Origin of the sequence: Nonomuraea ferruginea (genome assembly GCF_039540635.1) — a bacterium.
Taxonomy (GTDB): Bacteria; Actinomycetota; Actinomycetes; order Streptosporangiales; family Streptosporangiaceae; genus Nonomuraea; species Nonomuraea ferruginea.
In genome coordinates, this window is sequence record NZ_BAABFD010000013.1 from 225399 (window position 1) to 282515 (window position 57117).

The following is a 57117-nucleotide window of genomic DNA, read 5'->3' on the forward strand; positions in this document are numbered from 1 at the left end:
CGCACCAGGTCGTCCGGCACCTCCAGCGGGGAGCCGGCCGCCGAGGCGTGCGTCATCCTGCCCGGGTGCTCGATGAGCGACTCGACCCCGCCGAGCGACTCGCCCAGCGTGAACAGCTCGGTGCGGCCGCACACGTCGACGGCCTCCTGCGCGCCGCCGGCCACCCTGAACGACACCATGCCGCCGAAGCGCCGCATCTGCTTGGCCGCGGTCTCGTGGCCGGGGTGCTCGGCGAGCCCCGGGTAGAGCACCTCGGTCACCTTCGGGTGCGCCAGCAGCAGGTCGACGACCCGCTCGGCGTTGTCGCAGTGACGGTCCATGCGCACGCCGAGCGTCTTGAGCCCGCGCAGCGTCAGCCACGCGTCGAACGGCCCGGCCACCGCGCCCATCGCGTTCTGGTGGTAGGCCAGCTCCTCGCCCAGCTCCCGGTCGGCGGCCACCAGCGCGCCGCCGATCACGTCGGAGTGGCCGCCGATGTACTTCGTCGTGGAGTGCACGACCACGTCGGCGCCGAGCGCGAGCGGCTGCTGGAGGTACGGCGAGGCGAAGGTGTTGTCGACGACCAGCAGCGCGCCGTTGTCGTGGGCGAGCTGGGCCAGCGCCGCGATGTCGTTGACGCCGAGCAGCGGGTTGGTCGGCGTCTCCACCCAGACGACCTTCGTCTTCTGGGTCATCGCCGCCGCCACCGCGTCGAGGTCGCCGAGCGGCACCGGGTCGAAGTGCAGGTCCCAGCGCTCGTAGACCTTCGAGAACAGCCGGTAGGTGCCGCCGTACGCGTCGTTCGGGATGATCACGTGGTCCTGCGGCCGGCACACCGCGCGGAGCAGCGCGTCCTCGGCGGCCAGGCCGGAGGCGAACGCCAGCCCGCGCGTCCCGCCCTCCACCGCGGCCAGCGCCTCCTCCAGCGCGGTCCTGGTGGGGTTGGCCGAGCGGCTGTATTCGTAGCCGTTGCGCAGGCCGCCCACGCCGTCCTGCTTGTAGGTGGACGTGGCGTATATGGGCGGCACCACCGCGCCGGTCACGGGGTCCGGGTCCTGACCTGCGTGGATCGCCAAAGTTTCGAAACCATTGGTCATACCGCCACGGTAACGGACCCGGCCCGCGATCCGGTCCCCTGCGGATCGCGGGCCGGGCCCCGGCGCCGTTCCCCGACGGCGCCATGGACGCTCGCGGCCCCTGCGAAGGCGCGAGCCCGTCTCTCAGGCCGCCGTGTGCTCCTCCGCCAGGCGGGTCTCGCGGCGCGGCAGCGGCACCACGCGGTCCTGGTCGATGTAACGGCCGCTCGCCCCCTGGGCGGGCTCGCCGTTGATGCGGGAGAGCAGCACGGGGTCGGTCAGCGCCAGCAGCACCCCGACGAGGAGCCCGGCACCCAGCAGAACGAATCCGATCGTCACCATTTCTTGCCCCCTTCTCGGACATATCCAGAATCGGGCAACGGAGGGCTGCGGCGCCTCGGCTGAAGTGCCGGTCCGCGCGGTGGGGGGTCAGCCGAATGACTGATACGACTTATCCGACTTGCGACTTACTCTCAAGGGCGTGGGGGACTCCAAACGCGTCGTGTACTGGGTCCGCCGGCTGAGTGAGATCGCCATGCTCGGCTGGCTGGGCCTGATGCTCCTGGCCGACCTCGCGGTCGCCGCCGGCGGCCTCGGCGGCGGCCTGCAGTGGCTGGTGTTCGTCGCCGGCAACGCGGGCATCGCCGCCGTGATCCTCCGCCGCCGCCACCGCGTCGAGACGTACGGGATCATGCTGTGCCTGTCGTTCGCCGTGTCGGTGCTCATGGGGGTGACCGGGACCTCCGGCGTGCCGGGGGCGGCGGAGACGGGCGCGCTGCTCATCCTGATGCTGGGCGTGCTCCGCCACGTCGAGCCGGTCAGGGACGCGGCGATGCTCGCCGTCGCCGGGCTGATCGTGCTCATGGCCGAGTCCATCGGCCGGGCGTCCACCATGGAATCGCTCGCCTACTCGTTCATGCTGTTCGCCGGCTGGTCGACGATCGCGGGCGTCGGCGGCTACCTCCGCTTCCAGCAGGAGCGCCGCAAGGAGGCCGTGCACTCCGTACGGCGCGCCGAACGGCTGGAGCTGGCCAGGGAACTGCATGACCTGGTGGCCCACCACATCACCGGCATCGTCGTCCAGGCCCAGGCGGCGCGCACCGTCGCCACGACCAGGCCGGAGGCGGTCCTGCCCGCGCTGGACGCCATCGCCGCGGCGGGCGGCGACGCGCTGACCTCCATGCGCCGGATGGTGACCGTGCTCCGCGCCGAGGAGGCGGCCCGCACGCCCGGCAGCTCACTGGCGGACCTGCGGCTGCTCACCGAGCGGTTCTCGACGGAGGGGCCCAAGGTGGCGTTCGAGATCGGCTCCGGGATCGACGACCGGACTCTGCCGCCCGAGGTCCTCACCACCCTGCACCGGGTGCTCCAGGAGGCGCTCACCAACATCCGCAAGCACGCCCAGCAGACCGCGTGGGTCGAGGCCGACCTGCGGCGCCACGACACGGCGGTGGTGCTGCGCGTACGCAACCACGGCTCGGCCGCCAATCCCCGCCTGGCCCGCCTGGGCGGCGGCTTCGGCCTGGTGGGCATGGCCGAACGCGTCGAAGCCCTCGGCGGCCGCCTGCACGCCGGCCCCACCCCCGAAGGCGCCTGGCAGGTCACCGCCGAGTTCCCGCTCTCCTGGTCAGGAGCCTGACCCGTACGCCTGGTGGAACCGCTCCTCGCCCAGGGCCGCGAGGGTTCTGGCCGTGATCCGGTCGACGTCGTGGCGCTCGCCGTGGGCGAGCGGGGTGCCCACGGCCTCACGGAGCGCCGCCGCACGGCCCAGGAGCGTCGCGGCGCGGCCGGGGTCGCCCGCCAGCGAGTACGCTCCCGCCAGCCCTTCCAGAGCGAGCGCCTCGGCCCTGGGCTCGCCGAGGGCGGCGTCGTACCCCTCCCGGTGCAGGGCCAGGGCCGTCTCCGCGTCGCCCCGCTGCTCGGCGGCGAAGCCGAGCTCCGCCAGGAAGAACGCCAGGCCCGGCGTGCCCCCTACCTCGCGCAGCCAGCCCAGCCATCGCACCAGCAGTTCCTCGGCACGCTCGTACCGCCCCTGCCGCCGGGCGCTCATGGCCAGGCCCAGCTCGGCATGCTCCTCCGCCGACTTGTACGACTGCTCGACGGCCAGGCGGCGGGCCCGCTCGTGGTAGTCGTCGGCGCGGGCGTGGTCCCCGGCCAGCAGCGCGATCCGCCCGACGGCCGACAGCCTGAACGAGACCTCGGAGCCCAGTTCCTCGGCCAGCTTCAGCTCCTCGTGCCGCAGCCGCTCGGCCTCGGCGTAGTCGCCGCGCTTCTCGGCCAGCCGGTCGAGGCTGTCCATCGCCTCGATCTGCCCCCACCCGTCACCGAGTTCGCGGAAGATCGCCAGGCTGCGCTCGGCGTCGCGGCGCATCCCCGGCAGGTCACCGCGCCGCTCGGCCAGCTTGGACCTGAGTGCCAGCACCGCGGCCACGCCCCACCGGTCGCCCAGCTCCTCGTACGCCCGCAGCGCCCGCCCCGCCGCCTCCTCGTGCGCGGCGAGGTCCCCGTACGCCCACCGCACGTGGCTGAGGAACCAACCGGCCAGCGCCCGGCCCTCCAGGTCCAGATCCTCGTACGGGACGGGCGTCGCGGTCTCCCCGGTCGCCATCGTCACCCCGGCCAGCCACACGGCCGCCCGCGCCCGCTCCTGCCTGCCCACGGCCGCCTCCGGGCCGGTGGACGCGAGGGCCGCCGCCAGGGAGCGGCGGGCCTCGCCCAGCCTGCCCCGCAGGAACCAGTACCAGGCGAGGGCGTTCACCAGTGGCAGCGGGTCCGGCCCGGCGAGGGCGCGCCGGAAGTTGGCGCTCTCCTGGTCCAACCGGGCCAGCCACTCGCGTTGCCGCCGCCCGCGCAGCTCGGCCCGCTCGGCGAGCCGGGTGTAGTGGCGCGCGTGCCGTTCCCTGATCAGGTCGTCCTCGCCCGCCTCCCGCAACCGCTCCACGCAGTACGCCGACACCGACTCCAGCAGCCGGTAACGCGGTCCCGGGGTGACCAGGGACCGCTGGACCAGCCGTACCAGCACGTCCACCACGTCCACGCCGGGCTCCGCGCAGACCTCCTCGGCCGCCTCCAGCGTGCACCCGTCGGCGTGCGCGGCCAGCCGCCGCAGCACGATCCGCTCGGGCCCGGACAGCAGCTCCCAGCTCCAGTCGATCATCGCCCGGAGCGTCCGCTGCCGGGCGGGCGCGTCCCGCATGCCGGAGTTCAGCAGCCGGAACCGGTCGTCGAGCCGGGCGGCCAGTGCCTCGACGCCGAGCGCCCGTACCCGGGTGGCCGCCAGCTCCAGCGCCAGCGGGATGCCGTCGAGCCGCTCGCAGATGGCGGCCACGGCCGGACCGGGCTCGATCCCCGCGCGATCGGTGAACAGGCGCACCGCCGCGTCCCCGGAAAGGGGCGCCACCACCCTGACGTGCTCGCCCGTGACGCCGAGCGGCTCCTGCCCGGTGACCAGCACGTCCAGTCCGGGCGCGGCCTTGAGCAGCGCGGAGACCACCTCGGCCGCCTGCTCGACCAGGTGCTCGCAGTTGTCGACGACCAGCAGCGTGCGCCGGGCCGCCAGCACGCGCGCCAGCCGGGGCAGCAGCGGCCCTGACGCGTCGTCCCGCACCCCGAGCGCTCCCGCGATCGCCTCGGCCACGTCCCCCGCGCCGATCAGCTCGACCAGCCACACGCCGCCGGGGTACACCTCCGGCGAGGTCAGCCCGCCCGCCGCCGCCACGGCCAGCCGGGTCTTGCCCACCCCGCCGGGCCCGGCGAGCGTCACCAGCCGCCTCTCCCCGAGCAGGGCGCGCACCTCGGCCACGTCACCGTCCCGGCCGATCAGATCAGTGACGGGTGCGGGCAGATTGGTGCGCGCGCCCGGAGAACCGTCCACCGTACGAGAAGCGCCGACCTGAGACGAGCCGGGTTGGAGCAGGGCGGCATGAGACGGGGTGGTGCGGCGGGTCGGGAGGGACGGGTCCTGGCGGAGGATGGCCTGGTGCAGGTCCCTCACCTCGGGGGCGGGGTCGACGCCCAGTTCCTCGGCGAGCCGGGCGCGCAGGGCGGCGAAGGCCGCCAGGGCCTCGCTCTGGCGGCCGTCCCGGTACAGGGCCCGCATGTGGAGGGCGGTGAGGCGCTCGCGCAGCGGCTGCTCCGCCACCAGGGCGCCCAGGTCGACGGGCTCGCCGAGGGTCAGCCGGATCTCCGACAGCTCCTCCATCGCCGTCAACCGCTGCTCGCCGAGGCGGGCGATCTCCGCGGCGGCGAAGCCCTCGTCGGCGAAGTCGGCGTACGCGGGCCCGCGCCACAGCGCGAGGGCCTCCTCGACGACCGCGGCGCGCTCCGGCGCCCCTCCCCCGGGAGAGGCGGGGACGCGAGAGGTGAGCAGGGTACGGAAGAGGGCCGCGTCCACCGTCACCCCGTCGAGGCGGTACCCGGAAGGGCCGTGGCGCACCAGCGACGGCGAGCCCAGGGCACGGCGCAGCTGGGAGACGCGGGCCTGGAGGGTGCCTGCGGGGTCGCGCGGCGGCCGGTCGCCCCACAGGTCGTCGATCAGGCGGTCCGCCGGAACCGGGCCGCCCCCGCGCGCCACCAGGGCCGCCAGCAGCACGCGTACCTTGCGATCGGGCACCCGCAGCGGCGCGCCGGCGTCCGACCACGCCTCCAGCGGCCCCAGCACTCCGATGCGCACCACGTCATGGTCAACCCGTGGCAGGCCGTAAGGATTTCCGAAGGGGCCCGCAACAGTCTGGACCCATGAGTGAGGTGACAGTGATCGGCCTGGGGCCGATGGGATCGGCCATGGCCGAGACGTTCCTGGCGGCGGGCCACGAGGTGACCGTGTGGAACCGTACCGCGAGCAAGGCGGACCCGCTGGTGGCCAAGGGCGCCACGCGGGCGGCCGGACCCGCGACGGGCGAGTTGCTGGTGATCAGCCAGACCGCCTACCAGGCGATGTACGAGAGTCTCGGCGAGGCGAGGCTGGACGGGAAGACGCTGGTCAACCTGAGCTCCGGCACCCCCGACGAGCTACGGGAGGCGGCCGGGTGGGTGGCGGAGCGGGGCGGCACGCTGGTCACGGCGGGCATCATGGTGCCGCCGCCCGGGATCGGCCAACCTGGCGCGTACACGTTCTACAGCGGGCCGAAGGAGGCGCTCGACCGGTACGCGGGCACCCTGGAGGCGCTGTCCGAGGTGACGTACGTGGGCGAGGACCCAGGGCTGGCGATGATGTACTACCAGGCCCAGCTGCTGATGTTCTGGTCGTCGCTGACGAGCTTCATGTACGCGGCCGCGCTGGTGGGGACGGCGGGGGTGCGGCCGACGGCGTTCGCGCCCCTCGCCCAGGGGCTCCACGGCGAGCTGGCCGCCGACGGCCCCATGGGCTACATCAGGATCCTGAGCGAGGAGCTGGAGTCGGGCGTCTATCCGGGCGACGAGAACAGCCTGCACATGCAGGCCGTCGGCATGGGCCACGTGGTGGAGACGCTGCGCGCCGCCGGGCTGGAGACCACGGTGCCGGAGGCCCTGCACAGGCTGTTCGCCCGCGCCGACGCCGAGGGACACGGCCACGAGGGCATCACCGCCGTGGTCGAGTCGATCAGGAAGCCGGAGTGAAGGGAACCCGCTCAGCTCCGTGAGCGGGTTCCCCGGTGACTAGTGGTTGGCCAGGAAGGCGAGCAGGTCCTGCCGGGTGAGGAGCCCGGCGGGCTTGCCCTCCTCCAGCACCACCGCGGCGTCGGCCTTCTCCAGCGCCTCGACCGCCCGCGACACCGGCTCGCCACTGCCGATCATGGGCAGCGGCGACGACATGTGGTCGGCGATCGGGTCGTCGGAGGAGAGCTTGCCGCGGTAGAGCGCCTCCAGCAGGTCGCGCTCCACGATGGAGCCGACCACCTCGGCCGCCATGACCGGCGGCTCCTCCTTCATGACCGGGAGCTGGGAGACCGAGTATTCGCGCATGATGGAGATCGCGGTGCCGACCGACTCGTGCGGGTGGGCGTGCACGAACTTGGGCAGCCCCTCGCCCTTGCGGGCCAGCACGTCGCCCACCAGCTCCTCCTCCGAGGAGGTGGTGAGGAAGCCGTAGTCGGCCATCCAGTCGTCGTTGAAGATCTTGGACAGGTAGCCGCGGCCGCCGTCGGGCAGCAGCACCACGATCACGTCGTCCGGCGCGGCCTTGGCCGCCACCTGGAGCGCCGCCACCACGGCCATCCCGCACGAGCCGCCGACGAGCAGCCCTTCCTCGCGGGCGAGCCTGCGGGTCATGTTGAACGAGTCCTTGTCGGACACCGCGATGATCTCGTCGCAGATGCCGGTGTCGTAGGTGTCGGGCCAGATGTCCTCGCCCACGCCCTCCACCAGATAGGGCCTGCCGGAGCCGCCCGAGTAGACCGAACCCTCGGGGTCGGCTCCGATGATCTTGACCCGGCCGCCGGAGATCTCCTTGAGGTAGCGGCCGGTGCCGCTGATCGTGCCGCCGGTGCCGATGCCGGCCACGAAGTGGGTGATCCGGCCCTCGGTCTGCTCCCAGATCTCGGGGCCGGTGGAGTGGTAGTGGGACTCCGGGTTGTCGACGTTGGAGTACTGGTCAGGCTTCCAGGCGTTCGGGATCTCCGCGGCCAGCCGGTCGGACACCGAGTAGTAGGACTCGGGGTGGTCGGGCGCGACCGCGGTCGGGCAGACCACCACCTCGGCCCCGTACGCGCGCAGTACCGCGATCTTGTCGTGGGCCACCTTGTCGGGCACCACGAACAGGCACCGGTAGCCCTTCTGCTGGGCCACGATGGCCAGGCCCACGCCGGTGTTGCCGGACGTCGGCTCGACGATGACGCCTCCGGGCCGGAGTGCGCCGGAGGCCTCGGCGGCCTCGATCATGCGGACCGCGATGCGGTCCTTCACCGAGCCGCCCGGGTTGAAGTACTCGACCTTGGCGAGCACCTGAGCGGGCAGCCCCGACGAGACCTTGTGCAGGCGGACGAGCGGCGTGTTGCCTATGAGCTCGACCAGGGAATCATGTACGCGCACTGAGGTGTTCACCTTCTTTGCCGAAGCTTGGTCAGCCGATTCGTGGCCGGGAACCCGTGAGGGTGGCGGGCACTCAGCTAGTTTCAACCAAACGCTACCGCCGAGCTGGGGTGGAGGGGAAAACGCACGTGGTGTGGGCAGCGGGCGCGGCGCGGGCCGCGCGCAGGATCGCGGCCGCGGCGGCGCTCGGGGGCGGCGGGCTCACGGCTCTCGGCGCGACCGCGTACGCGTTGCTGATCGCCGAGGGCCTGCTGGCCCGCCGCACGATCGGCACCCCGCACGGCCTGTACGGCCCGTCGTCCGACGGCGTCTACGGCGACTATCCGGGCCCGCCGCTCAAGATGGCCATGCTCGGCGACTCCACCTCCGTCGGGCTGGGCATGACCGATCCGGGCAAGACGCCCGGCGTCCTGATCGCCTGCGGGCTCGCGGCCGTCGCCGAGCGGCCGGTGGAGCTGCGGGTCGTCGGCAAGTCCGGGGCTCCCTCCGCCGAGCTGGGCGAGCAGGTGGACGCGGTGCTGCCGATGCGGCCCGACGTCGCCGTGATCTTCGTGGGCGCGAACGACGTCATCACCAAGACGCCGCCGGCCACCGCCGTCCGCCACCTGATCAAGGCGGTGCGGCGGTTGCGCGAGTCGGGCGCCGAGGTGATCGTCGGCACCTGTCCCGACCTGGGCACGGTCCGGCCGATCGCGCAGCCGCTGCGCTGGGTGGCGCGCCGCTGGAGCCGCCAGATCGCCGCCGCGCAGACGGTCGCGGTGGTCGAGGCGGGCGGGCGTACGGTGGCGTTCGCCGGTCTCCTGGGCAAGGAATTCCACGCAAATCCGGGCGAGATGTTCGGACCGGATCGTTTCCATCCATCTGACCGAGGTTATGCACAGGCTGCTTACGCGGTGCTACCTTCTGTATGCGCCGCGCTGGGGTTGTGGCCCGAGCCGCGACCCGAGCCCGGCGAAGGACTGCAACCGATCTACATCGCGGCGGCGACGGCCGCGGAGGAGCCCGGCACCGAGGTTTCGGCAACCCAGGTCGACGGGCGGACGACCGGCACCCACGGCAGGTGGGCGACGTTGTTCCGCCGCCGTCGGCTCGGGGGGCAGCTCAACGACGCCTAGATCCGGTCACTCTCCGAGCCGGAGCCGTCACTCGGTGTCCCTTTGGAGGGATTTGCCCGTGCTCCGGCCTTCCGCTCTCGCCCTCGCCGGCACCCTGGCCCTGGCCGGCTGCTCCGGCAGCGACGCCGCCACCGCCGACTTCCCGACCTGGCACAACCCCGCCGTCAACGCGGTCAGCCGGATGGCCACGGCCGGCGGGGTGGTGACCACCACCTCCATGAAGTCCGACGGCACGCTGGAGACCGTCGCCCTCGGCCTGTCCGACGGCAAGAAGCTCTGGGCCCACCCCGCGACCATGGCGGGCCGCCTCCCCGGCATGGGCGTCTCCGCCCCCGCCATCGTCGAGACGACGGGCGGCCAGGCGATCGTCGCGGCCCTCGACCCGGCGAAGAAGGGCCGCTGGAAGGCGACGCTCATCGTCCGCGACGCCCGCACCGGCGAGCAGAAGTGGACCCGCCCGGTCCACTCCACGTTCGGCCCGCAGCGCTGCGGGCCCTACCTGTGCATGTCCGAGCACACCGCGCTGTCCTCGGCCCGCGTGGTGGTCCTCGACCCGGCCACCGGCAAGCAGCTGTGGAAGCTGCCCGGCATCGCCGAGGTCGAGTGGTCCGACTCCCAGCAGGTCGTGATGCTCCGGCTGGCCGCCAACCCGACGCTCGAGTCGTACGAGCTCAAGACCGGCAAGCTGCGGTGGCAGCAGCCGATCGAGCAGGCGCTCGGGCCGGGCATCGACCTGTCGGGCGGCTGGGCGTTCGGCGCCAGCGGCGACGACCTGATCGGCTACGTCGCCCCCTACACCAACCCGCAGACGAAGAAGACCTCGGCGTTCGGGCTGTTCTCGGTGAAGATCAGCGACGGCACGATCAACTGGATGCGGCCCTCGGTGGTGCGCGTCTACCCCAGCGGCAGCCCCGGCTACGCCCCCGTGGTGCGGCCGGTCGACCAGCGCGGCGCCTACGGCGGGTTCGCCAGGCTCGACGCCGGCAACGGGCGCGTCATCGGCCAGATCACGGCCGCCGACGTGCCGGGCTCGGGCTGGTGGCTGGCGTTCCCCAACCACATGGACAAGCTCGGCTTCCTCAAGCACGGCCACAAGGGCACCGCGTTCGACCTGGTCAGCGGGAAGCCGGTGGCCGTCGAGGACCAGCGCGGGTGGTCCTTCTGCGTGACCGACCCCAAGCCGCTGCCCCTGCGCGGGCAGGCGCCCGGCTTCTACTCCATCGCCGCCGTGTGCGAGTTCGACCTGGCGTCGGGCAAGCGGATCGCCGACGCGTCCGCCCCGCCGTCCTGGTTCACCGGCAGCCAGCAGGGCTGGCGGCTGTGGCGCGACGAGAAGGGCGCCATGCACGCCGTCCACGACGGCACCGCGCCCACTCCGGGGATGTACGGCTGACCTTCCTGGGCGCCTTACGTCCCGATCACGCGATAAGGCAGGGGCCCTGATGTCGGGGAAATGGTATTGGAATATAGTTCTAATACTGTGCCGACAAAGGAGGGGCCATGCCCGAGGCCGTCATCGTAGCCACCGCCCGCTCGCCCATCGGGCGGGCCTTCAAGGGGTCGCTGAAGGATATGCGCCCCGACGACATGACCGTTCAGATGATCCAGGCGGCCCTGGCCAAGGTGCCCCAGCTCGACCCGCACTCCATCGACGACATCATGCTGGGCTGCGGCCTGCCCGGCGGGGAGCAGGGCTACAACATGGGCCGCGTGGTCGCGGTGATGCTGGGCCTGGACGACGTGCCCGGCACCACCGTCACCCGCTACTGCTCGTCGTCGCTCCAGACCACCCGGATGGCCTTCCACGCGATCAAGGCCGGTGAGGGCGACGTGTTCGTCTCCGCCGGGGTGGAGGCGGTCTCCCGGTTCGCCAAGGGCAACTCCGACTCCCTGCCCGACACCATGAACCCGATCTTCGGCGAGGCCGGTGAGCGGACCAAGTCGTACGCCGCCGGCGGCAAGACCTGGCATGACCCGCGCGAGGACGACCAGGTGCCCGACGTCTACATCGCGATGGGCCAGACGGCCGAGAACGTCGCCCAGCTCAAGTCCGTCAGCCGCCAGGAGCAGGACGAGTTCGGCGTGCGGTCGCAGAACCTCGCGGAGAAGGCGCTGGCCGACGGGTTCTGGCAGAAGGACATCACGCCGCTGACGCTGCCCGACGGCACCGTGGTCAGCAAGGACGACGGCCCGCGCGCCGGCACCACCTACGAGAAGGTCTCGACCCTGCAGCCGGTCTTCCGTCCGGACGGCACGATCACGGCGGGCAACTGCTGCGCGCTCAACGACGGCGCGGCCGCGGTGGTCGTGATGAGCGACACGAAGGCCGCGGAGCTCGGCATCACCCCGCTGGCCAGGATCGTCTCGACGGGCGTCTCCGGCCTGTCGCCGGAGATCATGGGCCTGGGCCCGGTGGAGGCCAGCAAGCAGGCCCTCGCCAGGGCCGGCATGGCGATCGAGGACGTCGACCTGGTGGAGATCAACGAGGCGTTCGCCGCCCAGGTCATCCCGTCCTACCGCGAGCTCGGCATCGACGTCGACCGCCTCAACGTGAACGGCGGCGCGATCGCGGTCGGGCACCCGTTCGGCATGACGGGCGCCCGCATCACCTCGACGCTGATCAACAGCCTCCAGCACCACGACAAGACGATCGGCCTGGAGACCATGTGCGTGGGCGGCGGCCAGGGCATGGCGCTGCTCCTTGAGCGCCTGAGCTGACGACCGCGAGTGGGGGCCGGGCTCAGCCGTGGAAGTCGGGCCCGGCCCGCTCCGGCGTGATGCGGAGGACCACCCGCCGTTCGCGCACCATGGCCGCGCGGTAGTCGTCCCAGTCGGGGTGCTCGCCGGAGATGTCACGGTAGTAGGACACCAGGTGGTCCATGGCCTCGGGCAAGGAGATGATCTCCGCGGTGCCCTCGACCTGGATCCACTGGCCGTAGAAGGCGTCGGTGAAGGCGCAGATGGCCACGTGGGGGTCCCTGCGCGCGTTGCGGGTCTTGACCGCCGTCTCCCTGGAGCTGACGACGATGCGGCCCTCGGCGTCGACGCCGACGACGACCGGTGACATCTGCGGCCGTCCGTCGGCGTGCCGGGTCAGCAGGACGGCCCTGTGGTTGCGGGCGAGGAACTCTCGCGCTGTCTGCAGATCCATGAGCAGATCATCGTACGGCGCGGCGTCGTGGAGGAGGTCGCCGTGCCGTCGTGATCCCGTCGTGATGTCCCGAGGGGGCATGCCTGCGCCCGTGCCGCGGCACGGGCGCAGGGTAGGCGGTGGGGGCTCTAGATGAAGCCCATGCGGTTACGGCGGAACCGCTCGTGCTCGTGAACGATCGCGGCGGCGTAGCCGTGGGTCAGCCCGTGCTCGTCGGCGAGCCAGTTGGCCCGCTCGGCGCACCTCAGGAAAGACGGGCCGTTGTCGATGGCTTGGAACCACTCTGGGAGTTCGCGTCCCGTGATGGCAGGGACTCTGGCGATCAGCTTCGTCTGCGTCTCCGGTGAGTGGTTCAAGGACATGGGCACCTCCACGGATTAAGGTCCTTTGCTTGACACTGCAACACCACTTGCGGAAAGGCAAGACCCCAGTTCGCGATCCTTTTGTTACGGCAGGTGGATTTCCGGTCGCACAAAGAGAGGGCCCCGCCGAACGGCGAGGCCCTCTGGTGCTGACGGTGTCAGTCGCTACTGGTGAAGTAGCTGATGAGGCGGAGCATCTCGATGTAGATCCACACCAGGCTCAGCGTGAGGCCGAAGGCGCACTGCCAGGCGAACTTCTCCGGGGCGCCCTGCTTGACGCCCTGCTCGACCGAGTCGAAGTCGAGGAGCAGGAAGAAGCAGCCGAGCAGGATCATCGCGACGCTGAAGACGATGGCCAGCGGGCCGCCGTCACGCAGGCCCAGGCCGCCCTCGACGAAGAAGCCGGCGATCAGGTTGACCAGGATCAGGCCGAGCGCCGCGACCGCCGCCGCGACGACGTACTTGACCAGCTTGGGGGTGACGCGGATGATACGCAGCGTGTAGACGGCGAGTGTGCCGGCGAACGCCATGGCGGTGGCGAGCACCGCCTGGACCACGATGCCGTTGATCTGCGAGTCGAACACACTGCTCACGGCGCCGAGGAAGACGCCCTGGAAGGCGGCGTAGCCCAGGATGAGCGCCGGGTTGGTGCTCATCGTGAACGAGGCGATCAGGCCGAGGACCAGGGCCACGATGGCGGAGCCGATGGCCACGGCCAGGGGGACGTCGAGATACCACGAGGCGGCCGCCGCCACGACGAGCGTGCCCAGCGTCATGAAGCCGCGGACCACCACGTCGTCGATGGTCATCGTGCGGTAGGCGGGCTGCGCCGGGGGGGCGTACGACGGAGAGTCGTACATGTTCTGCAACTGCTGTGGGGTCGGGGTCGCCTGGCTGCCCCAGCCTGCCGACTGTGACCTACTGAATACGGGGTTCTTGCTCTGCATCGCTGCCTCCTGCGCCGAGCCTATGGGACCGGGCGGCACCTAGGTCAACTAGCGCTCAGATCTATGTAGCTTCGAGACTTCAGCAGGGAGGTCAACGTACGTGACGCTCCGGAAGTTCCCGACGAGGTAAAGCCGAAATTCGCTGCATTTCCCGTGGTAGAGAGCCGGTGCCCCCGGCGGGATTCGAACCCGCACCGCAACCCTTTTAAGGGGTTTGCCTCTGCCATTGGGCTACGGGGGCGCCGCAATCATACGAAACGGACCATGCTTCCGGTGGGCACAACTTCGCATCACCCGCCACATCTGTGAAGTCTGCGGTGAAGTGATAGGGCTCCGGACACTCTGTCCAGGAAGAGTATGCCGTCCAGATGGTCCAGTTGGTGCTGAATACACCTGGCTTCGAATGCGTCAGCTTCGATGGTGACGGGCTCTCCGCTTCCTGGCAAACGCCCACGTACGGTGATATGTGTGGCCCGCCGGACATCGGCGGTGAGGTCCGCGACGGAGGCGCAGCCCTCGCGCCCGGAGTCCCAGCGGGCGGCCTCCGCGAGGCGAGGATTGACCACCACGAGCTCTCCCGCCCAGGACCGGGTCCGGGGGTGGCTGCGGGCGTCGAAGGCGATCAGGCGCCAGCTCAGGCCGATCTGCGGCGCCGACAGCCCGGTGGCGGGCTCGCGGCGGAGGGTGGCGAGGAGATCGGCCGCGGCGGACACGACCGCCGGCGCGGTGGGGTCGACCTCCTCGGCCGGCGATGAGAGGACGGGATGAGGGGCGGGCAGCACCGGCCGCGCCGTCCCCGTCACGCCGGAAGTCTGCGCCCCGGGCGCCCCGGAGCCCGTCACAGCAGATCGGGTTCGACGGGGCGGAAGGTGATCTCGGAGTCGAGCCCGGCTCCGACGGCGGCCAGCCGCCGCATCAGGTCGGCCACGTCCACCTTCTCCGGCAGCTCGACGTCGGCGATGAGCACGTACAGGCGGCCGGTGAGCCGGGTGCTCATCCCGGTGATGTTGCCGCCGTCGGCGGCGAGCACGGTGCTGATCCCGGAGATGATGCCCGGCCGGTCGGGACCGTGCACGGTGAGCACGTAGCCGAGGCCGTTCTCCCGGCGGCGGAAGTCGCGGCGGGCCGCGACGGCGGCGGCGGTCACCACCAGGTCCGGCGCCGTGAGGTGCTTGGTCAGCTCGTCGGCGCTCAGCTCGCCGTTGACCAGCAGCATCATGGCGACGTGCCCGCCCAGCAACGTCATCGTGGAGTCCTGGATGTTGGCCCCGCACCCGGCCAGCGCCCCGGTGACCGCGGCGATCACTCCCGGCCGGTCCACGCCCAGCACGGTCACCGCTGACAGCCCCACCCGCGATCCCCCTCCGATCGGCCGGTGGGCGCCGGCACGCCCCGGCGCTCACCGGGGCGCGTCGCCGATCCGGGCTCAGCGGCGCATCGTCGCGACCGCCGCCCTGAAGCCCTCGCGCGGGTGTTCCATCTCACCCAGGGAGATGGTCTCCCGCTTGAAGAACAGGGCCAGGGTCCAGTCGACGACGACGCGGACCTTGCGGTTCAGCGTCGGCACCCGCGACAGATGGTAAGTGCGGTGCATGAACCATGCAGGGAATCCGCGAAGCTTGATGCCATAGACGTTGGCCACGCCCTGATGCAGGCCCAGACCGGCGACCGATCCGACGTACTTGTGGCTGTATTCGGCCAGTTCCTGCCCGCGGAGGTAGCGGACGATGTTGTCGCCGAGCACCTTGGCCTGGCGGACCGCGTGCTGGGCGTTGGGCGCGCAGAACTCGCCCGGGTTCGTCAGGTCGGGCACCGCCGCCAGGTCGCCCGCCGCGAAGGCGCCGGGGGTGTCCTCGACGGCGAGGGTGGCCAGGGTCCTGATCCGGCCGCGCTCGTCGAGCGGCAGGTCGCTGGAGCTGACGACCGGGCTGGGCTTGACGCCGGCCGTCCACACGAGCGTCTCGGCGTCGAACTCGGTGCCGTCCGACAGCACCACGTGGCCGCCCGCGCAGGACTCCAGCCGGGTCTCCAGCCGGACGTCGATGCCGCGCTCGCGCAGCTGCTCCAGCGTCCACTTGCCCATTTCGGGGCCGACCTCGGGCAGCACCCGGTTCGTCGCCTCGACGAGCACCCAGCGGACGTCCGACGGCTTGATGTTGCGGTAGTAGCGGGTGGAGTCCTTGGCCATGTCCTCCAGCTCGGCCAGCGCCTCCACGCCGGCGAAGCCCGCGCCCACGACCACGAAGGTCAGCGCCCTGCGGCGCACCTCGGGGTCGTCGGTCGACTCGGCCACGTCGAGCAGGTGGAGCACCCTGTTGCGGAGCGCGATGGCCTCGCCGACGGTCTTGAATCCGATGCCGATGTCGGTGAGCCCGGGGATCGGCAGCGTACGGGAGATCGAGCCCGCCGCCATGACGACCACGTCGTAGGCGAGGTCGCGCGCGTCGCCCTCGGGCGGCTGGAAGGTGACGGTCCTGGCCGCGTGGTTGACCTTGGTCACCCGTCCGTTGAGTATCCGCACCTTGGGCAGCACCCGCCGGAGCGGGGCCACCATGTGCCGGGGCGAGAGGTTGCCCGCCGCGGCCTCCGGCAGGAACGGCTGGTAGGTCATGTAGGACTGGGGATCGATGATCGTGATGCTGACGGAGCCGTCGCGCAGCTCCCGGCGCAGGCCGCGCTGCAGGCGCAGTGCCGTGTAGAGGCCGACGTACCCACCGCCGACGATCAAGATGTGCTTGTTCATCCTGAAGCCCCATCCCTCGTGGAGTGCTTGTGAAAGCATTCACAAGCCTACGTCCGCCTCTCCCCGGACGCCAATCTCCGCGTGATGGGATGCGTCACACCGACAGCTCGCCCGCCCGTATGAAGACCGCGTCGAGCATCTCGGCGGTGACCCTGCCGGTGAACGTGTTCTGCTGGCTCGGGTGGTAGCAGCCGAGCAGCGTGACGGGCGCGTCCCCGTACGAGACCGCCAGCTCGACGCCGTGGCCGAACGGCGGGCGGCTGCGCGGCAGGGCGTAGCCGGCCTCCTTGAGCGCGGGCCACATGGCCTGCCAGGCGTAGCCGCCGAGCGCGACCACGACCCGGACGTCCGGCGCCACCAGCGCGAGCTCACGGGCCAGCCACGGGAAGCAGGCGGCCTTCTCCTCGGGCAGCGGCTTGTTGGCGGGGGGCGCGCAGCGGACCGAGGCCGCCACCCTGGCGCCGATCAGCTCCTGCCCGTCGCCGGCGTGCGTGCTGGTCGGCTTCGCGGCCAGGCCGGTGCGGTGGAGCGAAGCGAACAGCCAGTCGCCGCTGCGGTCGCCGGTGAAGATCCGGCCGGTCCTGTTGCCGCCGTGCGCGGCGGGGGCCAGCCCGACGATGAGCACGCGCGGACGTTCGTCGCCCCACCCGGGGACGGGGCGCCCCCAGTAGGTCTCGTCCGCGAAGGCCCGCCGCTTGACCTCGGCGACCTCCTCGCGCCAGGCGACCAGGCGCGGGCAGGCCCGGCAGACCGACTGCCTGGCGGTGAGCTCCGCCAGCGTGGCGCTGCTCTCCGCGAGGCGGCGCACGCCGCCGGGGTCTCGGGCGACCGGGGTGTCGGCGGTGGCCGGGTCGTCCGGCCACCCGGTGCCGGGAGGTACGAAGCTCATGACATCGATGGTGCCGGATGTCCGGGACCGCCACGAACCAGGCCGGACAACGAAGAACCGGGCGGCGTCACGTGGACACCGCCCGGTTCAGCTCGACTGATCAGGCAGGCTTCTCAGTCTGCGGGGCCTCCTTGGGCGGGCAGGTCGCGCTGAACTGCGACGTGCCGGAGGAGGTCGCGTTGGGGCTGACGACGACGAGCTCGACAGAGCCCGCGGTCACCGAGGCGCCACGCGTGCCGCCGACGCCCCACGTCACGTCGAGGCTGCCGTTGACCTGGCGCTCGAGCGTGTTGTGGTCACGCTTGCCGTCGACCACCCAGTAGTACTGGACGGTCGCCGGGCCGGTGCTGGTCAGGGTCGCCTTGAAGTCGACCCCGGGGCCCCGGTTGTCGGCGCACATCTCGTTGCGCTGACCGGCCACCGAGACGCTGGAGACGGAGACCGAGGGCTTCGGAGCCTGGCAGGCGGCGTACGACTGCGAAATGCTGTCGCGGTCGTTGGAGCCGAACACCGACAGGCGGACGGTGCCGCCGTTCTTCGCCGCACCCGAGAGCGCGGTGTCGGACAGGGTGACGGTCTTCGCGCCGCCCCGGTGGAAGGTGGTGGAGCCCGAGTCGACGGTGCTGCCGTTCACCGACCACACCCAGCGGACGCGGTCGGAGCCGCTGGCGCTGACCCTGGCGTGCGCGCTCACCTTGCACCCGTCGTGGTTGGTCGCCGTCACCAGGTTGGAGGCGTCGACCTTCACCCGCGGAGCGGGCGCCGGGGTGTAGTCCTTGCAGTGGACCTTGTAGTAGGCACGGTTGGAGACCGCACGGTCCGGGCTGAGGACCTCGAGCACCGCCGAGCCGCTGTGGCTGTGGCGCGGCGAGAAGCCGACGCCGACCTTACGCGAGTCCCGGACCTTGACCTTGCCGTAGTCGACGGTCTTGCCGTTGACCACCCAGCGGTAGCGGACCCAGGACGGGCGCTCCACGCTGATCCGGCCGACGAAGTCGATCTTCGAGCCGGGGTTGCAGTAGCCCACGTACGTGGACGGGCTCGCCCATGCCTTCGCCGACACCCGCTTGTCGAGGTGGGTGCGCGTGACGTCCTTGGCCTGCACGCAGTCGACCGAGAAGTAGCCCTTCTTGGAGACGACCTTGCGCGGGCTCAGGACCTCGAGGCGCTGCCAGCCCTTGACGTCGCCCTTGAAGGTGGCCTTCTCCGAGAGCTTGATCGACTTGGTGCCCTTGGCCGAGACCTTGACGGTCTTGACCTTGCTCTTGGAGCCGTCGCCGTGGAGCCAGCGGTAGGCGACCGTGGTCTTGCCGTTGAGCTTGACCTTGACCGTGGCCGAGAACGTGATGTTCGCCGGGCACGACCCCTGGTAGTCGCGATCGGAGGCCTTCGGCGTCGAGACCGACACCTTCGGCTTGACCCGCGGCTTGGCGGCAGCCTGCGCGGGGGAAGCAGCCAGACCGGCGACCAGACCGGCCAGCACGGCGGTGGACGCGATCGCGGCCACCTTCCGTACTAAGGCAGAGGACTTCATAGGAGAGTGACTCCATTCCGTGAGAGTAAGAACGCACACGGAGACGGTTGCCACGCCGACATTCATCTCTGCCCGGCCATATGGCAAAGCCCCCGTTACTGCAACGATCACTAAAGCACAAGGGCATTGCGCATTCAATACGAACACGCCGGTTATATGTGTAGATTTGGCGACTTAACGGACGAGAGACCAGGCAATTCCGTCAAGGATGTCGTGTTCGCTCACGACGACCTGCTCGAATCCGAACCTCCGGACGATCCGGTCGAGGATGAGCGCCCCCGCCACGATGACGTCCACCCGGCCCGGGTGCATCACCGGCAGCGCCGCCCGCTCGTCGTGGGTCATCGCCAGCAGCCGCCGGGTCACGTCGTGCACCTGCTCGCTGGAGAGACGCGCATGGTGGATCCGCTCCGGCAGGTAGGCGGGCAGGTCGAGCGCGACGCCCGCCACCGTCGTCACCGAACCGGCCAGCCCCACGAGCGTGCGCGCGTCGCGTACCGGAACCTCGTCCTCGACGCGGGCGAGCGCGGCCTCCACGTCGGCCACCACCGCCTCCAGCGCCGCCGCGGACGGCGGGTCACCGGCGTCGCGCAGGTGACGCTCGGTCAGCCGCACGCAGCCGATGTCGACCGAGATCGCCGACTCGGCGTGCTCCGAACCCACCACGAACTCCGTCGAGCCGCCCCCGATGTCGACCACCAGGTAAGGCGGCAGCGGCCCCTGCGGCACCTCGGTCTCCGGCGACAGCCGCACCAGCCCCCTGGTGGCGCCGGTGAACGACAGCTCGGCCTCCTCGGACCCCGAGATCACCTCCGGCTCCACGCCGAAGATCTCGCGCACCCCGTCGGTGAACTCCTGACGGTTCGCCGCGTCGCGGGTCGCGCTGGTCGCGACCACGCGGGTGGCGCTCGCGCCGTGCTGGTCGATCAGCTTGCGGTAGGCGCGCATCGCGCCGAACGTGCGCTCCAGCGCCTCCGGAGCCAGCCGCCCGGTCCGGTCGACGCCCTGGCCCAGTCGTACGATCTCCATCCGGCGCTCGACGTCGGCCAGCGCGGCCTCGCCGGCGTCGGCCACGAGCAGGCGCACCGAGTTGGTGCCGCAGTCGATGGCGGCTACACGCATGGTCCGTCACTCCACCACTCGGGGAGGGCCTCCAGCGCCTCCCTGCCGAACGGGTTGCTCCCCGGCGCCGCGAGCTCGTGCGCGACGAGCGCGTGCAGGCACTTGACCCGCAGCGGCATGCCGCCGGCGCTCTGCATGCCGGGCGCCAGCGGCTCCAGCCCTTCCTCCGCGGCGACCTCGTCGCGCCTGGCCAGGTAGGCGTCGTGCGCGGCCTGGTAGGCGGACGCCAGCTCCGGGTCGCCGGCCAGCCTGTCCTGCATCTCGCGCATCAGCCCCGAGCCCTCCAGCGTGCCGATGGCCGAGGCCGCCTTCGGGCAGGTCAGGTAGTAGAGCGTGGGGAACGGGCTGCCGTCGGCCAGCCTGGGCGCGGTCTCCACCACGTCGGGGTTGCCGCACGGGCAGCGGTGCGCCACCCGGCGCAGCGACCGGGGCGGCCGCCCGAGCTGCTTCTCGACGGCCTCGGCGTCCTTACTGTCCAACGCTCTCCTTCTGCTTCTCCGGCTGCTTCTCCGGCTGCTTCTCCGGCTGCTTCTCCGGCTGCTTCTCCGGCTGCTTCTCCGGCTGCTTCTCCGGCTGCTCGGTGGCCTGCTCTGCCGGCTGTCCGGTCGGTTGCCCTGCCGATTGGCCGGGCGACTGCTCGGTCGCGCGCCGGCCCGTGCCGTCGTCGGCCGCCTGGACCGACTCCCACAGCGTCTGGTACCACGGCGGCTGCTGCGCCGGCCGCTGGGCCGCCGCCTGCCCCTTGCCCGGGTCGGGGTCCATCACCACGAAGCACCTCTCGCCCTGGCCGCAGTAGTGGAGGCGCTCCTTGGCCGTGCGCCTGACCCAGTTGGGGTCGCCGACCTGGCGGCTCTCGGCCAGCAGCCGCTGCCGCTCGGCCTCCACCTTGGCCTTCTCCTCGCGGAGCTCGGCGATGTCGCGCCGCTGGGCGATGTAGGTGCGGACGGGGTACGCCAGGCTCATGGCGATCGCGCAGACCACCACCGCGAGGATCGCGGCCCGCCCCGTCAACTGCGGTTTCTTCGCCACCTCCGGCATCCACCTCCCCGTACGAACCGCCCGCGGCGCCATCGGACCGCCGCGGGCAGCTACCCGAAATTACTGCTGGAAACGCGGAAAGGCCGCGCGACCCGCGTAACGGGCGGCGTCGTCGAGGATCTCCTCGATGCGCAGCAGCTGGTTGTACTTGGCCACCCGGTCGGAGCGGGCCGGGGCGCCCGTCTTGATCTGGCCGCAGTTGGTCGCCACCGCCAGGTCGGCGATCGTGGTGTCCTCGGTCTCGCCGGAGCGGTGGCTCATCATGCACCGGTAGCCGCTGCGGTGGGCCAGGTCGACCGCGTCGAACGTCTCGGTCAGCGTGCCGATCTGGTTGACCTTGACCAGCAGGGCGTTGGCGGTGCCCGACCCGATGCCGCGCGCCAGCCGCTCGGGGTTGGTCACGAACAGGTCGTCGCCGACGAGCTGGACCCGGTCGCCGAGTGCCTCGGTGATGGCCTTCCAGCCCTCCCAGTCCTCCTCGTCGAGCGGGTCCTCGATGGACACCAGCGGGTAGTTGTCGACCAGGTCGGCGTAGAAGGCGATCAGCTCCTGGGCGGACAGGCCCTTGCCGTCGATGGTGTAGACGCCGTCCTTGTGGAACTCGGTGGCGGCCACGTCGAGCGCCAGCGCCACGTCGGCGCCGGGGGTGAAGCCGGCCCGCTCGATGGCCACCAGGATCAGGTCGAGCGCGTCGCGGTTGGACGGCAGGTTGGGCGCGAACCCGCCCTCGTCGCCGAGACCGGTGGCGTAGCCCTTCTCCTGCAGCACCTTCTTGAGCGCGTGGTAGACCTCGGTGCCCATGCGCACGGCCTCGCCGAACGACTCGGCGCCGATCGGCGCGATCATGAACTCCTGGATGTCGACGTTGGTGTCGGCGTGCGCGCCGCCGTTGAGGATGTTCATCATCGGCACCGGCAGCACGTGGGCGTTGGGGCCGCCGAGGTAGCGGAAGAGCGGCAGCTCGGCGCTGTCGGCGGCGGCCTTGGCCACGGCCAGCGAGACGCCCAGGATCGCGTTGGCGCCCAGCTTGGCCTTGTTGGGCGTACGGTCCAGATCGATCATGATCTGGTCGACGATGCGCTGGTCCTCGGCCTCGATGCCGTGGATCTCGTCGAAGATCTCGTCGGTCACGGCCAGCACGGCCTTGCGTACGCCCTTGCCGCCGTAGCGGTCGTCGCCGTCACGCAGCTCGACGGCCTCGAACTGGCCGGTGGACGCGCCGCTGGGCACCGCCGCCCGGCCGGTGCTGCCGTCGTCGAGGACCACGTCGACCTCGACCGTCGGGTTGCCCCTGGAGTCGAGGATCTCGCGAGCGTAAACGACCTCGATGGTAGCCACGGGATGCGCTCCTGAATCGATAGGCAATATGCGTTCAGAGCCTATCGGTAGAGGGCATCACGACCGGCGCGACTCCCACGCGCGCACCCGGTCGCGATACGTCCGCGCCGCGGCCCGCAGCTCCGCCTCCGGGTCGACGCCCGCCGAGCGCGCCCGCTTCACCAGGTCGAACAGCTCGCGGGCGACCCCTTGGCCGACCGCCGCGGACAGGCCGTCAGGCACGCCCGACCGCTCGGCGCGGCGCAGCAGCTGGGCCGCCAGCGACAGCGCCGGCTGGCCCATCGGCACCCCGTCGAGCAGCGACTCGTCGCCCCGGGAAGCCCGCTCGGCGGCCTTGATCGCCTCCCAGTTGTCGTTCACCTCGTCGGCGCTCTCCGCCTTGACCGAGCCGAACACGTGGGGGTGGCGCCGCACCAGCTTGCCGACGATGCCGTCGGCCACGTCGTCGACGTCGAAGCCCTCCGCCACGCGGGCGTGGAAGACCACCTGGAGCAGCAGGTCGCCGAGCTCCTCGCGGAGCGCGTCGTGGTCGCCCTCCTCGATCGTCTCCAGCACCTCGTAAGCCTCTTCGAGCAGGTAGGGCACCAGCGACTCGTGCGTCTGCTTGCGGTCCCACGGGCACTCGGTGCGCAGCCGGTCCATCACCCGTACGAGATCGAGCACGCGCGCGCCCGGCAGGTCGTACGAGCCGGGCACCACCTCGATCAGCGGCGGGTCGTCGAGCGCGATCGCGGCGTGGCCGAGAGCGCGCATGAAGTCCTCGTCGCCGTCGGCGGCGAGCCACACCACCGTCTCCCCCGCCGCCCGCGCGACCAGCCCTGCCGGGTCGGGAGTGACGACCGCGACCTCCACCCCCGCCTCGGCGAGGTACGGCAGCTGCGGATGGTCCGGCGAGCCCGTCAGCACCGGGCCGGACCGGAACGCCTGCCACGCCTGGTGGCTGAGCAGCCCAGGCGCGACGCGCGGCGAGGTGGTGACGACGACGAGCGGCATGTCAGCCCTGCGGCTGCTGCGCGGTCTGGGCCGGCTTGCCGAAGCGGCCCGGGTCGACGAAGCCCTGACCCTGCTGGAGGGTGCCGTAACGGGGGCTGAAGACCGTCTTGATCGAGTTGAACTCCTGCTGCACCTTGGCGGCGGCCTGCTGGTTGCCCGCGCCGCCGAACTTGTCCATGACCTTGCGGATGCCCACCTCGGCCTTGACGTAGTCGCGCGCGTCAGCCGGCGAGACGCCCTTGGACAGCAGGTTCATCTGCGGATCCTGGAACTCGCCCGGATCCTTGAGCGCGGTGTCGATCTCCGTCTCGCTGACCGTGACGCCGTGCTTGTCGGCCAGCTGCTGGTAGCGGAGCTGGTTGGTCATGCTGAAGAGGACGAACTGCGCGACGGGCGCCGTGAGCTGGTCGGGCCCGATGTTCGCCCTCTCCAGCGCGGCCTGGTAGCTCTTCACGTTCGCGTTCAGGTCGCTGGAGGAGATGCGCTGATCACCGACGATCGCCGCCGCTCCGGCCTCGACAGGGGTAGAGCAGGCGGCCAGGCCGAGGAAGCTCACCCCGGCTGCCGCGGCGGCCACAGCCACTCGTATCGACTTCACGTGTGTCCCTTTCCGACAAAAACCCCAGTCAGCTTACCGGCGCGAGTTCGAGGAACATCGCCTCGACCAGGTCGCCGCACCATTTGAGCAGATCCATGTCGCGCAACGGCTGCCCACCCAGCGGCTTCGTCTTGGGCACCGGCACCAGCAGCGTCTCCGCGGCCTGCTTGTAGACCGACTTCTTGTACAGCCGGTCGAGCCGGATCTGCTGCGACTCCCGCAGCCGCGCCGGGCCGAACTTGATGTACTGCCCCTGCAGCGTGACGTCCGTCAGCCCGGCCTTGCGCGCCCTGAGCCGGAACGCGGCGACCTCCAGGAGGTTCTCCACCTCGACCGGCGGCTTGCCGTAGCGGTCGGTCAGCTCGTCGCGCACCTCGTCGATGTGCGCGGGCTCGGCGATGGCCGCGATCCGCTTGTAGGCCTCCAGCCGCAGCCGCTCCGAGGTGACGTAGTCGTGCGGGATGTGCGCGTTGATCGGCAGCTCGACCTTGACGTCGTGCTGCTCGGGGGCCGCCGCCACGCCTTCGAGCTTGGCCTTCTGCTCCTGCACCGCCTCGGCCATCAGCCGGACGTACAGGTCGAAGCCCACGCCCGCGATGAAGCCCGACTGCTCGGCGCCCAGCACGTTGCCGGCGCCGCGGATCTCCAGGTCCTTCATCGCCACGTACATGCCCGCGCCCATCTCGGTGTGCTGGGCGATCGTGGCCAGCCGCTCGTGGGCGGTCTCGGTCAGCGGCTTCTCCGGCGGGTAGAGGAAGTAGGCGTAACCGCGCTCCCGGCCCCGCCCGACCCGCCCGCGCAACTGGTGGAGCTGCGACAGGCCGTAGTTGTCCGCCCGGTCCACGATGAGCGTGTTGGCGTTGGGCACGTCCAGCCCGGACTCCACGATCGTGGTCGAGACCAGCAGGTCGTACTCGCGCTCCCAGAACCCGACCATGATCTTCTCAAGCTGGTGCTCGTTCATCTGCCCGTGCGCCACCGCGATCCGCGCCTCCGGCACCAGCTCGCGCAGCCGCGCGGCCACCCGGTTGATCGACGCCACCCGGTTGTGCACGAAGAACACCTGGCCGTCGCGCATCAGCTCGCGCCGGATCGCCGCCCCGATCTGCTTCTCCTCGTACGGGCCCACGAACGTGAGAATCGGGTGGCGTTCCTCCGGCGGGGTGAGGATGGTCGACATCTCGCGGATGCCGGTCAGGCCCATCTCCAGCGTGCGCGGGATCGGCGTCGCCGACATGGCCAGCACGTCCACCTGCGTGCGCAGGTGCTTCATGGCCTCCTTGTGCTCGACGCCGAACCGCTGCTCCTCGTCGATGATGATCAGCCCGAGGTCCTTGAACCTGACCTCAGGGCTGAGCAGCCGGTGGGTGCCGATCACCACGTCGACCGCACCGGAGCGCAGCCCGTCGAGCGTGCCCTTGACCTCGGCGTCGTTCTGGAAGCGGGAGATCGGCTTGATGGTGACGGGGAAGCTGGAGAACCGCTCGGTGAACGTCGACATGTGCTGCTGCACCAGCAGCGTCGTCGGCACCAGCACCGCCACCTGCTTGCCGTCCTGCACGGCCTTGAACACCGCGCGCACCGCGATCTCGGTCTTGCCGTAGCCGACGTCGCCGCAGATCAGCCGGTCCATCGGGACGCCGCGCTCCATGTCGCGCTTGACCTCGTCGATGGCCTCCAGCTGGTCCGCGGTCTCCGCGTACGGGAACGCGTCCTCCATCTCGCGCTGCCACGGCGAGTCCTGCGCGAACGGGTGGCCGGGCGAGGCCATGCGGGCCGAGTAGAGCCGGATCAGCTCGCCGGCGATCTCCTTGACCGCCTTCTTCGCCCGCGACTTGGCCTTGGCCCAGTCGGCGCCGCCCATCCGGTTGAGCGTCGGCGACTCGCCGCCGACGTAGCGGGTGACCTCGTCGAGCTGGTCGGTCGGCACGTACAGCCGGTCGCCCTTGGCGTACTCGATCACCAAGTACTCGCGCGTGGCGCCCTGGACCGTGCGGCGCACCATCTCGATGTAGCGGCCCACGCCGTGCTGCTCGTGCACCACGTGGTCGCCCACCTTGAGCTGCAGCGGGTCGACCATGTTGCGGCGGCGCGACGGCAGGCGGCGCATGTCCTTCGTGGACGCCTTCTGGCCCACCAGGTCGAGATGGGTGAGCACGGCCAGGCCCGGGGTGACGAACCCGTGCTCCAGCAGCCCGGTGGTGACGTGCACCACCTTCGGCTCCGGCGCCTTGTCGACGAACCGCTGCAGGCGGGCCGGCACGTCTACGCCCTTGAGCAGCTCCACCATGCGCTCGGCGGACCCGTGGCCCTCGCTGATGAGCACGACCGCCTTGTCCTCGGCCAGCCAGCCCTTGATGTCGTCGAGCGCCTTGCGGGTGTCGCCGCGGTAGGCCTCCGAATCGTGCGCGGCCAGCTCCACGCCGCCGCCGAACGGCGCCATCGTCCACCACGGCTGCCCCAGCGCCTCGGCGTGGCCGCGGATCTCGTCGAGCGTGCGGAACGCCGCCGCGTCCAGGTCGATCGGCGCCTCTCCCCCCGCCGCCGCGTTGATCCAGGACGCCTCCAGGAACTCCTGCGACGTGCGCACGAGCTCCTCGGCCCGGCTCCTGATCCGCTCCGGGTCGCATACGAACACCGCCGACCTCACCGGCAGATGGTCGACCAGCAGGTCCATCTCACCGGCGAGCGCGGGCGCGAACGCCTCCATGCCCTCCACCGGCGTGCCCTCCGCGAGCTGGTCGAGCACCTCGGCCAGCGCCGGATAGCGCTCTGCCAGCTCCCGCGCCCGCTCCCGCACCTCCGCGGTCAGCAGCAGCTCCCGGCACGGCGGCGCGAACAGCCCCTCCTCCGCCGCCTCCAGCGAGCGCTGGTCGGCCACCTTGAACCAGCGGATCTCCTCGACCGTGTCGCCCCAGAACTCCAGCCGCAGCGGGTGCTCCTCCGTCGGCGGGAACACGTCCAGCAGCCCGCCGCGCACCGCGACCTCGCCGCGCCGCTCCACCATGTCGACCCGGTGGTAGCCGTTCTCCACCAGGCGCGTCACCACCTCGTCCAGGTCGGCGTCGTCGCCCGCCCTCAGCCGGATCGGCTCCAGCTCGCCCAGCCCTTTGACGATCGGCTGCAGCAGCGCCCTGATGGGCGCCACGACCACATTCAGCGGGCCCGCCGCGCTGTCGCCCTTCACCGGGTGCGCCAGCCGCCGCAGCACCGCCAGCCGCTGCCCCACCGTGTCGGACCGCGGCGACAGCCGCTCGTGCGGGAGCGTCTCCCACGCCGGGAACACCGCCACGGACCCGGGGTCGATGAGGCTGCTCAGCGCCGCCGCCAGATCCTCCGCCTCCCGCCCCGTCGCGGTGACGGCCAGCACGGTGCGCTGATCGTGCCCGGCCAGCGCGGCCACGCCGAACGGCCGCAGCGCGGCGGGCGCCACCAGCGCGACGTCACCGCCCCTGTCGAGGGCGGCGGTCAGCTCGGGGTCGGCGACGACAAGGTCAAGTAGTCCGGAAAGACTCATCAGTTAGCCCCACGATGGCAACACGACTACCCCCGGCCAAGCGGAGCGCGGGGGTGATGACATCCAGCCTACTTCCCACCCGCCCCCTGCTCGCGCCTGCGCCCCGTCCAACCCCACGGGCCTGTGTCCGGTGGGGAGCCGAGCTCCTCACCTCCCTTGCCGTGTGACTCCCGGCCCCGGGCGACGATCGACATCGTTCCCGAAAGCTCTCAAGTGACCCTGTGACCGGGCACGCTGGGCCATCTGACGGTGAGGACCACCGACTCCTCCTCCGCCAGCCACGAGTGGTCGACGCCCTCGCCCCACACCACGTAGTCGCCCCGCTCGGCCAGCAGCACGCTGCGCCCCGGGAGCTCGACGCGGAACCGGCCGCTGATCAGGATGAGCAGGGCGGTGCGGTTCTCGCCGGTGACCCATCGGGCGCGCTCGTCGCCGGGCTTGTGCAGGCCCCACTTGATCTCGACGGCCTCGCTGTGCCGCACGTCGCTCGGGGGCTTGAAATGACCGAGCAGCCACCCGCCGTCCAGCGGCCCGTCCACGCCGGCGTTGCCGACGTACACCCGGTCGTCCTCCGCTGGGGACCCATCCCTTTCCACCACGCCCGGGGACGCTAGCACCCGCGGGCGAGGCCCGGGATCACACCAGTTCGACGTCGAGCACGCGTACGGGGAAGGGCCGCCCGGCCTGGTCCCACCGGCCGCGCAACCCGTCATGGAGTGCGGCGGCGGCGCCCCAGGTGGAACGGAACCCGCAGGAGGCGGGCACGGCGAGCCGGCGCAGGAGCCGCCCGATGAGAGGAGCTCCTCCAGCGGCACATCCTGCAGAGACCTGCCGGAGTCGAGCCGCTCCAGCAAGAGCGCGCCGCTGTCCAGGTCGGCGTCGACCAGCAGTACGGTCCCCCGCCCGCCCCACAGCCGCAGGCCCTCGCCCTGTTCCACGACCGAGCGGTCAGGCCAGCCGACCTTGAGCACCAGCGGTTCGTCACCGCGCCTGACGGGCACCGCCAGGCCGTTGTACCCGTGCATCGGACGACCATCGATCACCAGACCCCAGCGGGCGCAGTGTTCGGCGACGATACGGCGAAGCGCGGACAACCATCGCCTCCCGGCTTCTCCCTCAAGCTGCCAACGGCCCAAGGCCCGGAACGACTCCGGGACCGTGATCGAGTGCCGCATCTCCGCCATCCTCATGATCGACAACCCGTCCGCACCGTGGGCGGATCCATCTCCTCAAGGGCGAGGAATTGATACCTGGACCTTTGAGAGCGAACAGACCGTAGCCCGCCGGCCTGCGAGGCCCGCGGTGGCCGAAGCAGGCGATCGACGGCCCACAGGTCTCGCCCCGGCGGCACAGCCTCACGATCATCTGGAAACACAATCCACCTCACACACGGGGGTCCAGGGGGCCGGGAGGCCCCCGGCGAGGGGGGCGGGGAGCTCGGCTCCCCGCTGAGCACAGTCCGAGACGATCGGCGCGGAGCGCCTGGGTTGCGAGGGCCATGCCGTTGGGTGAGCGTCCGGCGCCTGCAAAGCGTTCGGAAAGCCTTCGAGCGAGAACCGCGTCAGCGCGCCGGGCCGAGTCGGGCGTAGGCGGCTGGAGGCATGCCCACCACGGCGGTGAAGTCGCGGGTCAGGTGGGCCTGGTCGGTGTAGCCGAGTTCGGCGGCCAGGGTGGCGAGGTCGAGGCCCTGGTAGACGCGCTCCGCCGCTTCGTGCAGCCGGAAACGGCGGATCACCCACTTGGGGCCGATGCCGACGTAGTCCCTGAACAGCCGCTGCAGCGAGCGCACCGATCGCCCCGATCGGGCAGCCAGTTGGTCGACCCTGGTCACGGTGACGTCGTTCTCCGCCATCACGACCAGCGCCGCCACCTCTTCGGCGAGCGGGTCCCGCTCCGGCCGCAGGCCCAGCAGGAACGTCTCGACGATCGCGATGGCGCCCGGAATACGAGGTTCGGCCAGGACGCGCTCCACCATCGACGAGCCCGCGGCGCCGTACATCTCGCCGATCTCGTGGAAGCGGCCGGTCAGCCGGTGCACGGGACCGCCGAGGAACGGCCGGAAGCCGCCGGGGGCGAAGCGGATGCCGAGGACGCGGCCGCTGCCCCGCATGGTGTACGAGAACCCGCCCCTGATCACCCCGGCGATCCGGTGGAAGTCGTGGGTGATCGTCATGTTCACCGTCGGGTGGGAGACGATGCGCTGCTCGTACGGTTCGGCGAGGTCGGTCCAGGTGACGACCCAGAAGTGGTCGACGTAGGGAGCGAGCGCGGGGGACGGCAGGTGCCGGGCGAAGTCGAAGGCGGCGAGCCCGGCGTACGGGTCGACCCAGCCTCGCAGTCGTGTTTTTACAAGCCCCGCGGCGGGCCGGTCCGGCATCATCGCTGCCATGGAAGACATGATGCCGCTGATGACGCGTGCCACCGAACAGACCGCGAGCCTGGTCCGGGCGGTGCGGCAGGAGCAGCTCGGGCTCCCGACCCCGTGCGAGAAGTACGACGTGAAGGATCTGGTCAACCACCTCGAATGGGTGGCGGAGATGTTCGCGTCGCTGGCTCGCCAGGAGGCGCCCGCCGAGCAGGGGCCGTACGCGGGCGACTTCCCCGAGCGGGCGGAGCGCACGCTCGCCGCCTGGTCGCGGCCGGAGGCGTGGGAGGGCGTCAGCCCGGGCATGGGCATGCCGATGACCTCGCTGGCCCACATGTATCTCGTCGACATGGTGGCGCACGGCTGGGACCTGGCCAGGGCCACCGGCCAGGAGTACGCCCCCGACCCCGAGACGGTCGCGCGGGCGCTGAGCTTCACCGAGCAGATGGCGGAGAAGGGCAGGCAGGGCGGCGTCTTCGGGCCGGCGGTCGCGGTGCCGGACGACGCCTCGCCGCTCGACCGCCTGCTCGGCGTCACCGGCAGGGATCCGGCCTGGACCCCCTAGATCCCGCCTCTGACTCCTGAAGATGCGCCACTATTGGCGTTCATGTGATTACTGTGGGTCACATGTCTGAGGTACGGGCGGTGGCCCGGGGTGGGGGTCTGTTCAGTCAGCGGATCCGCGAGCAGTGGGCGGGGCAGCTCGGCCGGCGGCTGGACGTGCTGGTCGCCGGGTGCGCGCACGACGAGCCGCTGGTGCTGGACCGGATCGAGACCCGGGTGTCCGGGGTCGACGAGGACCTGCCGGAGATCCGGCGGGTGGTGGAGGAGCGGGCCGACCTGGTGACGTGGTCGCTGGGCGATCTGCGGTCGGCGCCGTTGCCGCCGCGCTCGTACGACGTGATCCAGTTGTCGTTCCTCCTGGAGCGGATCCAGCATGCGGAGCTGGTGTTCGACCGGCTGCTGCACGCGTTGCGGCCGGGCGGGCTGGTGCTGCTGCGGATGCGTGACCGCGAGTCGGCCTACGGGCTGCTCGACCGGCTGACCCCGTCGTGGGTGCGGCGGCTGCTGTGGCGGCGGCTGGTCGCGGAGGGCACCCCGGGGCCGCTGCCGGCCAGGTACGGGACGCTGGCTTCGGCCGACGGGATGCACGCGTACTGTCTCGCCCGGGGCCTGATGGTCACGGACGAGGAGCGGGCGACGAGCGGGCCGGCGATGGGCCGGGTGGGGTCCGCGGCGGTGGCGGTGACGGCGCAGCTCACGCGCGGCCGCTATCCCGCCAGCCACGACGAGATCACCATGGTGATCAGGAAGCCGCACTACCACTTCGCCCGTCTCATCTAGTATCTCCCCGGCGCCAGCGGGTAGGGTTGCCTACCATTGCAGTCGGGATAGTTGGGATCAATCACCGTGGAGTGGACTCCGGAGCCGCGCGAGCTGGCCGATCTCGAACTGCTGCTGTCGGGGGCGTTCCAGCCGCTGACCGGGTTCCTGGGCCATGACGACGTGCACGCGGTGCACGAGCGCGGCACCCTCGCCGACGGCACCCCCTGGCCCGCGCCGGTGACGCTCCACCTGCCCGAGGGCGCGGGCGGCGAGGTGACGCTGCTCGACCCCGAGGGCGTCCCGCTGGCCACGCTCACCGTGACCGAGCACGGGCCCGACGGACTGGCCGCCGGGCCGGTCAAGGGGCTGGGCGCGCCCGAGCACGGCCCGTTCGCCCGCCTGCACCGCACCCCCGCCCAGGTACGCGACGAGCTGGGCGGGCGCCCCGCGCTGGCCGTCACGATGCGCGGCCCGCTGGACGACCTGGACGAGGTGGCGGCCACCGCCAAGGAACTCGACGCGGTGATCGTGCTGCTGCCTCTCTCGTACGGTGAGGACGGCCCCGGCGTGGTCAGGGCGGCGCTGCGGGCCAGGGACCGGCTGCCGGCGGGCACGCTCGTCGTCCCGGTGCCGCTGGCGCCGCGCGAGGAGCCCGAGATCGACCTGGAGCTGCGCGAGCACGTCGCGTCCGCCTACGGCGCGGCCGAGCACCTGGCGGGGCCCGAGCCGGTGCGCATCCCCGGCCCGCCGCACCGGCGCGGGCTGGTGGTGTTCTTCACCGGCCTGTCCGGGTCGGGCAAGTCGACGATCGCCCGCGGGCTCCGCGACGCCCTGCTGGAGCTGGGCACCCGGACCGTCACCTACCTCGACGGCGACGTGGTGCGGCGGCTGCTGTCGAAAGGGCTGTCGTTCTCGAAGGAGGACCGTGACCTCAACATCCGCCGCATCGGGTTCGTGGCCGCCGAGGCCGCCCGCCACGGCGGCCTGGCCATCTGCGCCCCGATCGCCCCGTACGCGGCGACCCGGGCCGAGGTGCGGGAGATGGTGGAGTCGGTCGGCGCCGACTTCCTGCTCGTGCACGTGGCCACGCCGCTGGAGGAGTGCGAGCGGCGCGACCGCAAGGGCCTGTACGCCAAGGCTCGGGCCGGGCTGATCCCCGAGTTCACCGGCATCTCCGATCCCTACGAGGAACCCGACGACGCCGAGCTGGTCGTCGACACCACGCACGTCTCGGTCGAGGCCGCGGTCGAGCGGGTGCTGGGCACGCTGCGCGCCGGAGGGTGGGTGCGATGATCGACTTTCCGCTGATCGTCGGGTCCTTCCTGGTGGCGATCGTGGTGGGGCTCACCGGCATGGGCGGCGGCGCGCTCATGACGCCGATGATGATGCTGTTCTTCAACGTGCCGCCGCTGGCCGCGGTCTCCAGCGACCTGGTGGCCTCGGCCGTGATGAAGCCGGTGGGCAGCTTCGTCCACCTCCGTCACGGCACCGTCAACCTGCGGCTGGTCTGGTGGCTGTGCGCGGGGTCGGTGCCGACGGCGTTCTGCGGGGTGTTCCTGGCGCGGGCGTGGGCGGTGGGCGACGGGGTCAAGTACGCGCTCGGGGTGGCGCTGCTGCTGGCCGTCGCGGGGCTGGCCGCCAAGACGCTGATGGGCGACAGGGGAGGCACGGCGGGCGCGAACGAGATCCGCGTGCGCCCCATCCCGACCGTACTGGTCGGTATGGTAGGCGGATTGATCGTGGGAGTCTCCTCCGTGGGCTCCGGTTCGCTGATCATCGTGGCGCTCATGGCCCTCTACCCGGCGCTCAAGGCCAACCAGCTCGTCGGCACCGACCTCGTCCAGGCCGTGCCGCTGGTCGTCTCGGCCGCGCTCGGCCACCTGCTCTTCGGTGACTTCCAGTTCGACCTGACCGTCTCGCTGCTGATCGGCTCGATCCCGGGCGTCTATCTCGGCGCGCGGATCTCGTCCCGCGCGCCGGGCGGCCTGATCAGGGCGATGCTGGCGATCGTGCTGCTGGCCTCGGCGCTCAAGCTGCTGAACGTGGACAACATGATCACGCTGGCCGCCCTGGCGGTCGCCACCGTGGTGATCGTGGTCGGCTGGCGCCTGCGGGTCAGGGCCGCGGCACGCGCGTCGCGCGGAAGTGCGGATCTCTCGCGAGCTCGGTGAACGCCTTGCCGGCCGTCTCGGCGGTGTCGAACCTGGTGTCGCCCCGCGGCGCGTGCGGCGAGTCGAAGTAGACCATGGCCTTGATCTGCGGGTAGCGGCGGATCTGGTGGCGCACCGACTCGAAGAACGCCCGCTTGAAGGCCGGGTCGTCGGGCCGCTCGAACACCCCCCACTCGGCGATCATGACCGGTTTGCCGGGGAAGCGCCACTGCATCCACCGGTAGAAGCCGGGCCACTCGTCGAAGTCGGCGCGCGTCTTGTTCACCAGGGAGCCGAAGTCCTGCACCCGGTGGTCGGCGTAGGGGTCCATGGCCACCCAGTCGACCACGTCGTCACCCGGGTAGAGCTCCTCGAACCACGGCTTGACCGCCCAGTTGGGGGCGCCCATGTAGGTCATGACGGTGACCGCGTTCTTGACGCCCTTGTGGCGCAGCCGGAGCACCACGTGACGGAACATCGCCGCGTAGTCCTTGGCCCGCATGCCGGAGCCCGCCGCCGAGCCGACGTCGTTCTCCGGCTCGTGGTGGATGGTGAGGAAGAACCGCTCGGGGAACGTCCGCCTGAGGTGGTCGGCCAGCCGGTCGATCCGGTCGTCGACGGCGCCGCCGGCGACCTCGGCCCAGGTGTGGGTGAGCGACGGCTTCCAGTTGATCAGCAGCAGCCGCGGGTGCTCGGGATCGCGGGCGAGCCGGATCTCCTTCTCGTTCGGGAACAGCTCCTTGCCCCGGTGGTAGACGTGCACGATGTCGGCGGGCGCGGCCATCCGCCGCTCGGCGCTCGCCACCGCCTCCACCACGTCGAGCCCGGTGAAGATCTCCGGGGCGATGCCCCACCAGGCGCCGCATGACGGGATCAGCCGGCCGGTGACCGCGCAGTCGGGCGAGTCGGCGACGAGCGGGGGGTTCCCGGCGCGGGCGGGTTTCTGAACGGCGCCGCCCGGCCCCGCCGAGCAGGCGGCGAGCACGGCGGCCAGCCCCACCGCCAATCCGGAGAAAGCTGCTCTATACGGAAATACCCGTCGAGCCACAATCGTCGCCCCCTTTTTCCCAGGACCCCCGCCCTATCAAACCTGAACCTTGCCACGCCATTCCCGGAACTTCAGCCAGAGCCGAACTCCTCCCAGCTCAACCCACCCGCCGACCGCCCCGACAAACGCCGAAAAATCGCTTTATAAAGGTACGATTCCGCGCCCGTACGAGAGAAAATCTTGCGGATCTCGCGTGACCGATAACCCACGCCCCTATAGTGGGCGCACACCACGGCGCGTGACGCAGAGTCGTCAGTAAGCGACTATCCGCACACACTTCAGGGAGACTCGCCTCATGAGCCTGCCGCCGGACCGTCCGGTTCACCGTTCCGGCGCCGAACTGGGAGACCATCTCGCCCTGCTCCGCCGGCGCTGGCTGCTGTTCCTGGGATGCTTCCTCGCGGGCGGCACCGTGGGGCTGGCGATCATGCGCGTCACCCCGCCCGCCTACACGGCCACCACCTACGTGCTGGTCACCTCGGTGGGCGTCCCGGAGCCCGGCAACCAGGTGACCAGCCGGCAGCGCGAGCAGCTCAACCTCGACACCGAGGCGCAGATCGCCCAGTCGGCCGTGGTCGCCACCAGGGCCGCCGCGCAGGCGGGCACCGCCGACCTCGAACCCGTCGAGGTGTCCGTCCCGCCCAACTCGTCGGTGCTGACGATCTCGGTCACCGCCGCCGAGCCCGGCGACGCCGCGCTGCAGTCACGGGCGTACGCGCAGGCCTACCTGGAACACCGCGCCGACAGCGCGCGCGCGGAGATCGCGGCGCAGCAGCAGCTCGTGGCCGTCAAGCTGCGGCAGGCGAACGCCGCCCTGTCCACGGTCATAGGCGAGCTCCCCGCGCTGCCCAGAGGAGGTCCCGAGCACACCCGCGCGGCGCTCCGGCAGACCGTGCTCTCCCGGCAGGTCGCCGTGCTGACCCAGAAGTACGACGCGCTCAAGACGGTCACGGTGACGCCCGGAGAGGTCATCAGCGCCGCCACCCCTCCCCAGGACCCCAGCTCGCCCAGCCTGCCGCTGCACCTCGGGTCGGGCCTCATGGCCGGGCTGCTGATCGGGGCGGCCGCCGCGCAGGCGCGCGACCGGCTCGACACCCGACTGCGCACGGCGGCCGACGTCGAACGGCTGACCGGGCTGCCCGTGCTGGCCGACGTGACCCGCCCGCTCGACCACGGCGCGCTGCACGAGCTGTCTTCGGCCGTGCTCGCCTCGTGCCCCGGCAAGCGGCTGCTGGTCAAGGCGGTCCCCCCGGCGCTCGGCGGCACGCCGGTGGCCGTGCCGCTGGCCGCGAACGTGCCGCTGGCCGTGCTCGACGGCACCGACGTGGGCGACCTGGCCAGAGCGGACGCGGCGCTCCTGCTGATCGGCCTCGACGGGGCCGACGCCTCCGACGTGGCCTCCGTCGTACGGCTGCTCAGCAGGCAGAGCGTGCCCATCATCGGCGCGGTCACCACGACGGACCTGACGCCCGAGCCTGTCCGGGCGCCGCGCGGCCAGCACACCTCGCTCGGCAAGCTCGTCGCCAGCGGCGAGATCGAGACGGGCATCGGCGCCAGGACCACCGCGCCCATGCACCCGATGCGGCGGCCCCCCGGCTCGGCGACGTGAGAGGACCCGCATGGCCCGTCGCGGCGCTGCTGCTCGGCTACCCGCTCTGGTGGGCGCTGGGGTTCGGCGGGCTGTCGGTGGTCGTGCTGGCCGTGCCCATGGCGGTCATCCTGTGGCGGCGCAGGCCGGTCAGGGTGCCGCCCGGGTTCGGGCTGTGGGTGCTGCTGATCGCCGGCTACCTGCTGAGCGGCCTGATGCTGGACGAGATGCCGCCCGGCACCTATGGCGAGTTGGGCGCGGGCCGGCTGATCGGCTACGGGATGCGCCTGGCGCTGTACGTGGCGGCCCTGATCCTGGTGGTCTACCTGGGCAACCTCACCGAGCGGGAGCTGCCGCAGCTGCGGCTGGTGCGGATGCTCGGCGTGCTGTTCCTCACGGCGGTGGCGGGCGGGCTGCTCGGCGTGTTCGTGCCCGGCCTCTCCTTCACCTCCCCGCTGGAGCTGGTGCTGCCCGACTGGATCTCCGAGCACCCGTTCGTGCAGAACCTCGTCCATCCGACCGCCGGGCAGACGCAGAAGGTGCTCGGTCACGCGCTTCCCAGGCCGGAGGCGCCCTTCGAGTGGGCGAACGCCTGGGGCGGCAACCTGTCGGTGCTGCTCATCTGGTTCGTGGTCGGCTGGTGGGTGTACGGTTCGCGCCGCCGCCGGATGCTGGCCGTGGCGCTGGTGGCGGTGGCGGCCGTGCCGATCGTGTACTCGCTCAACCGGGGGCTGTGGATCGCGCTCGGGCTGGCCGTGTTCTATCTCGCTCTGCGGGTGGGGGGCCGGACCCGGATGGCGCTCTGCGCGGTGACGGCCGCCGCGGCGCTGGCGTTCGTGCTCAGCCCGCTCGCTCCCCTGGTGGCGAAGCGACTGGACAGCCCGCACTCCAACGACATCCGGGCCTTCACCGTCTCGGCCACCGTCGCGGCGACGGGCCACTCCCCCGTCATCGGCTACGGCAACACCCGGCGCGCCATGGGCAGCCATCGTTCGATCACCACCGGGAAGACCTCGTGGTGCCCCGGCTGCGGCCACCCGCCGCTGGGCAGCGACGGTCAGCTCTGGCTGCTGCTGATCTCGCAGGGGCTCACCGGGGCGGTGCTCTACGTGGCGTTCTTCGCCGGGGCGATCCGCCGCCACTGGGCCGACCGCTCGCCGATCGGGCTGGCCGGGGTGCTGGTGATGTGCCTGGTCCTCTTCTACATGCTCGTCTACGACGGCCTGGTCACGCCGCTGAGCCTCTACGCGATCTCGTTCGCGCTGCTGTGGAGGAACACCTCATGAACGACGCCCGGATCCGGCTGATCTACCTGGCCGGCACGATCGACCTGCTCTACCCCGGCCCCGGCGGGCAGCGCGCCTACACCCTGCTGCCGCACGCCCGGCTGCCGCGCCGGCTGGCGCCGCGCCGCTGGTGGCATCCGGGCCGGCCGCTCGCGCTGCCCACGCACGGGTCGATCGCCGAGCACCTGGGCGAGGTGTTCGGCGCCCCGGTGGAGACCGTGGTGCACGTACGGCCCGCGCGCCGGGCCAACCGCAAGCCGGTGCTGGAGGCGTACCGCGAGGGCGAGCGGATCGCGTACGTGAAGATCGGCGACACCGCGCGGAGCCGCGCCCTGGTCGCCAACGAGGCCGCCGCGCTGGACCGGCTCGCCGGCCGGGCGCTGAAGACCGTCGTCGTGCCCTCGGTGCTCCACCACGGGAGCTGGCACGGTCTCACCGTGCTGGCGCTGTCGCCGCTGCCGGTGCGCCGGGGGCGGGTGACCGCCTCGCTGCTGACCCGCGCGGTCGAGGAGATCGCGGCCACCGGCGACGCCGGCGGGCACGCCTGGCACGGCGACCTCTCACCGTGGAACCTCGCGCCCTCCGGTGACGGGCGGCTGCTCGTGTGGGACTGGGAACGGTACGAGACCGGCGTCCCGTACGGGTTCGACGCCCTGCACCACCTCTTCCAGCGGGCGCTGCGGCGCATGGACCCGGCCACGGCGGCGCGTGCCTGCCTGGCCCGGTCGGGGCGGACGCTGGCCCCGCTCGGGCTGTCGGCGGCGCAGGCCAGGCAGACGGCGCTGCGCTACCTGATCGCGCTGGCCGACCGGCACGCCGCCGACGGCCACGAGCCGCTCGGCCCGCCGGGCGACTGGCTGAACCCCCTCGTCGACTATCAGGAGGCCCTGCTGTGAAGACCGCGAAGCAGACGGCGCTGTCCGTGTCCAGGACCACCGGGCGGATGACCTCCGCCGCGCGGATCCTGCCGTCGTTCCTCATCATGGGCGCCCAGCGGTGCGGCACGACCTCGATGTACCGGGCGCTCGCGCAGCATCCGCTGCTCTACAAGCCGGTGCTGCGCAAGGGCGTGCACTACTTCGACACCGACTACTGGCGCGGGCTGCAGTGGTACCGGGCGCACTTCCCGCTGAAGGTCGGCACGGCGCTGCTCACCCGCCGGTTCGGCGGGCTTCCGCAGGCGTTCGAGTCGTCGCCCTACTACCTGTTCCACCCGCTGGCGGCCGAGCGCATCGCCGCCGATCTGCCAGGGGTGAAGCTGATCGTGCTGGTGCGCGACCCGGTCGAGCGGGCCTGCTCGGCGCACGCGCACGAACTGGCCCGCGGGTTCGAGACCGAGGAGAGCTTCGAGCGGGCGCTGGAGCTGGAGGAGGAGCGGGTGGCCGGGGCCGAGGAGCTGCTGCGGACCGGCCCGCACGCCGTGCACCACGCCCACCGCCACCTCGCCTACCTGGCCCGCGGCCGCTACGCCGACCAGCTCGAACGGCTGGAGCCGCTGTTCGGGCGGGAGCGGATCATGGTGATCGACAGCCACCGGTTCTTCGCCGAGCCCGAGCCCGTCTACGACCGGCTGCTGCGTTTCCTCGGCGTGGCGCGGTTCGGTTACCCGGGCTTCTCCCGGCACAACTGGCGGCCGCGGCCCAAGCAGCTGCCCGACTCGCTGCGGCGGGAGCTCATGGACGGGTTCGAGGAGCACGACCGGAGGTTGGTCCGCTGGCTGGGCGGTGAGCCGTCGTGGCGGCGCTGAGACGGGTCGCCCGGGGCGGGCTGGCCGGGGTCACCGGGGCGGCGGTGGGGGCGCTGGCGCAGTTCCTCCTGGTCGTGGTGGTGACCAGGGCCTATCCGGTGGAGGTCGCCGGGGCGTTCTTCACCTCGATCGCGCTGGCGCTGATGGTGGCCGGGGTGGCGAAGCTGGACGCGGGGAACGGGCTGGTGTTCTTCATCGCCCGCGCCGAGACCTACGGATATCACGGCGTTTCGGGATATGTCAGGGCGGCGTTGGTGCCGGTGGCGGTCGTCGCGACCGCCACCGGCCTCCTGCTGTGGCCGGTGCTCGGCGTGCTCGCGCTCGTGCCGCCCGCCATCGCCGTGGCCGACGTGCTGCTCGCCGCCTGCCGGGGCTTCGGCTCGATGCGCCCGACGGTGCTGCTGGACGGGGTGCTGCTGCCGCTCTCCCAGCTCGCCCTGGTCGCAGCCGCGGCCCTGGCCGGGCTCTCCGGCGCCTCGCTCCCCCTCGCCTGGGCGCTCCCGTACCTGCCCGTCGTGGCGCTGGCGGCGCTCGCCCTGCGCGGCCGGGCGCCGCGCACCCCCTACCTGCCGGGAACGGCACGCGACCTGTGGCGGCACACCGCGCCCCGGTCGGCGGCGGGCGCGATCCAGGCGGTGTTCCAGCGGCTCGACATCGTGATCGTGGCCGCGCTCGGCGGCCCGGTCCAGGCCGCCGTCTACACCGCCGCCACCCGATTCAAGGTCGTCGGCCAGCTCGCCGGCCAGGGCCTCGCCCAGGCTGCCCAGCCCCGCCTGGTGAAGGCGCTGGCCGACGGCGACCTGTCCAGGGTCAGGGAGCTCTACCAGGTGACGACCATGTGGCTGGTGCTGGCGACCTGGCCGATCTGGCTCGGGTACGCCGTGCTGGCGCCGTGGCTGCTGCGCGTCTTCGGTCCCGGCTACGCCTCGGCGGTGCCGGTGGCGCTGGTGCTGGCGGCCACGATGATGGCGGCGACGGGGTGCGGCATGGTCGACGTGGTGCTCACCGCGGCCGGCCACACCACCGCCAGCCTGCTCAACCTCACCGCCGCCGTCACCTGCACACTCGCGCTGGACCTGGCGCTGATCCCCTCTCACGGCGCGCTGGGGGCGGCGATCGGCTGGGCGGGCGGCGTGCTGGTCAAGAACGCGCTGCCGCTCTGGCAGCTCCACCACCGCTACGGCCTGCGCCCGTTCGGCCGCCACAGCCTGGCCGCGCTCCGCCCGCGCACCTGGGCGGCGGCGTGAGCGGCCCGCCCGTGCTGGTCACCGGGCTGCCCAGGAGCGGGACGAGCTGGACGGGCAAAATGCTGGCGGCCGGCGGTGAGCTGGTCTACGTGAACGAGCCGCTCAACCCGCAGCACCCGCCCGGCCGCTGCCCCGGAGTCCTGCGCGCCCGGGTCTCGCACCGCTTCCAGTACATCTGCGACGACAACTCCGCCGCCTGGCTGCCCGCCTTCCGCGCCACCGTGGCCCTGCGCTACGGCTGGGCCGCCGAACTCCGGGTCAACCGCACGCCGTACGATCTGGCGCGCATGGTCCGGTACGGTGCCGCGTTCACCCTCGGACAGCTGACGGGGCGGCGGGCGCTGCTGGACGACCCGTTCGCGGTGCTGTCGTCGGCCTGGTTCGCCGAGCGGCTGGGGTGCCGGGTGATCGCCCTGGTCCGCGACCCGGTGGCGTTCGTGGCGAGCTGGCAGCGGCTCGGCTGGACGATCTACTTCCACGAGCTGCTCGAACAACCGCTGCTCGTCCGCGACCACCCCGAGGTGCTGCGCCTGCGCGCCCTGGTCGGCTCGCAGGACCGGGTGGCCAAGGCGGCTGCGCTGTGGCGGGTGACGCGCACGATCCTGTCACGCGTCCCCGGCATCCTGGTGACCTCCTACGACGACCTGGCCGCCGACCCGGTGCCGGGCTTCCGCGACCTGTACGGGTACGCCGGCCTGCGCTGGAGCCCCGCCGCCGAACGCCGGATCGTCCAGGCGTGCACCGGCGGCGGCCCGCCCGCCGGCGGCTTCGCCTGGTCGGGTCTCTCGCGCACGGCGTACCGTCCCATGGACTCCCGCCTCGCCGCCCGATCCGGCTCCCGCGGCCTCACCGAGGCGGAGATCGCCCGTGTCCGGGAGCTGACCGGCCCGGAGACGACCACCGTCCGAGCTTGAGTCGCCGCAGCCGCTACGCGCGCCGTCCGCGCGGCAGGCAGCGGCGCAGCGCGCTCGTGATGAGCAGGCGCGCGGCGAAGGGCAGGTCGTCCACCAGGTAGCGCCTGGCCAGCCGCCGGGGCTCGGTCATGAGCCGGTGCAGCCACTCCAGCCCTCGGCGGCGCATCCAGGCGGGCGCGCGCGACACCGTCCCGGCCGCGAACCCGATGGCCGCCCCGCACCCCAGGAACCACGCCTCGGGCAGGTCGCGCCGCAGCTCGGCGATGAGCAGGTCCTGCCGGGGGAACCCGAAGCCGGCGAACACGATCGCCGGCCGCGCCGCCACGACCTTCCGCCGCACCCGCTCCCGTCCCTCCGCCGTCCGGTCGAACCCGTACGGCGGCGCGTCCACCCCGCGCACCTCCAGGCCGGGACAGCGCCGCGCCAGTTCCCCGGCCGCCGCCTCGGCCACTCCCGGCGGCCCGCCCAGCAGATAGACCGGCCAGCCGGCGCGCGCCGCCATCGCGCTCAACGACCAGATCAGATCCGCTCCCGTCACCCGCCCCGGCAGCGGCGTCCCCCGCAGCCGGGCCGCCCACACCAGCGGCATCCCGTCGGCCACCACCACGTCGGCCCCCGCCACGAGCTCGGCGAGCCCCGGATCCCGTCGCACGGCCCGGCAGATGTCCACGTTGGGCGTCACGATCCGCCCTCCGCGCCCCGCCGCCAGCTCGCCGGCCACCCACGCCACGACCTCGTCCTCGCCGACGGGGTCGATCCCCACCCCGCCGACGACCACCCTCGGGGCACGAGGTGCCGCCGCTCCGTGGACGCGAGTCTTCAGGGTCTCCGGCGTACGGGACCGGGTCTGGGCGGTCAAATGCCACGTCCTCGCTGGTGAAGGAGGGAGAGGACCGCGGAGGCCGGCAGGAGACCGGCGGCGACGGCCAGGGCCAGCAGGGCGCGGGGTTCGGTGGGGCGGGCGGCCCAGGTGCGGGCGGCCCAGCGGGCGGCGGCGCGGCGGCGGCGCAGCGCGGCGTGAGCGAAGGCCAACTGGCCGTAGACCCGGGCGGCGCCGCGGGAGTCGCCGGTCAGCTCGGGATGGCGGGCCAGCATCCACTCCAGCCCGGCGATCCGGTCGGACCAGCGGGAGGCGTAGTGGGAGCCGCCCCAGCGGACGCGGACCAGCGGCCGGTCGGCGCAGGCGATGGGGCGGCTCTTGGCGGCGCGCAGGGCGAGGTCCCAGTCCTCGTTCTGGCCGCCGGGCGCGCTCTCGTCCACCCAGATCACCCCGCGCCGGAAGAGGAACGTCGAGGAGTGCACCATGACCATCCGCGACCTCACCAGGTCGGCCGCCGTCACCGTCTCGGTCCCGGCCTGCCTGGGCACCACCCGCCCGCCGTACTCGACCTCGATCCCGCAGCTCGCGAACCACGCCCCGGCGTCCATCGCCGCCACCTGGGCGGTCAGCTTGCCCGGCAGCCACACGTCGTCGTCGTCGCAGAACGCGACCAGGTCGCTGCCGCACGCGGCGATCCCGGTGTTGCGCGCCCCGGGCAGCCCGGGGCTGAGCCGGTTGGGCAGGACGCGCACCGGCAGCCCCGCCACCTGGTCCTCCACCACGCGGACGTCGACCCCGTCCGCGACCACCACCACGTCGCACGCCCCCGCGTAGTCCTGCGCCAGCACCCCCCGGACGGCCTCCCGCAACCACTCACTCCGGTCGCCCCGGGTGCAGATCACGACACCGACCGACGGACCCCTCGAAGAACCGGTCTGCCGGGTCATGTCGCGCTCCCGTACCCGTAGCGGGCTCTGAGCGGCCAGGTGAGGGCGGCGACCAGGCTCTGGCGGCGGCGCGGCAGCCCGTGGCGCCAGGTGTCGTCGCGGGAGAGCTCGATCGGCCCCGCCCCGAACCGCATCGGGTTGCCGGACGCCGTGTGGGCGGTGGTCAGGTGGGCGGTGGTGCCGTGCAGGAAGGGCAGCCGGGACGGCGGCAGCCCCAGCTCGCCGGCCAGCGCCCCGAGCGTGTCGCCGGGCGCCGCCACCAGGTCCTCGTAGCGGATCCGGGTGACGCGGGCGCCACGGCGGGCGAGCAGCTCCAGGGCGAGGTTCTGGGCCGTCCAGTGGACGGCGGTGCGCACGGGACCCCAGCGGGTCATCGGCCTGCCGTTCTCCGGGCGCTCGACAGTCCTGCCCCAGGAGTGGGCGACGGCGCGCGGCTCGCGCACGACCTGGACGATGTGCGGGTCCAGCCCGCCTTCGAGCAGGCAGTACGCGAGCGAGGCATGCTTGCTGGAGTCGACCACCAGACCGGCTCCCGCGACGCCGGCCGCGGCCTCGTAGAGCAGGCGGTAGGCCCGGACGTACTCGGGGAGGTCGGCGTGGGCGCGGCCGAGCCGGCGCGTGCGGTCGACCCGGCGGCGCAGCGCCATCACCCGCCCGGCCAGCCCGGGAGTCCACCCCCCGAAGGCCTTCTCCCCCACCTGCCGCCAGAACGGGCAGGCCGGGAACGCCCTCCCGCATCCGCACGGCTCACCGGCCAGCACACCCCGCTCCCACAGGTGCACCACCTCACCGAGCGGCGCCACCCCGGGCAGCTCGCCGAGCAGGCGTTCGAGCAGGGTGGTGCCACTGCGGCCGAGGCCGCCCAGGAAGATCACACGTGGGGTCACGGACGGAGCTCCACCTCGCGGACACGGAACGTGGAGACTCTAGCGCGGAGAGTAATCGTGCGATCGCGAAACGTAAAAAGGATCTACCCACCGCGACAGAAAGCCCGGGCCTTCGGCGGAAGGCCCGGGCCGCCGTGTCGGCGCGACGTGAAGGTCAGCGGGAGTCGATGATCATGCCGGCGCCGACCGTGCCGTTGGTGGACTCGTCGATCAGGATGAAGCCGCCGGTGAGGCGGTTGCGCCCGTAGTCGTCGACGAACAGCGGCTGGGTGACCCGCAGCGTGACGCGGCCGATCTCGTTGAGACCCAGCGAGGTGGCCTCCTCGTCACGGTGGAGCGTGTTGACGTCGAGGCGGTACTGCAGGTCGCGCACCAGCGCGCGGGCGGTGCGGGTGGTGTGCTTGATGGCGAACTTGGAGCGCGGCGCCAGCTTCGCCCCGTCGCCCATCCAGCAGATCATCGCCTCCAGGTCCTGGGCGACCTGTGGCTGGTTGTTGGGCCGGGCGATCATGTCGCCGCGCGAGATGTCGAGGTCGTCCTCGAAGCGCAGCGTCACCGACATGGGCGGGAACGCCTCCTCCACCGGCCCGTCGAAGGTGTCGATGGCGGCGATCCGGGTGGTGAGCCCGGACGGCAGGTGGACGACCTCGTCGCCGGGCTTGAGCACGCCGCCGGCCACCTGGCCGGCGTAGCCGCGGTAGTCATGGAAGGCGTGGTCGGTGGCCTTCTGCGGACGGATCACGTACTGCACCGGGAAGCGCACGTCGACCAGGTTGCGGTCGGAGGCGATGTGCACGTTCTCCAGGTGGTGGAGCAGCGAGGAGCCCTGGTACCAGGGCATGTTCTCGGAGCGGGACACCACGTTGTCGCCGTGCAGCGCCGAGATGGGGATGAACGTCAGGTCGCCCACGTTGAGCTTCGAGGCGAAGGCGGTGAACTCCTCGCGGATCTCCTCGAAGCGGTCCTCGGAGTAGCCGACGAGGTCCATCTTGTTGACCGCGAGGACCAGGTGGGGCACCCGCAGCAGCGAGGCCAGGAAGGCGTGGCGGCGCGACTGCTCCAGCAGGCCCTTGCGGGCGTCGATCAGGATGATCGCCAGGTCGGCGGTGGAGGCGCCGGTCACCATGTTGCGGGTGTACTGGATGTGACCCGGGGTGTCGGCGATGATGAACTTGCGGCGCGGCGTCGCGAAGTAACGGTAGGCCACGTCGATGGTGATGCCCTGCTCCCGCTCGGCGCGCAGGCCGTCGGTGAGCAGCGACAGGTCGGTGTATTCGGTGCCGCGGTCGCGGGAGGTGCGCTCGACGGCTTCGAGCTGGTCCTCGAAGATCGCCTTGGAGTCGAACAGGAGTCGCCCGATCAGGGTGGACTTGCCGTCGTCGACGCTCCCCGCAGTGGCAAAGCGAAGAATGTCCATTAGAAGTAGCCCTCCCGCTTGCGGTCCTCCATGGCGGCCTCCGAGGCGCGGTCGTCGGCCCTGGTGGCCCCGCGCTCGGTGATCCGGGTGACCGCGATCTCCTCGATGATCTCCTCGACCGTGGCGGCCTTCGACTGCACGGCGCCCGTGCAGGTCATGTCGCCTACGGTGCGGTAGCGTACGACGGCCTCGAAGAGCGGCTCGTCGTCGCCGCGCTGGACCACGTCGCTGTCGGGCAGCAGCATGCCGTCGCGCTCGAAGACCTTGCGCGTGTGGGCGAAGTAGATGGAGGGGATCTCGATGCCCTCACGCCGGATGTAGTCCCAGACGTCGAGCTCGGTCCAGTTGGACAGCGGGAAGACCCGGATGTGCTCGCCCCTGCGGATGCGGGCGTTGTAGAGGTTCCACAGCTCGGGGCGCTGACTCTTCGGGTCCCACTGACCGAAGTCGTCGCGGAAGGAGAACACCCGCTCCTTGGCCCTGGCCTTCTCCTCGTCGCGCCGGGCGCCGCCGAAGACGGCGTCGAACTCGTGCTCCTCGATGGCGTCGAGCAGGGGGACGGTCTGGATCCGGTTGCGGGAGGCCCGCCTGCCGGTGTCCTCGGTGACCCGCCCGCTGTCGATGGCGTCCTGGACGCTCGCCACGACGAGGCGGGCGCCGAGCTCGGCGGCCCGCCGGTCGCGGAACTCGATCACTTCCTCGAAGTTGTGGCCCGTGTCGACGTGCATCAACGGGAACGGGATGGGCGCGGGCCAGAACGCCTTCTCGGCGATGCGTAGCATGACGATCGAGTCTTTACCGCCGGAGAAGAGCAGACAGGGTCGCTCGAATTCGGCCGCCACCTCGCGCATGATGTGCATGGCCTCGGCTTCGAGTACGTCGAGCTGCGACGTGGTGTAGTCGCGCTGGAGCATGAGGGTCTTCCTCCGGCGGTTCAGCGGTGCAGGTCCCGGATCCCGGCGAGCAGTGATCGCGCCAAGTCGGGTAGGGAAACCAGGATATCGGGTAGTGAGGGGTCGGCTTGGTTATAGACCGGGGGCGTGCCGTCGATGCGGCTGGCGTGCGCCCCGGCGGCGAGTGCGACGGCCACCGGCGCGGCGGAGTCCCACTCGTACTGGCCGCCGGCGTGCACGTAGGCCTCGACCTCTCCGGTCAGCACGGCGGAGATCTTCGCGCCCGCCGATCCGATGGGCACCAGGTCGGCGCCGACGTGGTCGGCCAGCCGCCGCACGAACTCCGGCGGGCGGGTGCGGCTCACCGCGATGCGGAAGCGGCCCTCGGGGGCGGCGGGCAGCTTGGGCGGCTCGGCCGTGGTCAGCGTGCGGCCCTGGGCGGGCAGGGCGACGGCGCCGGCCGCCAGCCGGCCCCGCTCCCACAGCGCGACGTGCACGGCCCAGTCGGCGCGGCCCTCCTCGGAGAACTCGCGGGTGCCGTCGAGCGGGTCGACGATCCACACCCGGTCGGCGCTCAGCCTGCGCGGGTCGAGCCGCTCCTCACGGGTGGCCTCCTCCGACAGGACGCTGTCGTCGGGCCTGAGCCGGGCCAGCGCCTCCATCAGGAACTCGTGGGCGGCCCTGTCGCCCTTCGCGCGCAGCGCGCCGGGGTCGCCGAACCCCTCGCGCTCGCGGACCGCCAGCAGGAGAGCTCCCGCCTCGGTCGCCAGATCGGCTGCGACGGTGTGGTCGTCGCGATTCGTCATCAATATGCTCCTTGCCCACGTGCGACGGCCGACCAAGTCTTCCACAGGATCTGGAGATCGAGCGTGAGCGACCAGTTCTCCACGTAACGCAGGTCCAGTCGGACGGATTCCTCCCAGGACAGGTCGGACCGGCCCTTCACCTGCCAGAGCCCGGTCAGCCCCGGGCGGACGAGCAGCCTCCTGCGCACGTCGTCACCGTAGCGCGCCACCTCCTCGGGCAGCGGCGGACGCGGCCCGACCAGCGACATGTGGCCGAGCAGCACGTTGATGAGCTGGGGCAGCTCGTCGAGCGAGTAGCGGCGCAGGTAGACGCCGAGCGGGGTCACCCGGGGGTCGTGGCGGACCTTGAACAGCGGGCCGTCGCCGTCGCTGACCAGCGTGAGCTTCTGCCGCTCCGACCCGCGCCGCATGGTGCGGAACTTCAGGATGGTGAAGAGCCGGCCGTCGCGCCCCACCCGCGTCTGGCGGAACAGCGCCCGCCCCGGGCTGGTCGCGCGCACCGCGATCGCCAGCGCGGCCAGCAGCGGGGAAAGCAGCACCAGCAGCGAGGCGGCCACCAGGCGGTCGAACACGTTCTTGACGAGCTGGCGGGCGCCGGCCAGTTGGGGGTGCTCGACGTGCAGCAGCGGCAGCCCGGCCGCGGGCCTGATCGTGGTGCGCGGCCCGGCGACGTCCATCAGCGCCGGGGCCACCACCAGCTCCGTGTGGGTCGCCTCCAGCCGCCAGGCCAGCCGGCGCAGCGCCACGCCGTCCATCTCGGGGCAGGCGAGCACGGCCACGGTGTCGGCCTGCACCTGGTCGACGACGAGCGGCACGTCGCTGAAGTGGCCGGCCACGGGCACCTGGGTCACGCCACTGGGCGACGCGCCGTCGGGCAGGCAGGCCGCCACCACGTCCAGCCCGTGGTGGCGCTCCAGCCGGAACAACCGCACCAGCTCGTCGATCGACGGCCCGTGGCCCACGGCCAGGACCCTGCGCATGCAGGCGCCTCCGGCCCTGCGCCGGTGCAGACTCCGGCGCAGCGCGTACCGGAACCCGAGCGTCAGCAGGGTGACCAGCGGCAGCGCGAGCACCACGTAGCCGCGGGCGACGTCGGCCTTGGTGAGGTACGAGCCGACGGCGAGGGCCGCGGTGAGCCCGACGCCGCATCGCACGATTCTCTGGAACTCCTCGGAGCCGATGCCGATCATGCGCGGCTCGTACGCCCTGTTGAGCGCGACCGCGCACACCCACACCGCCGGCAGCACCGCGCTGAGCAGGAGGTACGGCAGCGCGTAGGCGGTGACGTCGCCGAACCTGCAGCAGAAGGCGGCGGTGGCGGCGAGGCAGGCGGCGAGCAGGTCGGCGGCCATGGCGCGGATCTGGTAGCCGCGCACCCAGGTGGGCCGCCTGGGCCCCGCAGGCCAGGCGAGGGAAGGGCCGGCTTCGACGACGGCCAGCCCTTCGCCACGAGATCCCTCACGCACGCGCCCTCCCCGTGACCGATAGTTGACACACAGTCACCAGATCGTAGCGGTGGGTGAGGGGCGCCGCCCGCGAACGTCTCTATGCGGGGATCAGCGAGGAGGGCCGGAAATCTTGAGATCTGACCGGTGGAAGTCGTTCTGGGTGGCTTCGAGCCCGCGTTCCATCAGCGACTCGGCCACGTCGGCCGCCCGGTCGACGAGGAAGGGCAGGTCCTTGCGCTCGGCGGTGGCGAAGTCCTTCAGCACGAAGGCGGCGGGGTCCATGCGGCCGGGCGGGCGCCCGATGCCGAACCGGACCCGCAGGTAGTCGCGGGTGCCGAGGCTCTTGGTGATGGACTTGAGCCCGTTGTGGCCGTTGTCGCCGCCGCCCAGCTTGGCGCGGAGCGCGCCGTACGGCACGTCGAGCTCGTCGTGCACCACGATGAGCCGGTCGGGCCCGATCTTGTAGAAGTCGGCGAGCGCCTTGACCGGCCCGCCGGAAAGGTTCATGTACGTCAGCGGCTTGGCCAGGACGGCGGCCCGCGTCTCCAGCGCCTCGGCCCGGCTCTTGTGCGCCTTGAACCGCCCGCCCGCCCGGGCGGCCAGCTCGTCGAGCACCATGAAGCCCGCGTTGTGCCTGTTGCCCGCGTAGCCGGGACCGGGGTTGCCGAGCCCGACGATCAGCCAGCGGTCCATGTGTTCCTCTCAGAACGGGACGGGGCAGCGGGCGCACGGCCCGCTGCCCCGTCACCGGACGTCACTCGGCGGCGGCCTCGGCGGTCGCCGCTTCCTCGACCACGGTGCCCTCTTCCTCGGCCGGGGCCTCGGTCGGCTTGGCGATCACCTGGACGATCACGGTCTCCGGGTCGGCCTCCTTGAGCGAGGCGCCCTCCGGGAGCTGGATCTGGGCGGCGGTGATGGAGGCGCCGACCTCCATGCCCTCGACGTCGACCTCGACGCCGGTCGGGATGTTGGTGGCCTCGGCCTCGACCGACAGCGTGGTGAACTGCAGGTCGAGCAGGCCCTCGGGGTTGACGACGCCGACCGTGTTGACCGGGATCTCGACGGTGACCTTCTCGCCGCGCTTGACCAGGAGCAGGTCGACGTGCTCGACGAAGCCCTTGATCGGGTCGCGCTGGACGCCCTTGGGCAGCGCCAGCTCGTTGACGCCGTCGCCCTCCAGGCGGATCAGCACGTTGGCGGTGCGCAGCGCGAGGAGGACCTCGTGGCCGGGCAGCGTGAGGTGCTTGGGCTCGATGCCGTGCCCGTAGAGGACGGCGGGCACCTTGTTGTCACGGCGGATCTTGCGGGCGGCGCCCTTGCCGAACACGGTGCGCGGCTCGGCGGCGATACGGACTTCAGACACGACATCTCCTAGGGATGCAGCGATCGGATTACTGCGCTCCCCCTCACCCGCCCTAGCGGAAGGCGTTACGAGCGCAACCTGGTCAGTCTATAGCGTCGCGCGGCGGGCTCCGTCAGCGTCGGCTGCCGGGCCCGCCGCCGGTGGCTAGGAGTCGCCCTCGAACAGGCTGGTCACCGAGCCGTCGGTGAAGATCTCGGTGATGGCGCGGGCGATGAGCGGCGCGATCGACAGGACGGTCAGCTTGTCGAACTGCTTCTCCTGCGGCAGGGGCAGTGTGTTGGTGACGATGACCTCGGAGATGCGGGAGTTCTTCAGCCGGTCGACCGCGGGGTCGGAGAAGACCGCGTGGGTCGCGGCGACGATCACGTTGGTGGCGCCCTGCTCGTAGAGGGCGTCGGAGGCCTTGCAGATGGTGCCGGCGGTGTCGATCATGTCGTCGATCAGCACGCAGGTGCGGCCGCGCACCTTGCCGACGACCTCGTTGACCTTCACCGAGTTGGCCACGTCGAGGTCGCGGCGCTTGTGGATGAAGGCCAGCGGGGTGCCGAGCGTGTCGGCCCAGCGCTCCGAGAGCCGCACCCGGCCGGTGTCGGGCGAGACCACGGTGGTGTTGGCCAGGTCGAGCCGGTTCTTCAGGTGGCTCTCCAGCACCGGCATGGCGAACAGGTGGTCGACCGGGCCGTCGAAGAAGCCCTGTATCTGCGAGGTGTGCAGGTCGATCGACATGAGCCGGTCGGCGCCGGCGGTCTTGAACAGGTCGGCCATCAGCCGGGCGGTGATGGGCTCGCGGCCGCGGCCCTTCTTGTCCTGCCTGGCGTAGCCGAAGAACGGCATGACCACGGTGATGCGCTTCGCGGAGGCCCGCTTGAGCGCGTCGACCATGATGAGCTGCTCCATGATCCACTGGTTGATCGGCTCGGTGTGAGCCTGGATCACGAAGGCGTCGCAGCCTCGTACGGATTCGAGGTAGCGGGCGTAGATCTCGCCGTTGGCGAAGTCGGTCAGTTTGGTGGGGGTGAGGGAGACGCCGACGTGTTCGGCGATCTCCTCGGCCAGCGCCGGGTGCGCTCGCCCGGAGAAGAGCATGAGGTTCTTCTCTCCGGGCTGCTTGATGCTGGTCATGAGCCATTCTCCCGCTGTTGCTGCTCGGCCAGCGCCCGCTCGGCGGCCGCTGCCGACTTCGTGCCCGCGCGCCTGCGCAAGACCCATTTCTCGATGTTGCGCTGACGCGCTCTCGCCACCCCGATCGCCCCGGGTGGCACGTCGCCGTCGATGACCGAGCCGGCCGCCGTGTAGGCGCCGTCGCCGATCGTCACCGGGGCGACGAGCATGGTGTCGCATCCCACGAAGGCGCCGTCGCCGACCGTGGTGCGGTGTTTCTCGACGCCGTCGTAGTTGACGAAGACCACGGCCGCGCCGATGTTGGCGCCGTCGCCGATGTCGGCGTCGCCGGCGTAGGTCAGGTGTGGCACCTTGGACCCCTCGCCGACCTTGGAGTTCTTCATCTCGACGAAGGTGCCGGCCTTGGACCTGCGGCCGAGGACCGTGCCGGGGCGCAGGTAGCAGTAGGGGCCGACGCTGGCCTCCGGGCCGATCTCGGCCTGGTCGGCGACGGCGTTGCGCACGACGGCGCCGGCGCCGACCCGGGTGGCGGTCAGCGTGGTCGCGGGGCCGACCTCGGCGCCGGCCTCGACGACGGTGCGGCCGTGGAGCTGGGTGCCGGGGTGGATGACGGCGTCGGGCTCGATCACGACGTCCACGTCGACCCAGGTGGTGTCGGGGTCGACGACGGTGACGCCGGCGCGCATGTGGCGCTCCAGCAGCCGCCGGTTGAGCACCTTGCGGGCGAAGGCGAGCTGGACGCGGTCGTTGACGCCCTCGACCTCGGTGTGGTCGGCGACGGTGCAGGCGCCCACGCGGTGGCCGTCGCCGCGCAGGATCGCCAGCACGTCGGTGAGGTACTCCTCGCCCTGGGCGTTGTCGGTGGAGACCCGCTTGACGGCATCGGCCAGCAGCTCGCCGTCGAAGGCGTAGATGCCGGAGTTCATCTCCCTGATCGCGCGCTGCTCCGCGCTCGCGTCCTTCTCCTCGACGATCTCCATGACGGCGCCGTCCGCGTCGCGCACGATGCGGCCGTAGCCGGTCGGGTCGGGGACCTCGGCGGTGAGCACGGTGACCGCGTTGCCGTCGGACTCGTGCCGCTCCAGCAGCTCGGCCATGGTCTCGGCGCGGAGCAGCGGGACGTCCCCGTACGTGACCAGGACCGTGCCGGAGATCGTGCCGACCTCCTCCAGGACGGTGCGGACGGCGTGGCCGGTGCCGCGCTGCTCGCGCTGGACGACGGCGCGGGCGTCGGGGCTGGTGCGGGCGAGGTGGCCGCCGACGCGTTCGAGCGCGTGGCCGATGACGACGACGAGCCGCTCGGGGCCGAGGTCACGGGCGGCGGCGAGCATGTGGTCGACCAGGGCTCGGCCGCACAGCTCGTGCAGGACCTTCGGGGTCTGGCTCTTCATCCGGGTGCCCTCGCCCGCGGCGAGGACGATGACTGTTGCCGGGCGCGGCACACTCACGGACTGAGGCTCCCTGTGGATTGATTGATCAGGGCAAAGGCGCGGCTACCGCACCGCCACCCTCCCGACACCGTGAGAATACCTGCCCGCCATGTGGCGCCCCTATGGGGGGAGCGGCGGTAAAGCTCCCGGAAGAGGATTCGAACCCCTACAAAGTGGACCAAAACCACTTGTCCTGCCGATTAGACGATCCGGGACCGGTCAGACGCCAGGCGCCCGACACATTCCTACGATACCGACCCCGCGCCCGGGTCCGCGCCCCGAATACCGGCTACACGCCGGGGCAGTCCGGCACATTGAGGTCTTCCTAACTTACGTTTGCGTAGGTTACGGTGACGTAGGAAGGACATTAGTCCCGGAAAGATCCAGAGAGGTTGCCCATGACCGTTCTTGCCGAGCGCTCGACACCCGGCCCGAAGCCCGACTTCGAACCAGAGCCACGCACCAGAGCCGAACTCGTGACCTTCGCGCTCGTCGTCGGGCTCCCCCTGGTCGCGATCGCGGCGGCGGTCCCCTTCGCCTGGGGATGGGGTCTCGGCTGGACCGACATCGCCATCGCCGGCGTCTTCTACGTGGTCTCCGGGCTCGGCGTGACCGTCGGGCTGCACCGCTACTTCACGCACGGCTCCTTCAAGGCCAAGCGGCCGCTCAAGATCGCTCTGGGCGTCGCCGGCAGCCTCTCGCTGGAGATGTCCGTGCTCGACTGGGTGGCGACGCACCGCAAGCACCACAAGTTCTCCGACAAGGAGGGCGACCCGCACTCCCCCTGGCGCTTCGGGCCCGGCTTCAGGTCGATGTCCAAGGGCCTGCTCTACGCCCACATGGGCTGGCTGTTCGACGCCGAGCGCACCAACCGCGAGAAGTACGCCCCCGACCTGGTCAAGGACCCGGACGTGATGAGGCTGCACCGGTGGTTCGGCGCGCTGGCCCTCACCTCGATCGTGCTGCCCGCCGTCATCGGCGGCCTGGTCACCTGGTCCTGGCAGGGCGCGCTGACCGCCTTCTTCTGGGGCACGCTGGTCCGCATCGGCCTGCTGCACCACGTCACCTGGTCGATCAACTCGATCTGCCACGTGTTCGGCGAGGAGGAGTTCCAGGTCCGCGACAAGTCGCGCAACGTCTGGTGGCTGGCCATCCCGTCCTTCGGCGAGTCCTGGCACAACCTGCACCACTCCGACCCGACCTGCGCCAGGCACGGCGCGCTGAAGGGCCAGATCGACATCAGCGCGGCCATCATCCGGCTCTTCGAGAAGCTCGGCTGGGCCCACGACGTCCGCTGGCCGTCGCCGGAGAGGCTGGCGGCGAAGCGGATTGTCTGATATTTCGACGGCGGTGGCCGGTGATCCGCCTGTCACCGCCATTATGGGAACCGTGACCGAATCCCGTTCGCGCAGGCGCATGACCGGTAGAGAGCGCAGAGAGCAACTGATCCTGATCAGTCGCACGCTGTTCGCCGAGAAGGGGTTCGACGGGACCTCGATAGAGGAGATCGCCGCGACGGCGCAGGTTTCCAAGCCGGTGGTCTACGAGCACTTCGGCGGCAAGGAAGGCGTCTACGCCGTGGTCGTCGACCGGGAGATGCAGAAGCTCCTGAGCATGATCACCGAGGCGCTCTCCGCCAGCCACGCCCTCGTCAAGCTGGAGCGCGCCGCCCTGGCGCTGCTGCGCTACATCGAGGAGAGCAGCGAGGGCTTCCGCATCCTGGTCCGCGACTCCCACGCGGCCTCCGGCACCGGCACGTTCGCCAGCCTGATCAGCGAGATCGCCAGCCAGGTGGAGGACGTGCTGGCCGACGAGTTCGCGGAGCGCGGCTACGAGCCGAAGCTGGCGCCGATGTACGCGCAGATGCTCGTCGGCATGGTGGCGCTGACCGGCCAGTGGTGGCTCGACGCGCGCAAGCCGGCCCGCGAGGAGGTCGCGGCCCACCTGGTCAACCTGGCCTGGAACGGTCTGACCGGGCTGAACCCGCAGCCGGCGCTCTCCGCGACCACCCGCCAGCAGGTGCCGGCCAAGCCGCGCGCCGGCGACAAGGAGCTGCGCGAGCTGGAGAAGGCGCGCGAGAAGGAGCTGAAGGAGGCCGAGAAGGCCCGCCAGCGCGAGCTGCGCGAGGCGGAGAAGGCCAGGCTCCGCGAGCTCAAGGAGCGCGAGCGCCAGCTCAAGGAGGCCGAGAAGGAGCGCGAGAAGGTCCTCAAGGAGGCCGAGAAGGCCCGCGAGCGCGAGGAGCGGCTGCGCCAGCGCGAGGCCCGGCTGGCCGAGCGCGCCGCCCGGCTGGGGCAGGGCGAACCACCCGAATAAGTCGTTGCGGGAGAGTTAACGTCCCGTTCAACCTAAGTGGGCATATTTCAGATATGTCCGTTGAGCCACTCCCGCCCGACCACGACCTGCCCCTTCCGCAAGAGCGGTTCCTCAACCGCGAGGAGAGCTGGCTGCAGTTCAACGAACGGGTCCTGGAGCTGGCCGAGGACCCGTCGCTGCCGCTGCTGGAGCGGGTCCGCTTCCTGTCCATCTTCGCCAGCAACCTGGACGAGTTCTTCCGCGTACGGGTCGCGGGCCTGAAGCGCCGCATGGCCACCGGCCTGCTGCTGCGCACCAAGAGCGGGCTCAAGCCGAGCGAGGAGCTGGCCAGGATCGCCACCGTGGCCGACGCGCTCGCCAAACGGCACGCCGCCGCCTTCCACGAGCAGATCCGCCCGCGGCTCGCCGCCGAGGGCATCGAGATCGTCCGCTGGGACGAGCTGGGCCGCGAGGAGCGCACGGAGCTGCGCAAGCTCTTCAGGGAGCGGATCAGGCCGGTGCTGACGCCGCTGGCCGTCGATCCCGCGCATCCGTTCCCGTACATCTCGGGTCTGAGCCTCAACCTGGCCGTCGTGGTGCGGAACCCGTCGAACGACCACACCGTGTTCGCCAGGGTCAAGGTGCCCTCGCAGCTGCCGCGGCTGGTCCAGCCGTCCCCGAACCGGTTCGTGCCGCTGGAGGACGTGATCGCGGCCCACCTGGGGCAGCTGTTCAAGGGCATGGAGATCGTCCAGCACCACGTCTTCCGGGTGACCAGGAACGAGGACCTGGAGGTCGACGAGGACGTCACCGAGAACCTCATGCAGGCGCTGGAGAAGGAGCTGCGCCGCCGCAGGTTCGGGCCGCCGGTGCGGCTGGAGGTCGAGGACACGATCTCCCAGGAGGTCCTCGACCTGCTGGTGGAGGAGCTGGAGCTCGATCCGCACGAGATCTACCGGATCCCCGGGCCGCTGGACATGACCGGCCTGAACGTGATCGCGGACCTGGACCGCGGTGAGCTCGCCTACCGCCCTTTCGTGCCGGCCGAGGCGATCGGCGCCGCCGATGACGTCTTCGCGGTGCTGCGTGAGCGCGACGTGCTGCTGCACCACCCGTACGACTCGTTCGCCACCAGCGTGCAGCGCTTCATCGAGGCGGCCTCCGCCGACCCGCGCGTGCTGGCGATCAAGCAGACCCTCTATCGCACCAGCGGCGAGTCCCCGATCGTGGACGCGCTCATCGACGCGGCCGAGGCCGGCAAGCAGGTCGTGGTGGTCGTGGAGATCAAGGCCAGGTTCGACGAGCACGCGAACATCTCCTGGGCGCGCAAGCTGGAGCGGGCCGGCTGCCACGTGGTCTACGGCGTGGTGGGGCTCAAGACCCACTGCAAGCTGGCGCTGGTGGTGCGGCAGGAGCCGTCGGGCGAGCTGCGCCGCTACTGCCACATCGGCACCGGCAACTACAACCCCAAGACGGCCAGGCAGTACGAGGACTTCGGCCTGCTCACCGCGGACCCGCTGGTCGGCGAGGACGTCACGGACCTGTTCATCCACCTGACCGGCTACTCCCACCACTCGGCCTACCGGCGGCTGCTGGTCGCCCCGCACTCGCTGCGCGGCGGGCTGCTGGCCAGGATCGAGCGGGAGATCGCCCACCAGCGGGCGGGCCGCCCCGCGCGGATCAGGATCAAGACGAACTCGCTGGTGGACGAGCCGATCATCGACGCGCTCTACCGCGCCTCGCGCGCCGGCGTGCCGATCGACCTGTGGGTGCGCGGCGTGTGCACGCTGCGCCCCGGCATCCCGGGCCTGTCGGAGACCATCCGGGTGCGGTCGGTGCTGGGCCGGTTCCTGGAGCACTCCCGGGTGTACGAGTTCGGCCTGGGCAGGCGGCCGGAGGTGTGGATCGGCAGCGCCGACCTGATGCGCCGCAACCTGGACCGCCGGGTGGAGGCCCTGGTCAAGGTGACCGCGCAGCAGCACAAGGCGTACCTCGTGGACCTGATGGACCGGGTGATGGCCGACACGACGAACACCTGGTGGCTGAACGGCGACGGGAACTGGGTCCGCCACCCGGGCGAGGACCTGCAGAGCCGCCTGATCGGGATGCGCCGCTGGAGGAGCGTTGACGACTGACCCGCTCCGCGCCGCCGGAGCCGTGATCTGGCGCGGCGAGGAGAGCCGCCCCGAGGTCGCCCTCGTCCACCGCCCTCGCTACGACGACTGGACCTTCCCGAAAGGGAAGCTGAAGTCCGGCGAGCACGTGATCGCCGCCGCGCTGCGCGAGGTGCGCGAGGAGACCGGGCTGACCGTGGCGCTCGACCGCGCCCTGCCGCCCGTGCACTACCCGCACGGGACCCGGCTCAAGCGGGTGGACTACTGGGCGGGCCGGGTGGCGGAGGAGGGCCCGTTCGTCGCCGGCGACGAGGTCGACGAGCTGCGCTGGCTCCCCGTGGACCAGGCCCGCGAGCTGCTGACCTACGAGTGGGACGCGGGCCTGCTGCGCGCGCTGTCGGCCGCGCCGCTCGCCACCGTCCCGCTGGTGCTGGTACGGCACGCCTCCGCCGGGTCGCGCCAGACCTGGCAGGGCGCGGACTCGCTGCGCCCGCTCG

At 71.6% G+C, this 57117-nt stretch carries 52 protein-coding genes and 2 tRNA genes (2 of these 54 running past the window's edge); 19 read left to right on the top strand and 35 right to left on the bottom strand.

Features of this window, described 5'->3' with window-relative positions; genetic code table 11:
* Together ABD999_RS25060 and ABD999_RS25065 are read right to left on the bottom strand one after the other, a co-directional pair.
* Positions 1-1076 carry the 5' portion of a cystathionine gamma-synthase gene (locus ABD999_RS25060; protein ID WP_345482904.1) on the bottom strand. It extends 64 nt beyond the left edge of the window, so 1076 of the gene's 1140 nt are visible here — the first part of the coding sequence; the start codon lies at positions 1074-1076; its stop codon lies off the left edge, out of view.
* 123 nt (positions 1077-1199) lie between these two features.
* Positions 1200-1397: a hypothetical protein gene (locus tag ABD999_RS25065; protein WP_148029150.1), complete on the bottom strand. Its 198-nt coding sequence runs from the start codon at positions 1395-1397 to the stop codon at positions 1200-1202.
* Between the two features lie 139 nt (positions 1398-1536).
* Between ABD999_RS25065 and ABD999_RS25070 the strand changes: the two genes are divergently transcribed.
* Positions 1537-2694 (top strand): sensor histidine kinase, encoded by a 1158-nt coding sequence (locus ABD999_RS25070; protein WP_271278599.1) that lies wholly within the window; start codon positions 1537-1539, stop codon positions 2692-2694.
* Here ABD999_RS25070 and ABD999_RS25075 read toward each other — a convergent pair.
* The gene (locus ABD999_RS25075) at positions 2683-5727 is read right to left on the bottom strand and encodes an AfsR/SARP family transcriptional regulator (RefSeq protein WP_271278598.1); all 3045 of its coding nucleotides are present in this window, start codon (positions 5725-5727) and stop codon (positions 2683-2685) included. The two genes, ABD999_RS25070 and ABD999_RS25075, sit on opposite strands and share 12 nt — an antisense overlap.
* A gap of 65 nt (positions 5728-5792) precedes the next feature.
* On the opposite strand from ABD999_RS25075, the gene ABD999_RS25080 reads away from it, so the two are divergent.
* The gene (locus ABD999_RS25080) at positions 5793-6653 is read left to right on the top strand and encodes an NAD(P)-dependent oxidoreductase (RefSeq protein WP_271278597.1); all 861 of its coding nucleotides are present in this window, start codon (positions 5793-5795) and stop codon (positions 6651-6653) included.
* 39 nt (positions 6654-6692) lie between these two features.
* Here the strand turns inward: ABD999_RS25080 and ABD999_RS25085 are convergent, their stop codons facing one another.
* Positions 6693-8063 (bottom strand): cystathionine beta-synthase, encoded by a 1371-nt coding sequence (locus ABD999_RS25085; protein WP_271278596.1) that lies wholly within the window; start codon positions 8061-8063, stop codon positions 6693-6695.
* Positions 8064-8191: 128 nt separating this feature from the next.
* Between ABD999_RS25085 and ABD999_RS25090 the strand changes: the two genes are divergently transcribed.
* From ABD999_RS25090 to ABD999_RS25100, 3 genes are all read left to right on the top strand, one after another.
* Positions 8192-9178, top strand: coding sequence for an SGNH/GDSL hydrolase family protein (locus ABD999_RS25090; RefSeq protein WP_148029145.1), 987 nt, complete (start codon positions 8192-8194; stop codon positions 9176-9178).
* Between the two features lie 58 nt (positions 9179-9236).
* On the top strand, positions 9237-10571 hold the full coding sequence (locus ABD999_RS25095; RefSeq protein ID WP_261808293.1) for a PQQ-like beta-propeller repeat protein: 1335 nt from the start codon (positions 9237-9239) through the stop codon (positions 10569-10571).
* Between the two features lie 107 nt (positions 10572-10678).
* The gene (locus ABD999_RS25100; RefSeq protein ID WP_219544070.1) at positions 10679-11896 is read left to right on the top strand and encodes an acetyl-CoA C-acetyltransferase; all 1218 of its coding nucleotides are present in this window, start codon (positions 10679-10681) and stop codon (positions 11894-11896) included.
* 22 nt (positions 11897-11918) lie between these two features.
* Here the strand turns inward: ABD999_RS25100 and ABD999_RS25105 are convergent, their stop codons facing one another.
* From ABD999_RS25105 to ABD999_RS25190, 18 genes are all read right to left on the bottom strand, one after another.
* Positions 11919-12329, bottom strand: coding sequence for a PPOX class F420-dependent oxidoreductase (locus ABD999_RS25105; RefSeq protein WP_148029142.1), 411 nt, complete (start codon positions 12327-12329; stop codon positions 11919-11921).
* 128 nt (positions 12330-12457) lie between these two features.
* Complete coding sequence (locus ABD999_RS25110; RefSeq protein ID WP_148029141.1) at positions 12458-12691, bottom strand: DUF4287 domain-containing protein; 234 nt, start codon at positions 12689-12691, stop codon at positions 12458-12460.
* A 158-nt stretch (positions 12692-12849) separates the two neighbouring features.
* Complete coding sequence (locus tag ABD999_RS25115) at positions 12850-13638, bottom strand: Bax inhibitor-1/YccA family protein (RefSeq protein WP_148029140.1); 789 nt, start codon at positions 13636-13638, stop codon at positions 12850-12852.
* Positions 13639-13806: 168 nt separating this feature from the next.
* A tRNA-Leu gene (locus tag ABD999_RS25120) sits at positions 13807-13879 on the bottom strand.
* A gap of 49 nt (positions 13880-13928) precedes the next feature.
* Positions 13929-14441, bottom strand: a complete 513-nt coding sequence (locus ABD999_RS25125) for a peptide deformylase (RefSeq protein ID WP_148029139.1) — start codon at positions 14439-14441, stop codon at positions 13929-13931.
* A gap of 35 nt (positions 14442-14476) precedes the next feature.
* Positions 14477-14989, bottom strand: a complete 513-nt coding sequence (locus ABD999_RS25130) for a glycine cleavage system transcriptional repressor (protein ID WP_148029138.1) — start codon at positions 14987-14989, stop codon at positions 14477-14479.
* Positions 14990-15064: 75 nt separating this feature from the next.
* Entirely contained in the window at positions 15065-16381 is a 1317-nt protein-coding gene (locus ABD999_RS25135; RefSeq protein WP_148029137.1) for an NAD(P)/FAD-dependent oxidoreductase, read from the bottom strand.
* Between the two features lie 94 nt (positions 16382-16475).
* Complete coding sequence (locus ABD999_RS25140; RefSeq protein WP_148029136.1) at positions 16476-17270, bottom strand: uracil-DNA glycosylase; 795 nt, start codon at positions 17268-17270, stop codon at positions 16476-16478.
* A 100-nt stretch (positions 17271-17370) separates the two neighbouring features.
* Positions 17371-18804, bottom strand: coding sequence for a hypothetical protein (locus ABD999_RS25145; RefSeq protein WP_271278595.1), 1434 nt, complete (start codon positions 18802-18804; stop codon positions 17371-17373).
* A 174-nt stretch (positions 18805-18978) separates the two neighbouring features.
* Positions 18979-19926, bottom strand: coding sequence for a Ppx/GppA phosphatase family protein (locus tag ABD999_RS25150; protein WP_148029134.1), 948 nt, complete (start codon positions 19924-19926; stop codon positions 18979-18981).
* Entirely contained in the window at positions 19917-20405 is a 489-nt protein-coding gene (locus tag ABD999_RS25155; protein ID WP_148029133.1) for a DUF501 domain-containing protein, read from the bottom strand. The genes ABD999_RS25150 and ABD999_RS25155 overlap by 10 nt, the downstream gene beginning before the upstream one ends.
* Positions 20395-20955 carry an FtsB family cell division protein gene (locus ABD999_RS25160; protein ID WP_271278594.1) on the bottom strand — a complete coding sequence of 187 codons (561 nt, stop codon included), beginning with the start codon at positions 20953-20955 and terminating at the stop codon, positions 20395-20397. The genes ABD999_RS25155 and ABD999_RS25160 overlap by 11 nt, the downstream gene beginning before the upstream one ends.
* A 69-nt stretch (positions 20956-21024) precedes the next feature.
* Positions 21025-22302, bottom strand: a complete 1278-nt coding sequence (eno, locus tag ABD999_RS25165) for a phosphopyruvate hydratase (RefSeq protein WP_148029131.1) — start codon at positions 22300-22302, stop codon at positions 21025-21027.
* A 57-nt stretch (positions 22303-22359) separates the two neighbouring features.
* Positions 22360-23295 (bottom strand): nucleoside triphosphate pyrophosphohydrolase, encoded by a 936-nt coding sequence (locus ABD999_RS25170; protein WP_148029130.1) that lies wholly within the window; start codon positions 23293-23295, stop codon positions 22360-22362.
* 1 nt (position 23296) lies between these two features.
* Positions 23297-23893, bottom strand: coding sequence for a SurA N-terminal domain-containing protein (locus ABD999_RS25175; protein WP_148029129.1), 597 nt, complete (start codon positions 23891-23893; stop codon positions 23297-23299).
* A 28-nt stretch (positions 23894-23921) separates the two neighbouring features.
* Entirely contained in the window at positions 23922-27410 is a 3489-nt protein-coding gene (gene mfd / locus ABD999_RS25180) for a transcription-repair coupling factor (protein ID WP_148029128.1), read from the bottom strand.
* A gap of 209 nt (positions 27411-27619) precedes the next feature.
* Positions 27620-28600, bottom strand: coding sequence for an aminoglycoside phosphotransferase family protein (locus ABD999_RS25185; RefSeq protein WP_345482905.1), 981 nt, complete (start codon positions 28598-28600; stop codon positions 27620-27622).
* 371 nt (positions 28601-28971) lie between these two features.
* On the bottom strand, positions 28972-29799 hold the full coding sequence (locus ABD999_RS25190) for a helix-turn-helix domain-containing protein (RefSeq protein ID WP_271279222.1): 828 nt from the start codon (positions 29797-29799) through the stop codon (positions 28972-28974).
* Between ABD999_RS25190 and ABD999_RS25195 the strand changes: the two genes are divergently transcribed.
* From ABD999_RS25195 to ABD999_RS25210, 4 genes are all read left to right on the top strand, one after another.
* Entirely contained in the window at positions 29798-30340 is a 543-nt protein-coding gene (locus ABD999_RS25195) for a TIGR03086 family metal-binding protein (RefSeq protein ID WP_271279221.1), read from the top strand. The two genes, ABD999_RS25190 and ABD999_RS25195, sit on opposite strands and share 2 nt — an antisense overlap.
* Before the next feature lie 62 nt (positions 30341-30402).
* On the top strand, positions 30403-31119 hold the full coding sequence (locus ABD999_RS25200; protein ID WP_219544082.1) for a class I SAM-dependent methyltransferase: 717 nt from the start codon (positions 30403-30405) through the stop codon (positions 31117-31119).
* 66 nt (positions 31120-31185) lie between these two features.
* Positions 31186-32394 (top strand): adenylyl-sulfate kinase, encoded by a 1209-nt coding sequence (gene cysC / locus ABD999_RS25205; protein ID WP_271279220.1) that lies wholly within the window; start codon positions 31186-31188, stop codon positions 32392-32394.
* Positions 32391-33272, top strand: a complete 882-nt coding sequence (locus ABD999_RS25210) for a sulfite exporter TauE/SafE family protein (RefSeq protein WP_148029123.1) — start codon at positions 32391-32393, stop codon at positions 33270-33272. Before cysC ends, ABD999_RS25210 begins: the two co-directional genes overlap by 4 nt.
* Here the strand turns inward: ABD999_RS25210 and ABD999_RS25215 are convergent.
* Positions 33217-34251, bottom strand: a complete 1035-nt coding sequence (locus ABD999_RS25215; protein WP_271279224.1) for a glycoside hydrolase family 26 protein — start codon at positions 34249-34251, stop codon at positions 33217-33219. The two genes, ABD999_RS25210 and ABD999_RS25215, sit on opposite strands and share 56 nt — an antisense overlap.
* 343 nt (positions 34252-34594) lie before the next feature.
* Between ABD999_RS25215 and ABD999_RS25220 the strand changes: the two genes are divergently transcribed.
* From ABD999_RS25220 to ABD999_RS25245, 6 genes are read left to right on the top strand one after another with little or no spacing between them, the layout of a single operon-like run.
* Positions 34595-35908 carry a Wzz/FepE/Etk N-terminal domain-containing protein gene (locus ABD999_RS25220; RefSeq protein ID WP_148029121.1) on the top strand — a complete coding sequence of 438 codons (1314 nt, stop codon included), beginning with the start codon at positions 34595-34597 and terminating at the stop codon, positions 35906-35908.
* Positions 35905-37173, top strand: a complete 1269-nt coding sequence (locus ABD999_RS25225) for a hypothetical protein (protein WP_271279219.1) — start codon at positions 35905-35907, stop codon at positions 37171-37173. Before ABD999_RS25220 ends, ABD999_RS25225 begins: the two co-directional genes overlap by 4 nt.
* Positions 37170-38069 (top strand): hypothetical protein, encoded by a 900-nt coding sequence (locus ABD999_RS25230; protein ID WP_271279218.1) that lies wholly within the window; start codon positions 37170-37172, stop codon positions 38067-38069. The genes ABD999_RS25225 and ABD999_RS25230 overlap by 4 nt, the downstream gene beginning before the upstream one ends.
* Entirely contained in the window at positions 38066-38920 is an 855-nt protein-coding gene (locus tag ABD999_RS25235; RefSeq protein WP_271279217.1) for a sulfotransferase domain-containing protein, read from the top strand. The genes ABD999_RS25230 and ABD999_RS25235 overlap by 4 nt, the downstream gene beginning before the upstream one ends.
* A complete protein-coding gene (locus ABD999_RS25240) occupies positions 38908-40167 on the top strand; it encodes a lipopolysaccharide biosynthesis protein (protein WP_271279216.1) in 1260 nt (419 codons plus the stop codon). The genes ABD999_RS25235 and ABD999_RS25240 overlap by 13 nt, the downstream gene beginning before the upstream one ends.
* A complete protein-coding gene (locus tag ABD999_RS25245) occupies positions 40164-41081 on the top strand; it encodes a sulfotransferase (protein ID WP_148029117.1) in 918 nt (305 codons plus the stop codon). Before ABD999_RS25240 ends, ABD999_RS25245 begins: the two co-directional genes overlap by 4 nt.
* 13 nt (positions 41082-41094) lie before the next feature.
* Here ABD999_RS25245 and ABD999_RS25250 read toward each other — a convergent pair whose 3' ends face one another.
* From ABD999_RS25250 to ABD999_RS25305, 12 genes are all read right to left on the bottom strand, one after another.
* The gene (locus tag ABD999_RS25250; protein WP_271279215.1) at positions 41095-41940 is read right to left on the bottom strand and encodes a WecB/TagA/CpsF family glycosyltransferase; all 846 of its coding nucleotides are present in this window, start codon (positions 41938-41940) and stop codon (positions 41095-41097) included.
* Positions 41937-42848, bottom strand: coding sequence for a glycosyltransferase family 2 protein (locus ABD999_RS25255; RefSeq protein WP_271279214.1), 912 nt, complete (start codon positions 42846-42848; stop codon positions 41937-41939). Before ABD999_RS25255 ends, ABD999_RS25250 begins: the two co-directional genes overlap by 4 nt.
* Entirely contained in the window at positions 42845-43735 is an 891-nt protein-coding gene (locus ABD999_RS25260; protein WP_271279213.1) for a sulfotransferase family protein, read from the bottom strand. Before ABD999_RS25260 ends, ABD999_RS25255 begins: the two co-directional genes overlap by 4 nt.
* 154 nt (positions 43736-43889) lie before the next feature.
* Complete coding sequence (gene cysN, locus ABD999_RS25265; protein ID WP_148029113.1) at positions 43890-45152, bottom strand: sulfate adenylyltransferase subunit CysN; 1263 nt, start codon at positions 45150-45152, stop codon at positions 43890-43892.
* The gene (gene cysD, locus ABD999_RS25270) at positions 45152-46066 is read right to left on the bottom strand and encodes a sulfate adenylyltransferase subunit CysD (RefSeq protein WP_148029112.1); all 915 of its coding nucleotides are present in this window, start codon (positions 46064-46066) and stop codon (positions 45152-45154) included. The genes cysN and cysD overlap by 1 nt, the downstream gene beginning before the upstream one ends.
* Positions 46067-46086: 20 nt before the next feature.
* On the bottom strand, positions 46087-46851 hold the full coding sequence (locus ABD999_RS25275) for a 3'(2'),5'-bisphosphate nucleotidase CysQ (protein WP_187280932.1): 765 nt from the start codon (positions 46849-46851) through the stop codon (positions 46087-46089).
* The gene (locus ABD999_RS25280; protein WP_271279223.1) at positions 46851-48203 is read right to left on the bottom strand and encodes a sugar transferase; all 1353 of its coding nucleotides are present in this window, start codon (positions 48201-48203) and stop codon (positions 46851-46853) included. The genes ABD999_RS25275 and ABD999_RS25280 overlap by 1 nt, the downstream gene beginning before the upstream one ends.
* 204 nt (positions 48204-48407) lie before the next feature.
* A complete protein-coding gene (gene pth, locus ABD999_RS25285) occupies positions 48408-48992 on the bottom strand; it encodes an aminoacyl-tRNA hydrolase (protein ID WP_148029110.1) in 585 nt (194 codons plus the stop codon).
* A gap of 61 nt (positions 48993-49053) precedes the next feature.
* The gene (locus tag ABD999_RS25290) at positions 49054-49662 is read right to left on the bottom strand and encodes a 50S ribosomal protein L25/general stress protein Ctc (protein ID WP_271279212.1); all 609 of its coding nucleotides are present in this window, start codon (positions 49660-49662) and stop codon (positions 49054-49056) included.
* A 144-nt stretch (positions 49663-49806) separates the two neighbouring features.
* On the bottom strand, positions 49807-50784 hold the full coding sequence (locus tag ABD999_RS25295; protein ID WP_148029108.1) for a ribose-phosphate diphosphokinase: 978 nt from the start codon (positions 50782-50784) through the stop codon (positions 49807-49809).
* Positions 50781-52232: a bifunctional UDP-N-acetylglucosamine diphosphorylase/glucosamine-1-phosphate N-acetyltransferase GlmU gene (glmU, locus tag ABD999_RS25300; protein ID WP_271279480.1), complete on the bottom strand. Its 1452-nt coding sequence runs from the start codon at positions 52230-52232 to the stop codon at positions 50781-50783. The genes ABD999_RS25295 and glmU overlap by 4 nt, the downstream gene beginning before the upstream one ends.
* A 125-nt stretch (positions 52233-52357) precedes the next feature.
* Positions 52358-52429: transfer RNA gene (locus tag ABD999_RS25305), tRNA-Gln, on the bottom strand.
* Positions 52430-52612: 183 nt separating this feature from the next.
* On the opposite strand from ABD999_RS25305, the gene ABD999_RS25310 reads away from it, so the two are divergent.
* The 4 genes in view from ABD999_RS25310 to ABD999_RS25325 are tightly spaced (at most 53 nt apart) and all read left to right on the top strand, a layout consistent with a single transcriptional unit that may run on beyond the window.
* Positions 52613-53551 (top strand): acyl-CoA desaturase, encoded by a 939-nt coding sequence (locus ABD999_RS25310; protein WP_148029106.1) that lies wholly within the window; start codon positions 52613-52615, stop codon positions 53549-53551.
* Positions 53552-53594: 43 nt separating this feature from the next.
* Positions 53595-54527: a TetR/AcrR family transcriptional regulator gene (locus ABD999_RS25315; protein WP_148029105.1), complete on the top strand. Its 933-nt coding sequence runs from the start codon at positions 53595-53597 to the stop codon at positions 54525-54527.
* Positions 54528-54580: 53 nt separating this feature from the next.
* Entirely contained in the window at positions 54581-56641 is a 2061-nt protein-coding gene (locus ABD999_RS25320) for an RNA degradosome polyphosphate kinase (RefSeq protein WP_271279481.1), read from the top strand.
* Positions 56631-57117, top strand: the 5' portion of a protein-coding gene (locus ABD999_RS25325) for an NUDIX hydrolase (RefSeq protein WP_271279482.1). Its footprint extends 347 nt past the window's final position; only the first 487 of its 834 coding nucleotides appear in the window; it begins with the start codon at positions 56631-56633; the stop codon falls past the right edge of the window. The genes ABD999_RS25320 and ABD999_RS25325 overlap by 11 nt, the downstream gene beginning before the upstream one ends.

Excerpts from the sequence above, each read along its gene's own strand:
- ABD999_RS25200 (WP_219544082.1), top strand. The coding sequence starts at position 30,403 with ATGTCTGAGGTACGGGCGGTGGCCCGGGGTGGGGGTCTGTTCAGTCAG.
- ABD999_RS25150 (WP_148029134.1), bottom strand. The coding sequence starts at position 19,926 with ATGCGTGTAGCCGCCATCGACTGCGGCACCAACTCGGTGCGCCTGCTC.
- ABD999_RS25170 (WP_148029130.1), bottom strand. The coding sequence starts at position 23,295 with ATGCCGCTCGTCGTCGTCACCACCTCGCCGCGCGTCGCGCCTGGGCTG.
- ABD999_RS25135 (WP_148029137.1), bottom strand. The coding sequence starts at position 16,381 with ATGAACAAGCACATCTTGATCGTCGGCGGTGGGTACGTCGGCCTCTAC.
- ABD999_RS25190 (WP_271279222.1), bottom strand. The coding sequence starts at position 29,799 with ATGGCAGCGATGATGCCGGACCGGCCCGCCGCGGGGCTTGTAAAAACA.
- ABD999_RS25065 (WP_148029150.1), bottom strand. The coding sequence starts at position 1,397 with ATGGTGACGATCGGATTCGTTCTGCTGGGTGCCGGGCTCCTCGTCGGG.
- ABD999_RS25080 (WP_271278597.1), top strand. The coding sequence starts at position 5,793 with ATGAGTGAGGTGACAGTGATCGGCCTGGGGCCGATGGGATCGGCCATG.
- ABD999_RS25210 (WP_148029123.1), top strand. The coding sequence starts at position 32,391 with ATGATCGACTTTCCGCTGATCGTCGGGTCCTTCCTGGTGGCGATCGTG.
- ABD999_RS25185 (WP_345482905.1), bottom strand. The coding sequence starts at position 28,600 with ATGAGGATGGCGGAGATGCGGCACTCGATCACGGTCCCGGAGTCGTTC.
- ABD999_RS25220 (WP_148029121.1), top strand. The coding sequence starts at position 34,595 with ATGAGCCTGCCGCCGGACCGTCCGGTTCACCGTTCCGGCGCCGAACTG.
- ABD999_RS25145 (WP_271278595.1), bottom strand. The coding sequence starts at position 18,804 with ATGAAGTCCTCTGCCTTAGTACGGAAGGTGGCCGCGATCGCGTCCACC.
- ABD999_RS25275 (WP_187280932.1), bottom strand. The coding sequence starts at position 46,851 with ATGACGAATCGCGACGACCACACCGTCGCAGCCGATCTGGCGACCGAG.
- ABD999_RS25255 (WP_271279214.1), bottom strand. The coding sequence starts at position 42,848 with ATGACCCGGCAGACCGGTTCTTCGAGGGGTCCGTCGGTCGGTGTCGTG.
- ABD999_RS25140 (WP_148029136.1), bottom strand. The coding sequence starts at position 17,270 with ATGAGCTTCGTACCTCCCGGCACCGGGTGGCCGGACGACCCGGCCACC.
- pth (WP_148029110.1), bottom strand. The coding sequence starts at position 48,992 with ATGGACCGCTGGCTGATCGTCGGGCTCGGCAACCCCGGTCCCGGCTAC.
- ABD999_RS25280 (WP_271279223.1), bottom strand. The coding sequence starts at position 48,203 with ATGGCCGCCGACCTGCTCGCCGCCTGCCTCGCCGCCACCGCCGCCTTC.
- ABD999_RS25295 (WP_148029108.1), bottom strand. The coding sequence starts at position 50,784 with ATGACCAGCATCAAGCAGCCCGGAGAGAAGAACCTCATGCTCTTCTCC.
- ABD999_RS25320 (WP_271279481.1), top strand. The coding sequence starts at position 54,581 with ATGTCCGTTGAGCCACTCCCGCCCGACCACGACCTGCCCCTTCCGCAA.
- ABD999_RS25230 (WP_271279218.1), top strand. The coding sequence starts at position 37,170 with ATGAACGACGCCCGGATCCGGCTGATCTACCTGGCCGGCACGATCGAC.
- ABD999_RS25315 (WP_148029105.1), top strand. The coding sequence starts at position 53,595 with ATGGGAACCGTGACCGAATCCCGTTCGCGCAGGCGCATGACCGGTAGA.
- ABD999_RS25310 (WP_148029106.1), top strand. The coding sequence starts at position 52,613 with ATGACCGTTCTTGCCGAGCGCTCGACACCCGGCCCGAAGCCCGACTTC.
- ABD999_RS25195 (WP_271279221.1), top strand. The coding sequence starts at position 29,798 with ATGGAAGACATGATGCCGCTGATGACGCGTGCCACCGAACAGACCGCG.
- ABD999_RS25115 (WP_148029140.1), bottom strand. The coding sequence starts at position 13,638 with ATGCAGAGCAAGAACCCCGTATTCAGTAGGTCACAGTCGGCAGGCTGG.
- ABD999_RS25100 (WP_219544070.1), top strand. The coding sequence starts at position 10,679 with ATGCCCGAGGCCGTCATCGTAGCCACCGCCCGCTCGCCCATCGGGCGG.
- mfd (WP_148029128.1), bottom strand. The coding sequence starts at position 27,410 with ATGAGTCTTTCCGGACTACTTGACCTTGTCGTCGCCGACCCCGAGCTG.
- ABD999_RS25105 (WP_148029142.1), bottom strand. The coding sequence starts at position 12,329 with ATGGATCTGCAGACAGCGCGAGAGTTCCTCGCCCGCAACCACAGGGCC.
- cysN (WP_148029113.1), bottom strand. The coding sequence starts at position 45,152 with ATGGACATTCTTCGCTTTGCCACTGCGGGGAGCGTCGACGACGGCAAG.
- ABD999_RS25110 (WP_148029141.1), bottom strand. The coding sequence starts at position 12,691 with ATGTCCTTGAACCACTCACCGGAGACGCAGACGAAGCTGATCGCCAGA.
- cysD (WP_148029112.1), bottom strand. The coding sequence starts at position 46,066 with ATGCTCCAGCGCGACTACACCACGTCGCAGCTCGACGTACTCGAAGCC.